Annotated in this window: 56 protein-coding genes and 3 tRNA genes (1 of these 59 running past the window's edge); 29 read left to right on the top strand and 30 right to left on the bottom strand. The window is 63.2% G+C overall.

Annotation, left to right across the window (positions count from 1 at the left end; genetic code table 11):
• Positions 1-198: 198 nt before the first annotated feature.
• The 8 genes from rplA to tuf all read right to left on the bottom strand — a co-directional run bounded on the left by rplA (position 199) and on the right by tuf (position 7,242).
• On the bottom strand, positions 199-897 hold the full coding sequence (gene rplA / locus EJ074_RS02360; protein WP_095805840.1) for a 50S ribosomal protein L1: 699 nt from the start codon (positions 895-897) through the stop codon (positions 199-201).
• Between the two features lie 5 nt (positions 898-902).
• Positions 903-1,331: a 50S ribosomal protein L11 gene (rplK, locus tag EJ074_RS02355; RefSeq protein WP_059189557.1), complete on the bottom strand. Its 429-nt coding sequence runs from the start codon at positions 1,329-1,331 to the stop codon at positions 903-905.
• A 189-nt stretch (positions 1,332-1,520) separates the two neighbouring features.
• Entirely contained in the window at positions 1,521-2,048 is a 528-nt protein-coding gene (gene nusG, locus EJ074_RS02350; RefSeq protein WP_059189556.1) for a transcription termination/antitermination protein NusG, read from the bottom strand.
• A gap of 27 nt (positions 2,049-2,075) precedes the next feature.
• A complete protein-coding gene (secE, locus tag EJ074_RS02345) occupies positions 2,076-2,279 on the bottom strand; it encodes a preprotein translocase subunit SecE (protein WP_095805841.1) in 204 nt (67 codons plus the stop codon).
• Between the two features lie 358 nt (positions 2,280-2,637).
• Positions 2,638-2,713 (bottom strand) — tRNA-Trp (locus EJ074_RS02340).
• Between the two features lie 106 nt (positions 2,714-2,819).
• Positions 2,820-4,412, bottom strand: coding sequence for a hypothetical protein (locus EJ074_RS02335; protein ID WP_245420347.1), 1,593 nt, complete (start codon positions 4,410-4,412; stop codon positions 2,820-2,822).
• A 223-nt stretch (positions 4,413-4,635) separates the two neighbouring features.
• Positions 4,636-5,847, bottom strand: coding sequence for a hypothetical protein (locus EJ074_RS02330; protein WP_129552752.1), 1,212 nt, complete (start codon positions 5,845-5,847; stop codon positions 4,636-4,638).
• A gap of 219 nt (positions 5,848-6,066) precedes the next feature.
• Positions 6,067-7,242: an elongation factor Tu gene (tuf, locus tag EJ074_RS02325; protein ID WP_095805843.1), complete on the bottom strand. Its 1,176-nt coding sequence runs from the start codon at positions 7,240-7,242 to the stop codon at positions 6,067-6,069.
• Positions 7,243-7,533: 291 nt separating this feature from the next.
• Between tuf and EJ074_RS02320 the strand changes: the two genes are divergently transcribed.
• Positions 7,534-8,421, top strand: a complete 888-nt coding sequence (locus tag EJ074_RS02320; RefSeq protein ID WP_095805844.1) for a DMT family transporter — start codon at positions 7,534-7,536, stop codon at positions 8,419-8,421.
• A gap of 95 nt (positions 8,422-8,516) precedes the next feature.
• Here the strand turns inward: EJ074_RS02320 and EJ074_RS02315 are convergent, their stop codons facing one another.
• The 3 genes from EJ074_RS02315 to EJ074_RS02305 all read right to left on the bottom strand — a co-directional run bounded on the left by EJ074_RS02315 (position 8,517) and on the right by EJ074_RS02305 (position 9,282).
• Entirely contained in the window at positions 8,517-8,774 is a 258-nt protein-coding gene (locus EJ074_RS02315) for a GlsB/YeaQ/YmgE family stress response membrane protein (RefSeq protein ID WP_095805845.1), read from the bottom strand.
• A 276-nt stretch (positions 8,775-9,050) separates the two neighbouring features.
• Positions 9,051-9,124, bottom strand: a tRNA-Gly gene (locus EJ074_RS02310).
• 73 nt (positions 9,125-9,197) lie between these two features.
• Positions 9,198-9,282: transfer RNA gene (locus tag EJ074_RS02305), tRNA-Tyr, on the bottom strand.
• A gap of 199 nt (positions 9,283-9,481) precedes the next feature.
• Between EJ074_RS02305 and EJ074_RS02300 the strand changes: the two genes are divergently transcribed.
• A complete protein-coding gene (locus tag EJ074_RS02300; RefSeq protein ID WP_095805846.1) occupies positions 9,482-10,342 on the top strand; it encodes an RNA methyltransferase in 861 nt (286 codons plus the stop codon).
• 132 nt (positions 10,343-10,474) lie between these two features.
• Here EJ074_RS02300 and EJ074_RS02295 read toward each other — a convergent pair whose 3' ends face one another.
• From EJ074_RS02295 to gcl, 3 genes are all read right to left on the bottom strand, one after another.
• Positions 10,475-11,362 (bottom strand): 2-hydroxy-3-oxopropionate reductase, encoded by an 888-nt coding sequence (locus EJ074_RS02295; protein WP_095805847.1) that lies wholly within the window; start codon positions 11,360-11,362, stop codon positions 10,475-10,477.
• A 101-nt stretch (positions 11,363-11,463) separates the two neighbouring features.
• Positions 11,464-12,261 (bottom strand): 2-oxo-tetronate isomerase, encoded by a 798-nt coding sequence (gene otnI / locus EJ074_RS02290; protein ID WP_095805848.1) that lies wholly within the window; start codon positions 12,259-12,261, stop codon positions 11,464-11,466.
• Positions 12,262-12,287: 26 nt separating this feature from the next.
• Positions 12,288-14,069, bottom strand: a complete 1,782-nt coding sequence (gene gcl, locus EJ074_RS02285; RefSeq protein WP_095805849.1) for a glyoxylate carboligase — start codon at positions 14,067-14,069, stop codon at positions 12,288-12,290.
• A 205-nt stretch (positions 14,070-14,274) separates the two neighbouring features.
• Here gcl and bhcR point away from each other — a divergent pair, with 205 nt between their 5' ends.
• Positions 14,275-15,108: an HTH-type transcriptional regulator BhcR gene (gene bhcR, locus EJ074_RS02280; RefSeq protein ID WP_095806136.1), complete on the top strand. Its 834-nt coding sequence runs from the start codon at positions 14,275-14,277 to the stop codon at positions 15,106-15,108.
• A 32-nt stretch (positions 15,109-15,140) separates the two neighbouring features.
• Here bhcR and EJ074_RS02275 read toward each other — a convergent pair whose 3' ends face one another.
• Entirely contained in the window at positions 15,141-15,497 is a 357-nt protein-coding gene (locus tag EJ074_RS02275) for a hypothetical protein (RefSeq protein ID WP_095805850.1), read from the bottom strand.
• 193 nt (positions 15,498-15,690) lie between these two features.
• Between EJ074_RS02275 and EJ074_RS02270 the strand changes: the two genes are divergently transcribed.
• Positions 15,691-16,149, top strand: a complete 459-nt coding sequence (locus EJ074_RS02270) for a hypothetical protein (RefSeq protein WP_095805851.1) — start codon at positions 15,691-15,693, stop codon at positions 16,147-16,149.
• A gap of 72 nt (positions 16,150-16,221) precedes the next feature.
• On the opposite strand, the gene EJ074_RS02265 is transcribed toward EJ074_RS02270, so the two are convergent.
• Positions 16,222-18,093, bottom strand: coding sequence for a murein L,D-transpeptidase (locus EJ074_RS02265; RefSeq protein WP_095805852.1), 1,872 nt, complete (start codon positions 18,091-18,093; stop codon positions 16,222-16,224).
• 303 nt (positions 18,094-18,396) lie between these two features.
• Here EJ074_RS02265 and EJ074_RS02260 point away from each other — a divergent pair, with 303 nt between their 5' ends.
• Positions 18,397-18,798: a rhodanese-like domain-containing protein gene (locus EJ074_RS02260; protein ID WP_095806137.1), complete on the top strand. Its 402-nt coding sequence runs from the start codon at positions 18,397-18,399 to the stop codon at positions 18,796-18,798.
• Positions 18,799-18,805: 7 nt separating this feature from the next.
• On the opposite strand, the gene EJ074_RS02255 is transcribed toward EJ074_RS02260, so the two are convergent.
• Positions 18,806-19,711 (bottom strand): alpha/beta fold hydrolase, encoded by a 906-nt coding sequence (locus EJ074_RS02255; RefSeq protein WP_095805853.1) that lies wholly within the window; start codon positions 19,709-19,711, stop codon positions 18,806-18,808.
• 47 nt (positions 19,712-19,758) lie between these two features.
• Between EJ074_RS02255 and EJ074_RS02250 the strand changes: the two genes are divergently transcribed.
• Positions 19,759-20,211 (top strand): MarR family transcriptional regulator, encoded by a 453-nt coding sequence (locus EJ074_RS02250; protein ID WP_095805854.1) that lies wholly within the window; start codon positions 19,759-19,761, stop codon positions 20,209-20,211.
• 47 nt (positions 20,212-20,258) lie between these two features.
• On the opposite strand, the gene EJ074_RS02245 is transcribed toward EJ074_RS02250, so the two are convergent.
• A complete protein-coding gene (locus EJ074_RS02245) occupies positions 20,259-20,612 on the bottom strand; it encodes a DUF971 domain-containing protein (RefSeq protein WP_095805855.1) in 354 nt (117 codons plus the stop codon).
• A gap of 292 nt (positions 20,613-20,904) precedes the next feature.
• Here EJ074_RS02245 and moaA point away from each other — a divergent pair, with 292 nt between their 5' ends.
• The 13 genes from moaA (at position 20,905) to EJ074_RS02180 (ending at position 30,181) form a co-directional block, all read left to right on the top strand.
• On the top strand, positions 20,905-21,900 hold the full coding sequence (moaA, locus tag EJ074_RS02240) for a GTP 3',8-cyclase MoaA (RefSeq protein WP_095805856.1): 996 nt from the start codon (positions 20,905-20,907) through the stop codon (positions 21,898-21,900).
• A 53-nt stretch (positions 21,901-21,953) separates the two neighbouring features.
• The gene (locus tag EJ074_RS02235) at positions 21,954-22,448 is read left to right on the top strand and encodes a hypothetical protein (protein ID WP_245420335.1); all 495 of its coding nucleotides are present in this window, start codon (positions 21,954-21,956) and stop codon (positions 22,446-22,448) included.
• A 106-nt stretch (positions 22,449-22,554) separates the two neighbouring features.
• Positions 22,555-22,911, top strand: coding sequence for a hypothetical protein (locus tag EJ074_RS02230; RefSeq protein ID WP_095805857.1), 357 nt, complete (start codon positions 22,555-22,557; stop codon positions 22,909-22,911).
• A 120-nt stretch (positions 22,912-23,031) separates the two neighbouring features.
• Positions 23,032-23,952, top strand: a complete 921-nt coding sequence (locus EJ074_RS02225) for a DMT family transporter (RefSeq protein WP_095805858.1) — start codon at positions 23,032-23,034, stop codon at positions 23,950-23,952.
• 5 nt (positions 23,953-23,957) lie between these two features.
• Complete coding sequence (mobA, locus tag EJ074_RS02220; protein ID WP_095805859.1) at positions 23,958-24,590, top strand: molybdenum cofactor guanylyltransferase MobA; 633 nt, start codon at positions 23,958-23,960, stop codon at positions 24,588-24,590.
• The gene (gene mobB / locus EJ074_RS02215; protein WP_095805860.1) at positions 24,587-25,093 is read left to right on the top strand and encodes a molybdopterin-guanine dinucleotide biosynthesis protein B; all 507 of its coding nucleotides are present in this window, start codon (positions 24,587-24,589) and stop codon (positions 25,091-25,093) included. The genes mobA and mobB overlap by 4 nt, the downstream gene beginning before the upstream one ends.
• 154 nt (positions 25,094-25,247) lie before the next feature.
• Positions 25,248-26,033: an ABC transporter substrate-binding protein gene (locus EJ074_RS02210; RefSeq protein WP_095805861.1), complete on the top strand. Its 786-nt coding sequence runs from the start codon at positions 25,248-25,250 to the stop codon at positions 26,031-26,033.
• A 78-nt stretch (positions 26,034-26,111) separates the two neighbouring features.
• Positions 26,112-26,828 (top strand): ABC transporter permease, encoded by a 717-nt coding sequence (locus EJ074_RS02205; protein WP_095805862.1) that lies wholly within the window; start codon positions 26,112-26,114, stop codon positions 26,826-26,828.
• A complete protein-coding gene (locus EJ074_RS02200; protein ID WP_095805863.1) occupies positions 26,825-27,649 on the top strand; it encodes an ABC transporter permease in 825 nt (274 codons plus the stop codon). Before EJ074_RS02205 ends, EJ074_RS02200 begins: the two co-directional genes overlap by 4 nt.
• 104 nt (positions 27,650-27,753) lie before the next feature.
• Entirely contained in the window at positions 27,754-28,623 is an 870-nt protein-coding gene (locus EJ074_RS02195; protein ID WP_129552751.1) for an NAD(P)-dependent oxidoreductase, read from the top strand.
• 6 nt (positions 28,624-28,629) lie between these two features.
• Positions 28,630-29,334 carry a DNA alkylation repair protein gene (locus tag EJ074_RS02190; RefSeq protein ID WP_095805865.1) on the top strand — a complete coding sequence of 235 codons (705 nt, stop codon included), beginning with the start codon at positions 28,630-28,632 and terminating at the stop codon, positions 29,332-29,334.
• 42 nt (positions 29,335-29,376) lie between these two features.
• Positions 29,377-29,544, top strand: a complete 168-nt coding sequence (locus EJ074_RS02185) for a hypothetical protein (protein ID WP_245420336.1) — start codon at positions 29,377-29,379, stop codon at positions 29,542-29,544.
• Positions 29,545-29,608: 64 nt separating this feature from the next.
• Positions 29,609-30,181, top strand: coding sequence for a DUF3299 domain-containing protein (locus EJ074_RS02180; RefSeq protein ID WP_095805866.1), 573 nt, complete (start codon positions 29,609-29,611; stop codon positions 30,179-30,181).
• 22 nt (positions 30,182-30,203) lie between these two features.
• Here the strand turns inward: EJ074_RS02180 and EJ074_RS02175 are convergent, their stop codons facing one another.
• The 4 genes from EJ074_RS02175 to EJ074_RS02160 all read right to left on the bottom strand — a co-directional run bounded on the left by EJ074_RS02175 (position 30,204) and on the right by EJ074_RS02160 (position 32,727).
• Positions 30,204-30,695 (bottom strand): Lrp/AsnC family transcriptional regulator, encoded by a 492-nt coding sequence (locus EJ074_RS02175; RefSeq protein ID WP_095805867.1) that lies wholly within the window; start codon positions 30,693-30,695, stop codon positions 30,204-30,206.
• Positions 30,696-30,803: 108 nt separating this feature from the next.
• Positions 30,804-31,508: a uracil-DNA glycosylase family protein gene (locus EJ074_RS02170; RefSeq protein ID WP_095805868.1), complete on the bottom strand. Its 705-nt coding sequence runs from the start codon at positions 31,506-31,508 to the stop codon at positions 30,804-30,806.
• Complete coding sequence (locus EJ074_RS02165) at positions 31,448-32,059, bottom strand: glutathione S-transferase (RefSeq protein ID WP_095806139.1); 612 nt, start codon at positions 32,057-32,059, stop codon at positions 31,448-31,450. The genes EJ074_RS02170 and EJ074_RS02165 overlap by 61 nt, the downstream gene beginning before the upstream one ends.
• 47 nt (positions 32,060-32,106) lie before the next feature.
• The gene (locus EJ074_RS02160; RefSeq protein WP_095805869.1) at positions 32,107-32,727 is read right to left on the bottom strand and encodes a thermonuclease family protein; all 621 of its coding nucleotides are present in this window, start codon (positions 32,725-32,727) and stop codon (positions 32,107-32,109) included.
• A gap of 74 nt (positions 32,728-32,801) precedes the next feature.
• Here EJ074_RS02160 and EJ074_RS02155 point away from each other — a divergent pair, with 74 nt between their 5' ends.
• Positions 32,802-34,322, top strand: coding sequence for a HAMP domain-containing sensor histidine kinase (locus EJ074_RS02155; protein WP_095805870.1), 1,521 nt, complete (start codon positions 32,802-32,804; stop codon positions 34,320-34,322).
• A 15-nt stretch (positions 34,323-34,337) separates the two neighbouring features.
• Here the strand turns inward: EJ074_RS02155 and EJ074_RS02150 are convergent, their stop codons facing one another.
• The gene (locus EJ074_RS02150; protein WP_095806140.1) at positions 34,338-35,333 is read right to left on the bottom strand and encodes a nicotinate-nucleotide--dimethylbenzimidazole phosphoribosyltransferase; all 996 of its coding nucleotides are present in this window, start codon (positions 35,331-35,333) and stop codon (positions 34,338-34,340) included.
• A 159-nt stretch (positions 35,334-35,492) separates the two neighbouring features.
• Here EJ074_RS02150 and EJ074_RS02145 point away from each other — a divergent pair, with 159 nt between their 5' ends.
• Both EJ074_RS02145 and EJ074_RS02140 read left to right on the top strand, forming a co-directional pair.
• Positions 35,493-35,726: a DUF1289 domain-containing protein gene (locus EJ074_RS02145; RefSeq protein WP_095805871.1), complete on the top strand. Its 234-nt coding sequence runs from the start codon at positions 35,493-35,495 to the stop codon at positions 35,724-35,726.
• A gap of 13 nt (positions 35,727-35,739) precedes the next feature.
• Positions 35,740-36,444, top strand: a complete 705-nt coding sequence (locus EJ074_RS02140) for a TIGR02281 family clan AA aspartic protease (protein WP_095805872.1) — start codon at positions 35,740-35,742, stop codon at positions 36,442-36,444.
• Positions 36,445-36,457: 13 nt separating this feature from the next.
• Here EJ074_RS02140 and dusA read toward each other — a convergent pair whose 3' ends face one another.
• Entirely contained in the window at positions 36,458-37,444 is a 987-nt protein-coding gene (dusA, locus tag EJ074_RS02135) for a tRNA dihydrouridine(20/20a) synthase DusA (RefSeq protein WP_095805873.1), read from the bottom strand.
• A 265-nt stretch (positions 37,445-37,709) separates the two neighbouring features.
• On the opposite strand from dusA, the gene EJ074_RS02130 reads away from it, so the two are divergent.
• From EJ074_RS02130 to EJ074_RS02115, 4 genes are all read left to right on the top strand, one after another.
• Positions 37,710-38,348, top strand: coding sequence for a response regulator transcription factor (locus EJ074_RS02130; RefSeq protein ID WP_095805874.1), 639 nt, complete (start codon positions 37,710-37,712; stop codon positions 38,346-38,348).
• A 317-nt stretch (positions 38,349-38,665) separates the two neighbouring features.
• Positions 38,666-42,205 carry a DUF5801 repeats-in-toxin domain-containing protein gene (locus EJ074_RS02125; RefSeq protein WP_095805875.1) on the top strand — a complete coding sequence of 1,180 codons (3,540 nt, stop codon included), beginning with the start codon at positions 38,666-38,668 and terminating at the stop codon, positions 42,203-42,205.
• 74 nt (positions 42,206-42,279) lie between these two features.
• The gene (locus EJ074_RS02120) at positions 42,280-44,025 is read left to right on the top strand and encodes a type I secretion system permease/ATPase (RefSeq protein WP_245420338.1); all 1,746 of its coding nucleotides are present in this window, start codon (positions 42,280-42,282) and stop codon (positions 44,023-44,025) included.
• Between the two features lie 3 nt (positions 44,026-44,028).
• Entirely contained in the window at positions 44,029-45,555 is a 1,527-nt protein-coding gene (locus tag EJ074_RS02115; RefSeq protein ID WP_095805876.1) for an HlyD family type I secretion periplasmic adaptor subunit, read from the top strand.
• Positions 45,556-45,657: 102 nt separating this feature from the next.
• On the opposite strand, the gene EJ074_RS02110 is transcribed toward EJ074_RS02115, so the two are convergent.
• Complete coding sequence (locus EJ074_RS02110) at positions 45,658-45,960, bottom strand: DUF982 domain-containing protein (RefSeq protein ID WP_095805877.1); 303 nt, start codon at positions 45,958-45,960, stop codon at positions 45,658-45,660.
• A 315-nt stretch (positions 45,961-46,275) separates the two neighbouring features.
• Here EJ074_RS02110 and EJ074_RS02105 point away from each other — a divergent pair, with 315 nt between their 5' ends.
• The gene (locus EJ074_RS02105; RefSeq protein WP_095805878.1) at positions 46,276-47,733 is read left to right on the top strand and encodes an NCS1 family nucleobase:cation symporter-1; all 1,458 of its coding nucleotides are present in this window, start codon (positions 46,276-46,278) and stop codon (positions 47,731-47,733) included.
• Between the two features lie 79 nt (positions 47,734-47,812).
• Here EJ074_RS02105 and EJ074_RS02095 read toward each other — a convergent pair whose 3' ends face one another.
• From EJ074_RS02095 to tpiA, 5 genes are all read right to left on the bottom strand, one after another.
• Entirely contained in the window at positions 47,813-48,358 is a 546-nt protein-coding gene (locus EJ074_RS02095) for a DUF1697 domain-containing protein (protein ID WP_095805879.1), read from the bottom strand.
• Between the two features lie 22 nt (positions 48,359-48,380).
• On the bottom strand, positions 48,381-50,018 hold the full coding sequence (locus EJ074_RS02090) for a CTP synthase (RefSeq protein ID WP_129552749.1): 1,638 nt from the start codon (positions 50,016-50,018) through the stop codon (positions 48,381-48,383).
• A 247-nt stretch (positions 50,019-50,265) separates the two neighbouring features.
• Positions 50,266-51,375, bottom strand: a complete 1,110-nt coding sequence (locus EJ074_RS02085) for a L,D-transpeptidase (protein WP_095806142.1) — start codon at positions 51,373-51,375, stop codon at positions 50,266-50,268.
• Positions 51,376-51,586: 211 nt separating this feature from the next.
• Positions 51,587-52,111, bottom strand: coding sequence for a preprotein translocase subunit SecG (secG, locus tag EJ074_RS02080; RefSeq protein ID WP_095805881.1), 525 nt, complete (start codon positions 52,109-52,111; stop codon positions 51,587-51,589).
• Between the two features lie 170 nt (positions 52,112-52,281).
• Entirely contained in the window at positions 52,282-53,049 is a 768-nt protein-coding gene (gene tpiA / locus EJ074_RS02075) for a triose-phosphate isomerase (protein WP_095806143.1), read from the bottom strand.
• Positions 53,050-53,192: 143 nt separating this feature from the next.
• Between tpiA and EJ074_RS02070 the strand changes: the two genes are divergently transcribed.
• Both EJ074_RS02070 and trpD read left to right on the top strand, forming a co-directional pair.
• The gene (locus tag EJ074_RS02070) at positions 53,193-55,085 is read left to right on the top strand and encodes a peptidyl-prolyl cis-trans isomerase (protein WP_095805882.1); all 1,893 of its coding nucleotides are present in this window, start codon (positions 53,193-53,195) and stop codon (positions 55,083-55,085) included.
• On the top strand, positions 55,082-55,464 hold the start of the coding sequence (gene trpD, locus EJ074_RS02065) for an anthranilate phosphoribosyltransferase (RefSeq protein ID WP_095805883.1). The gene runs 628 nt beyond the window's last position; 383 of the gene's 1,011 nt are visible here — the first part of the coding sequence; its start codon is at positions 55,082-55,084; the stop codon falls past the right edge of the window. Before EJ074_RS02070 ends, trpD begins: the two co-directional genes overlap by 4 nt.

Below are 55,464 nucleotides of genomic sequence, written 5' to 3'. Positions count from 1 at the left end.
CGAACCTTTCATTGGAGCTTGTCGCTCCTTTGTCGGGTCTTCACCCGTCTCATGCAGGCCCGCATGAATTAAGGCTGTTGGGCCGCCTGCAATCTCGGACAGGATATCCGGAAGCCTTTCGGCCTCCGGGGGTACCGGCCCGCCGACGGATCGGCGGCCCGGAATTCTTCCAGATCGGCTAAGCCGATCAGACGACGATTACGACGCGGCGAGCGTCGCGATGTCGAGCTTGAGGCCCGGGCCCATCGTCGAGGTGACCGACACCTTCTTGACGTAGTTGCCCTTGGCGCCGGCCGGCTTGGCCTTGTTCACCGCATCGGCGAAGGCCCGCACATTCTCTTCCAGCGCTTTGACGTCGAACGAGATCTTGCCGACGCCGGCATGGACGATGCCGGCCTTCTCGACGCGGAACTCGACGGCGCCGCCCTTCGAAGCCTTGACGGCCGCAGCCACGTCCGGGGTCACGGTGCCGACCTTTGGGTTCGGCATCATGCCGCGCGGACCGAGCACCTTACCGAGACGGCCGACCAGCGGCATCATGTCCGGGGTAGCGATGCAGCGGTCGAAGTCGATCGTGCCCTTCTGGACGATGTCGACCAGATCCTCGGCGCCCACGATATCGGCGCCGGCGGCCTTGGCTTCCTCGGCCTTGTCGCCGCGCGCGAACACGGCAACGCGCACCGAGCGGCCGGTGCCGTTCGGCAGGTTGACCACGCCGCGGACCATCTGGTCGGCATGGCGCGGGTCGACGCCCAGATTCATCGCGACCTCGACGGTCTCGTCGAACTTCACCGAAGACCGCTCCTTGAGCAGCTTCAGCGCGTCACCAAGAGCATAGGCCTTGTTCGGGTCGATGCCTTCGCGGGTCTTTGCCACGCGCTTTGCAATCTTTGCCATGATCTTCAGCCCACCACTTCCAGGCCCATCGAGCGGGCGGAGCCCTCGACCATGCGCATGGCCGCCTCGACGTCGTTTGCGTTCAGGTCCTTCATCTTCTGCTCGGCGATCTGGCGCACCTTGTCGCGCGAGATCGTGCCGGCCTTGACCTTGCCCGGCTCCTTCGAACCCGACTTTAGGTTGGCGGCCTTCTTCAGGAAGTAGCTCACCGGCGGCGTCTTCATGACGAAGGTGAACGACTTGTCCTGGTAGTAGGTGATGACGACCGGGATCGGCGACCCCTTCTCCAGCTCCTGCGTCTGCGCGTTGAACGCCTTGCAGAACTCCATGATGTTGATGCCGCGCTGACCAAGCGCCGGGCCGATCGGGGGCGACGGCGTGGCCGAACCCGCGGCAACCTGGAGCTTGAGCTGGCCTGCAACTTTCTTAGCCATCTCTATTCCTGCCTTTTCTCATGCCGGCCCCTAGCTGGGAAATACCGGCGGTTGCAGTCTGGTGGTGCGGTTCCCGCGGCCGGCTAAGCCGCGTTCGCCTCCCACCCGTTCACGGCAGCGTGCTTTCACACCGCCACCCCTCGCCTGTCGGCAAAGGGCATCCCGACACCTTGCGGCGCGGGTATCGGATCAGCCCTTTTCGACCTGACCGAATTCCAGATCGACGGGCACGGCGCGCCCGAAGATCGAAACTTCCACTTTGAGGCGAGCCCGCTCCTCGTCCACTTCCTGGACGAAGCCGTTGAAGGATGCGAACGGCCCGTCCGACACCCGGATCGCCTCGCCGATCTCGAAAGTGACCGAGGGCTTGGGCCGCTCGACGCCTTCCTGCACCTGGTTCAGGATGCGCTGCGCCTCGGTCTCCGTGATCGGCACAGGCTTGGAGTCGCCCAGGAAGCCGGTGACCTTCGGCGTGTTCTTGACCAGCGAGAACACGGCGTCCGTCAGGTTGGCCTTCAGAAGCACATAGCCTGGGAAGAACTTGCGCTCGGCATCGACCTTGCGGCCGCGACGGATCTCGACGACCTTCTCGGTCGGCACCACGATCTGCTCGATCTCGCCCGACAGACCCTTCTGCTTGGCCTTGTTCTCGATGTCCTCGGCGACCTTCTTTTCGAAGTTCGAATAGGCGTGGACGATGTACCACCGCGCAGTCATTTCAAGACGTCTCCGTAATCGCCGAACTTAGTGTCCGAGGCCCAGAATGAACTCGATCGCATAGCCCATGGCTATGTCGGCGGCGAAGAAGAAGATCATGGCGATGACCGCGAACACCAGCACCATCACCGTCGAGATCATGGTCTCTCGGCGCGAGGGCCATGTCACCTTGGCCGTCTCCGCACGCACCTGCTGGAGAAAGGTGAAAGGATTGGTGGTTTTCGAAGCCATAAGCCGCTCTGTCTTCAAGACCCGTTGGCCGGGTCTCCTGGATGATCCCGCTGGCCGGGACGTGCCGCCTGGGCTTCCTGCCGGCGCGAATCAGCGCCACCATTTCACCCACGCAAATCAGACGCGTAAAGCCGGCTTCCCAGCTCCACGCGTCGCGTGTCTGTTCAGTCTACATAAAACCGATTCTTGGTCCACGCAAGTGGCAAGTGTTCCGCTTTATGTTTTAGCGCCGCCTCGGAACCATCCAGTCGTCCCGTCCCGGCTATGCGGGGCTTATGCCCCAATTCCCGTTATTTGGCAAGCCGTGCGCCGGTTTTCAAACAGCTGGGCTAATTTTGCAATCCGCCATTTTGAGAGATGGCACGGGCAGCAGGGCTCGAACCTACGACCTGCGGTTTTGGAGACCGCCGCTCTACCAACTGAGCTATGCCCGTACACGCGCGCTGCTATTTCACAAAGACGACGAGAACTCAAGTGCCGTTTTGAGGCGGGGCGCTGCCGACCGGAGGGTGCAGCCAGCATCCCCGGTTCTGGCGGCCACTAAAGCTTCGGCGGCGATTCCGCCTGGGCGTTGGCGGACGGCAGGGCGCGGCAGTTGTCCGGTTTCGGCGACGACCTGCAGATTGTCGCGCCCGTCAGCGCGTCCACCGACTGGCGGCCCGTGGTGAGCCCGAACTTCGCCAATTCGTCCTGGCTGAGTTCCCTGTGCTTGGCATATTGGGCCGACTGCATCGCGGCGAACAGGCCCGAGCCGATCGCCATCTCCTCGAGATACGCCCTGACCTTTTCTTCCATGCCCATGGAGTGCACGAGGAAATGCGCATCGGCACCCACGAAGCGCCTGGCGCCGCCGGCAATCATCACCGCGCAGGCCGCATCGCATTCGGCGCCGGCATCGACGGTGAGGCCGGTATGGAAGCCGTCCTTGGCGGCACAGCCTGCCGCGCCTGGGTCGCAATCGAGAAAATCCGTTCGGCCCACCGCGACGTCCAGCCCGCGCTCACGGATCAACCGGCCGGCGGCGAGCGCACCCCGAATGTCGCCACCCGGCGAGTTGATCACCACCGGCAGCCTGCGCCCGCCTACCGTATCCAGCACCGCGCGCAGCCTGTCGGGCGTGCCGGCGGTGATCGTGCCTTCCGCCGCGATCCAATCCGGGCAGTCGGGATTGCAGAGCGGGTTGCTGCCGCGAACCAAGACAAAGCGCATTTCTTGCGCCTGCTTCGGCGGCGCGGCCAGAGCCTGGGCGGCTTGTGTCTCGGCGGCCGCCATCTCAGCCGGTTTCGCATTCCCGTCTGCCGGTATTTCCCGGCAGTTCGCCGGCACCGGATTTGCTCTACAGGTAGTCGCGGCCGCAAAGAGCTCGAGCGAGTCCAAGCTGGTGACCAGGTTCATGCGCAACATGTTTTCCGGAACCAGCTGGTGGATATCGCTCGCTGGCGTGTTCTTCATCGTGACCAGCACGCCCTCGCCTATTCCCATCTCCCTCAGATAGGCCGAAAGCCGCTTCTCGACCGCCTTGCTCATCTCATAGGTCTTGTAGCTGCCCGCGTTCTTTCGGCTGACCAGCTTCGTGCCTATGACCTTCTTCTTGCCGTTCACGACCCGGTAGGTGGTGCGGTAAAGCAGCTTTTCCCGACGGTATGTGGTGGTGATCTGGTGGACACCGAGAAAGGCCCACTCGCCGACAACGCGGCGGATGCCTCCGGCAAACATCAGCGGGCAGGCCGAATTGCACATGGCGCCGCTGTCATAGGCGACACCGAAATACGGAGCGCCCCTGCCGTCATTGTCCCGGCAGTTCTTCATCTGCGGCTCGCAGCCGAAAAACACCGTCGTGCCGACGGCGATGTCGAGCTTGTTCTTGCGAATGATGCGGCCGAGCTGGAGGGCGGCATCGACATTGCCACCCGGCGAATTGACGATGATCGGCAGTTGCCGGCCTTTCAGCGACTTCAGCGTCCGCTTGAGCAGGGCCGGCGTGCCCGCCTCGATCGTGCCTTCCGCCGAGATCCATTCCGGGCAGTTGGGCTCACAGCCCGGCGCGCTGCTGCGCACGACGGCAAAGCGCATGGTCGGGCCTAGGTCGGACTCGGGCTTTTTCGCGGCGGCGGCGGGACCAGCATTGCCCATGACAAAGAGCAGCACCAGGCAGATCAGCCCCGGTGACCACCATGCCCGACTGTTGAAACGGCACCCTGCAACCACGTCCGGCAAGCCCCTTGATGCAACCCACACTATTTGCAACGCCGGGGCTTGCAACAGATCCCATGAGAGCGGCCGACCAAAACGGGTAGCCGGAGGGTACCATTCTGTCGAGCTCCGGCTAGCGCAACCAGTCGTATGCCCCTGCTGATCATGGCTTCATGTCCGACGATGTGTACGGACCGTTCGTCACACCCCAAGCCGGCCATGGGCCTATCCCACTAGGGCCACCACAGGCCTCACCGAGGTTTGGATCGGTCGCAACCACCTGCAATTTGCCATCTATGTCGGTGCAAGCCGTCAAGGTCAGGCTCGATTCACGATCTCGCTGCGGTCTCTGGTCGGCAGGGTCGGTCGCCTGCCCGGGTGACGGAGACGGTTCGGGCTTCGCCTTGACTGCTGCCACCTCGGCCGGCTTGGCGGGAGGCGTTTGTCCGTCGGCCGGCCTGGACGCCGGTATTTCTCGGCAATTCGGGGCCAACTTATCGAGCACGCACAGGCTCGCCCTGGTAAACAGCTCTAGGGTGTCCGTGCTGGTAGCCAATTTCATCGTCAGCATATCGTGGAGGGTGATCCGCTTGATATCGCTGGCCGGCGTTGCCTTCATAGTGTCCAGCACCCCCTGCCCGACCCCCATCTCCCTGAGATAGGCCGAGAGCTTCCTCGCAAACGCCTTGCTCATTTCGTAGGTCTTGTAACTTTTGCCCTCAGTGACGGTCTCCGTGGTCACCTGATATCTCTTGCCTCGGATTGTTCGATAGGTGGTTCGAAAATGCCTTGTGGAGGGGAACCAAGTGGTGGTGATCTGATGAACACCGAGATAGGCCCAGCCGCCAGCCACGCGGCGAACGCCACCCGCAAACATCAGGGGACATGCAGAGTTGCACATGGCGCCGCCGTCAGACGCCACGCCGAAATAGGCGACACCCTTGCCGAATCTCGCCCCGCAACCCTCCGTCCCCGGCCAACAATCGGAAAACTCAGTCTTGCCGATGGCTATGTCGAGCCCGTTCTTGCGTATGATGCGACCGAGCTGAAACGCGGCGGCGACATCGCCGCCTGGGGAATTAACGATGATCGGCAGTTTGCGAGTGCCGAGCGTCTTCAATATGCGCTTGAGCTGTGCTGGCGTGTCCGATGCGATGGCGCCCTCTGCCGAAATCCATTCCGGACAATTCGGCTCGCAGCCGGCCGCGCTGCTGCGAACAACGACGAACTGCATCTCCGAAAAACCATCGGACGACATGCCCGGCATGTACCACGTACCCGGATTCCACGACTTCGGATTGGACAATATCTTCGGGTCGAAATCCTCGGCCTTTGCGGCGAAGCCAACCGTTGCAATCGCGACCACAAGCGCCATGACGACCAGTTCACGCCACGACCTTGCGATAGCGTCTGAACGTCTTCCTGAAACCACGCTTGGCAACGCCCCCGTTGATACAACCAATAATAGCTGCGGCAACGGTACTTGCAACAGATTTGAAACGACCGGGCAATACTTGTGCCGCGATGCGCCGGAAACAAAAAAGGGCGGCCCGTCGGACCGCCCTTTCCCTTCTCACCGGCAATGCCGGATCGATTATTCCTTGATGGTGACGACGATGCCGGCACCGACGGTGCGGCCGCCTTCACGGATGGCGAAGCGCAGCTTCTCTTCCATCGCGATCGGCACGATCAGCTCGACGTCGACGGTGATGTTGTCGCCGGGCATCACCATCTCGGTGCCGGCCGGCAGCGTCACGATGCCGGTCACGTCCGTGGTGCGGAAGTAGAACTGCGGACGGTAGTTGGTGAAGAACGGCGTGTGGCGGCCGCCCTCGTCCTTGGTCAGGATGTAGGCCTCGGCCACGAACTTCTTGTGCGGCTTGACCGAGCCCGGCTTGGCCAGGACCTGGCCGCGCTCGACGCCCTCGCGGTCGACGCCGCGCAGCAGCGCGCCGATGTTGTCGCCGGCCTGGCCCTGGTCGAGCAGCTTGCGGAACATTTCCACGCCCGTGCAGGTCGTCTTGGTCGTCGGCCGGATGCCGACGATCTCCAGCTCCTCGCCGACCTTGACCACGCCGCGCTCGACGCGGCCGGTCACCACCGTGCCGCGGCCCGAGATCGAGAACACGTCCTCGATCGGCATCAGGAACGGCTTGTCCAGCGGACGCACCGGCGTCGGGATGTAGGCGTCGACCTGCGCCATCAGCTCGCGGATGGCGTCCTCGCCGATGGTCTTGTTGGAATCTTCCAGCGCCGCCAGCGCCGAGCCCTTGACGATCGGAATGTCGTCGCCGGGGAACTCGTTCTTGGTCAGCAGCTCGCGCACCTCGAGCTCGACCAGCTCCAGAAGCTCGGCGTCGTCGACCTGGTCGACCTTGTTCAGGAACACCACGATCGACGGCACGCCGACCTGGCGGGCGAGCAGGATGTGCTCGCGCGTCTGCGGCATCGGGCCGTCGGCGGCCGACACCACCAGGATCGCGCCGTCCATCTGCGCGGCGCCGGTGATCATGTTCTTCACATAGTCGGCGTGGCCGGGGCAGTCGACGTGGGCATAGTGCCGGTTGGCCGTCTCGTACTCGACGTGCGCGGTCGAAATGGTGATGCCGCGCGCCTTCTCTTCCGGCGCCGCGTCGATCTGGTCATAGCGCTTGTATTCGCCAAAATACTTGGTGATCGCCGCCGTCAGCGACGTCTTGCCGTGATCGACGTGGCCGATCGTGCCAATGTTCACATGCGGCTTGGTGCGCTCGAATTTACCTTTTGCCATAGTCTCTTTCCTTGGACGGCCTTGACCTTCAGTTCAGTCGAATGCGGGGCGATTAGCGACTACGGCCGAAAAACACAAGTGCCTTGTGGCTGAGCGCTCTGCCACTCGACTCTACCAATGATCCGATTTCAGAGGACGTGGCGCGGATATAGGGTCGCCGCACCCGAAATCAAATCGCGGGCCGGCCATGCTCTGCCGCGTCCCGCGGCCTGGCAACTTCGTCCAGTTGCTGTCCCTGTCGACCGTTGCTGGCCCATTGCTGCCGCGGCCCGCGTCTGATTTCTTCGCCACATGCAGCTCATTTCGGCCAACATCCGCGGTCCGCTTTTCATGGTCGTTGCCACGGGCTCCTACCTCGTCAACGACACGATGATGAAGCTCGCCACAGAGGGGCTGCCGCCCTACGAGGTGCTGTTGCTGCGCGGCGCCGCAGCCACGCTCTGGGGCATGCCTCTGCTCCTCATGCTCGGCTACGGCCGACAGATCCCGCTGCTTTTCGAGCGCAAGGTGCTGCGCCGGAACCTTTGCGAGCTGGCGGCGATCCTCTGCTATGTGGTGGCTTTGGCCAACATGCAGATTGCCGATTCGACGGCGCTCGGACAGGTCACCCCGCTGCTTGTGCTCGTCGGCTCCTCGATGCTGTTCGGCGAGAAGATCGGCGCGGCGCGCATCGCGCTGATCGGCCTTGGCTTCGTCGGCGCCGTCATGGTGGCGCAGCCGACGATGCAGGGCATTTCCGTTTATGCCGTGCTGGCGCTCGGCAACGCGGCCCTGGCCGCGGCGCGCGACCTCGCAGGACGCAAGATCGGCGCCGAGGTGCCCGGCATGATCGTCGCCATCTCGGCCGTCGTGGTGGTGCTTGTCGGCTCGGGCGTGGCGCACCTTGCTTGCGAGCATTGGGTGATGCCGGAGGGCCGTCATCTCCTGCTGATAGCCGGTGCCGGCCTGTTCCTGATCTTCGGCCATTTCTTCATCTTCATGGCCTATCGGGTGGGCCCCACGAGCGCGGTCGCCCCCTTCTACTATTGCTTCACCGTCTGGGCGGTGATTTCCGGTCTTCTGGTATTCGGGGAGTTCCCGAACGCACTTGCCGTCTGCGGCATCCTGCTGGTTATCGGCAGCGGCCTGGCTATCGTCTCTCTCGACGAAAGAAGGCGGCGTCTCACGGTGATCGCCTGAGCCGCTCCCGGACCGCAACCCGCTGGAGCCCCGCGGGGTTGCCAGCGGGGTCGCTACCTTCCACAGCCAACCAGCCGTGGGCGTCCGCCTTGCCTCTACAGCGTGCGCTTGCCGGAAAACTGATGATAGGCCCACAGCACCACGATCGAACCGATCACGGCTACGATCAGGCTGTAGATGTTGAGGCCGGTGACGCCGGACGCGCCAAAGGCGCTGAAGATCAGGCCGCCGACGACGGCGCCGACGATGCCGAGCACGATGTCGAGCACGATGCCCTGGCCGCTCTTGTCGACGATCTTGCTTCCGATGAAGCCGGCGACGACGCCGAGAATGATCCAGCTGATGATGGACATTTTTGCCTCCGATCCTCCGCCGCGCCAATCATTTTCATATGATTGTCAAAAGCTCAAGACAGCTTGGAATCCGCTTGTTTGCGCCGTCCTGGCGCCGGGAAGATTTGATCGATGAGGAGCAAGATGGGCCGTTTTGGCAGCGCCCTGCCGGCGGCACCATCACCAAGCGTCTGAGTAAGCGCTTGGCGCAAGCAGGCAAGATGCAGAGCGGCAGGAGCGGCGGACAGAAAAGCCGGCAATTCATGCGGAGCCCGGCAATTCATGCGGAGGAAAGTCTGGAGCGGGTAGCGGGAATCGAACCCGCATATTCAGCTTGGAAGGCTGCTGCTCTACCACTGAGCTATACCCGCCTTGCAGTCACGCATCGGATCAGCCGAAACGGCACGGTACGATGCGTTCGTTTCAAGGCTTCCGGGCCGGCAGTGGTGGAGAGGGTTGGATTCGAACCAACGTAGGCTAAGCCAACGGATTTACAGTCCGTCCCCTTTAACCACTCGGGCACCTCTCCAGTCTGCCGCCGGAGCCATGCAACGAGGCATTTCAGCTGACCCGGAGCCCGAGTAAGTCTTTCTCCGAAATCAGCGAAGCGCCTTATGGCGGCAAGGCCGGTGGGTGTCAACCGGCGCAGCGGCGGTTTTTCCAGGATGCTCCGCATTCCTCGCCGCAACCCATATCCTTAGCCGGAAGGGACCGCTATAGAAGCCGCCATGAGCGACAACAAAAGCAACAAGCCCGGCACCCCAAAGGACACTCATTACGCCAAGCTGCGGCGCGCCCATCGCGACCAGAAAGCGGGCGGCGCCCCGGCGTTCCGGCCGCGTCAGCCAGTGCCGCCGGGGGAAGGTCCCGCCGACGGGCTGGTGCGGCTTTATGGTCTGCACACGGTGCGCGCGGCTCTCGACAACCCCCGGCGCAAGATCAGGAAGATGCTGGTGTCGCGCAACGCAGCCGAGCGGCTTGCGATCGCCAATCTGGCCGCCCTGCCCTTCAAGGCCGAGTTGGTCGAGCCGAAGGACATCGACAGGATCACCGGCTCGGACGCGGTGCATCAGGGTGTGCTGATCGAGGCGGAACCGCTCAAGCCGAAGCGCCTCGACGCGCTCGGCGACACAAAGCTGGTGCTGGTGCTCGACCAGGTGACCGACCCGCACAATGTCGGCGCGATCCTGCGCTCGGCTGTCGCCTTCGGCGCCGGCGCGCTGATCACCACCGCCCGCCACAGCCCGCAGGAATCCGGTGTGCTGGCGAAATCCGCGTCCGGCGCGCTGGAGCATATCGACCAGATCGAGGTGAAGAACCTGGCCGACGCGCTCGGCCAGCTCCACGAGGCCGGCTTCCAGACCATCGGTCTTGATTCAGATGGGCCTGCCGAGCTGGAAAAGACCTTCTCCGGTGACAAGATCGCCCTGGTGCTCGGGGCCGAAGGCAAGGGACTGCGCCAGAAGACCCGCGAAACCGTCACGGCACTGGCCCGCCTCGACATGCCTGGCGCCATCCGCTCGCTCAACGTGTCGAATGCGGCGGCGGTGAGCCTTTATGCGGCGAAGAAGTTTCTGAGTGAAGGGTGAATAGTGAATAGTGAATAGTGAATAGTGAATAGTGAATAGTGAATAGTGAATAGTAGGCAATCTATGCCGCACGGCTGAGGCAACAGCATTCTACTGACTACTGACTACTCACCATTCACCATTCACCCTTCACTACTCACCCACCTCATACCCCGCCATCCGCTCCAGCGCCCTCACCAGCGCCGAATGATCCTCCTTTGCCCCGCCATTGGCGGCGCAGGAGTTGAAGAGCTGCTGCGTCGTCGAGGTGTTGGGCAGCGCAACGCCAAGCGCCTTTGCGCCTTCCAGCGCCAGGTTGAGGTCCTTCTGGTGCAATTCGATGCGGAAGCCGGGCGCGAAGCTGCGCTTGATCATGCGCTCGCCATGCACTTCCAGTATGCGGGAGGCGGCGAGCCCGCCCATCAGCGCCTGCCTGACCTTGGCCGGATCGGCGCCCGCCTTGGCGGCGAAGACAAGGGCTTCGCCGACGGCCTCGATGGTCAGCGCCACGACGATCTGGTTGGCGACCTTGGTAGTCTGGCCGACGCCGTTCGGCCCGACCAGCGTGATGTTCTTCCCCATCTTTTCGAAGATGGGTCTGGCGCGCTCGAAAGCCTGTTCCTCGCCGCCGACCATGATGGTGAGCGAGGCCGCCTTGGCCCCCACCTCGCCGCCTGACACCGGCGCATCGAGATAGTCGCAGCCGAGCTCGTTGATTTTCTTGGCGAATTCCTTGGTGGCGATCGGCGAGATCGAGCTCATGTCGATGACGAGCTTGCCCTTGGTCAGGCCCGAAGCGACGCCTTTCTCGCCGAACAGCACGTCGGCCACCTGCGGCGTATCCGGAACCATGGTGATGATGATGTCCGAGGCCCTGGCCACCGCGTCGTTGCCTGAAACGGTCTTCAGCCCTTTGCCGACGAGGTCGGCCGGCGGCTTGGAGCGGTGGTCGCTTGCGACGACCGCATAGCCGGCATCGAGCAGATGCCCCGCCATCGGCGCACCCATGATGCCCAGCCCGATGAAGCCGATGGTTTCCATGTGTATCTCCGTCCTTTGTTAGGCCGCGTTCTACGGCGCCCCCCTCTGGCCGGCAGGACAGAGGGGGGCGCGAAGGAACGCCGAGTTCAATTGCGAAGCTGCTAAGCCGCGGCGCTTCCCTGCCCTGCGAATCGCCGGAACCATCCCAGCCCCGCCTCCGTCCCGGCCTTCGGCTTGTATTCGGCGCCGACCCAGCCGGAATAGCCGAGGCGGTCGATGTGCTCGTAGAGGAAAGGATAATTGATCTCGCCCGTCCCCGGCTCGTGACGGCCGGGATTGTCCGCAAGCTGGATATGCGCGATGCGGCCGAGGTTTGCCTCGATGGTCCGGGCGAGATCCCCCTCCATGACCTGCATGTGATAGATGTCGTATTGCAGGAACAGGTTTTTCGAGCCGACGCGCTCGATCAGCGCCAGCGCCTGGTCGCTGTAGTTCAGGAAGAAACCCGGAATGTCGCGTGTGTTGATCGGCTCGATCAGCAGCCTGATCCCGGCCTGCTCCAACTTCTCGGCCGCGAAGGCGAGGTTCTCGGCAAAGACATTTTCCAAAACAGTGCGGTCCGCCCCCTGCGGCGCGATACCGGCAAGGCAGTTGATCTGCTCGCAGCCGAGCGCATGCGCATAGGTGATCGCCTTGGCGACGCCTTGGCGGAATTCCGGCACCCGGTCAGGCAGCACCGCGATGCCGCGCTCGCCCTTCCCCCAGTCGCCCGCCGGCAGGTTGAAGAGGACCTGCGTCAAGCCGTTCTTCTTGAGCCGCGCGGCAACGACATCCGGCGCGTGGTCGTAAGGCCCGATATACTCGACACCCTTGAAGCCGGCGCCGGCCGCAGCGTCGAAGCGGTCGAGGAACTCATGCTCGCCAAAGAGCATCGACAGATTGGCTGAAAAACGCGGCATTCTTTTCCTCCTTCTTCCGCTATGCCCTAGTCCAGCATCACAATGGCGGTCGGCGCGTCCTCGTTGCTCTCGGCAAGCTCCTCGAATTCGGTGATCTTGTCGATTTCCGTGCCCATGGAAATGTTGGTGACGCGTTCCAGGATGAACTCGAGAACGACCGGAACCTGGTGCTCCCTCATCAGCCGCTGCGCTTCCTTGAACGCGCCGGCGAACTCTTGCGGCTTGCGCACGCGCACCGCCTTGCAGCCCATCGCCTCGGCGACGGCAACATGGTCGACGCCGTAGCCGGCCTCGGGATCGTTGGCGCGATTGACGTTCTCGAAGGCAAGGCTCACCTCATAGTCCATCGCAAAGCCGCGCTGCGCCTGGCGGATCAGGCCGAGATAGGCGTTGTTCACGACGACGTGGATGTAGGGCAGTCTGTGCTGTGCGCCGACGGCCAGTTCCTCGATCATGAACTGAAAATCATAGTCGCCCGAGAGCGCGACGATGTCCCGATCCGGATCGGCGGCGCGCACGCCGAGTGCCGCCGGCAGCGTCCAGCCGAGCGGGCCGGCCTGACCGCAATTGATCCAGTTGCGCGGCTTGTAGACATGCAGGAACTGCGCGCCGGCGATCTGCGATAGGCCGATCGTGGTGACGTAGGTGGTGTCGCGGGCAAAGGCCTTGTTCATCTCCTCGTAAATGCGTTGCGGCTTCAGCGGCACCTGCTCGAAATGCGTCTTGCGCTTCATCGTCTTTTTGCGCTGCTGGCATTCCTTCGCCCAGCCTGACCAGTCACGGAGCTTGCCCGCCATGCGCCATTCTGTGGCGACATCGAGCAGCATCTTCAACGCCGCGCCGGCGTCCGAGACGATACCGAGATCCGGCGCGAAGACGCGGCCGATCTGGGTGGGCTCGATGTCGACATGGATGAACTTCTTATCCTTGGTGTAGACGTCGACGGATCCGGTGTGGCGGTTCGCCCAGCGGTTGCCGATGCCGAAGACGAAATCGGCTTCAAGCATTGTCGCGTTGCCATAGCGGTGCGATGTCTGCAGGCCGCACATGCCGGCCATCAGGCGGTGGTCGTCGGGAATTGCTCCCCAGCCCATCAGCGTCGGGATGACCGGCACGCCGGTGATCTCGGCAAACTCGATCAACAGGTCTGATGCGTCGGCGTTGATGATGCCGCCGCCGGCGACGATCAGCGGCTTTTGCGCCTCGTTCAGCATCGAGAGCGCCTTCTCGGCCTGCGCGCGCGTCATGGCCGGCTTGAACGGGGCCAGCGGCTCGTAGGCATCGATGTCGAACTCGATCTCGGCTAGTTGCACGTCGACCGGCAGATCGATCAGCACCGGACCAGGACGCGAGGATCGCATCAGGTGAAACGCTTTTTGCAACGCCATCGGCACCAGATACGGCTCCATGACGGTCACCGCCCATTTGGCGACGGGCGAGGCGATCGCGGCGATGTCCACGGCCTGGAAATCCTCCTTGGTGAGGCGCGCGCGCGGGGCCTGCCCGGTGATGCAGAGGATCGGAATGGAATCCGCCGATGCCGAATAGAGCCCGGTGATCATGTCGGTTCCTGCCGGGCCGGATGTGCCGAGGCAGAGCCCGATATTGCCGGCCTTGGCCCGCGTGAAGCCCTCGGCCATGTGCGAGGCGCCTTCAACATGGCGGGCAAGAACATGGCGGATCGTGCCCCTCGCCTTCAACGCCGAATAAAGCGGATTGATCGCCGCCCCCGGCACGCCAAAGGCATTGGTGGTGCCTTCCTTTTCGAGAACGAGAACCGCAGCGTCGACAGCGCGCATCCTGGCCATTTCCAACCTCCACAAATTTGTTGGTTGGCTTGAGGATGCCAGCGCGGTTTTGATTTTTCAATTTTTTCAGAATATTTTTTCATTTATAGAAAACTCTGCTTATTCGCTGATTTCACTTCCCTTTTCGTTTTCCAGATATTCCCGTTGCAAATTGGGTGAAAAAATTTTTCATTACGTGCGTGAGGGGTTGCAGAGGATGCGAGCCATGGAAACGACAGAAAAGCGCCAGCGCGGCCGGCCGCGCGCCTTCAACGGCCCGTCGGAGACAGCCTCGGTGCAGTCGCTGGACCGCGCATTGCGCATCCTGGCGATCGTCGCCGAAGCCAGCGGCCTGTCGCTGAGCGAAGTCGCGGCGCGAAGCGGAATTGCCGCGTCCACCGCCTACCGCATGCTGACGACGCTCGAGAACCACGGCATGGTCGAGTTCGACTCGACGGAGCAGCTCTGGGCGATCGGCGTCGAAACCTACCGTATGGGTGCTGCCTTCCTGCGCAGCCGCAAGCTGGTCGACCGCGCCCGCATCGTCATGCAGGAATTGATGGAGAAGACCGGAGAGACCGCCAACCTCGGCGTCGCCGAGGACGATTGTGTGGTTTTCGTCAGCCAGGTCGAGACACATCAGGCGATCCGCGCCTTCTTCCGGCCCGGCACGCGCAGTTCCTTCCACGCTTCCGGCATCGGCAAGGCGGTGCTGGCGCATCTCGAACCAGAGCGGGTTGCCGCCATCCTGCGCAAGGCCGGTCTGCAGCGCTACACCGACAAGACCCTCTCCGACATCTCTGCGTTGGCCCACGATCTGGCAGCCATCAAGCATCGCGGCTGGTCGGTCGACGACGAGGAGCGCCACCCCGGCATGCGCTGTGTGGCCGCTGCCATCTTCAATGAGTTCGGCGAGCCGATCGGCGGTGTTTCAGTCTCCGGTCCGACGGTGCGGGTGACGCCGGAGCGCCTGGCCGAGATTGGCCCGCTGGTTCGTGACGCCGCGGCCGAGGTGACCAAGATGATCGGCGGGGTCGGGATGGCGCCCGCGGTGAACTGATCAAGAGAAAATCGCGCCGCGACTTCTCGCGGTCATGCGCCAGGCAGCGCGCTCTTTGCCGCTATGTCGAAGAAATCGAGCAGGATTGCCAGTCCGACGCCGCATGCGGTGAAGATAAGGCCGGCGATGAAGATTCGGCTGGCTCGCGCGTAAATACTGCGCTGCAGCGACTGGATGTCGAGCAGCATGGCCAGCGACCGCATCTGCAGCGCAATGCCGCCCAGGATCGGCAGCACGGCGATCAGATGATAGCTCTGCCATGGAATCGGATTGGCGGCCCAATGGGTGATGAAGCCCAACGAGAACGCCAGCAGGATGCCGACCGTGGTGACCGTGCCGTTGCGAAAAACCGGCTCGATCAGGTCTTCCCGCGGATCCTGTTTGTCCAACGTCGCCTCCCTCGCGGCAATTGTCGCAGCCGATCGACACTAAGCCAGCCCGGGTTCGCTGTACATCGGGCCTCCGCAGGGCGAAACGGAGCTTGAATCCGCTATGGGCAGAGCCTGCCCGCCGGCTCTTGCATCGCTACAGCTTTGATGGCTGACTGCGCGCCACGATTGCGGGCACGGGGGTGCAGGGCAAATGGTCGGCTATGTCCTGAAGCGGATTCTGATGGCGCTTGCCGGCTATCTGGTTGCGGTATTGGCCGGCCTGATCGCGATTGTCGCAATCTACGCGGTCTTGAGCGCGCTCCCCAACGCGCCAGCCTATTTCGACCTGATGGGCGTGACACCGATCATGGTGCTGGTCGTACCGCCGCTCGGCATCTTTGTCTATTTCCTGACGATCGTGGTCACCGGCGCCCAGACGCTGGTCTTTGCGCTGATCGCGGAGTTCTTTTCGCTGAGGAATTTCTGGCTGCACATGCTGTTCGGAGCCGCCGCTGCAGCCGCCGGCTTCCTAATGCTGTGGCCCGGCGCTCCGGACGAGCCGGAGCGATGGGCCGACATCGGCATCATCGCCGCAGCGGGTCTGGTCGCCGGCCTGGTCTACTGGCTGATCGCCGGGCGCGACGCCGGCTTCCGCCGTCCGCCCGTCTGAAGCATTCCAGGAAGTGCGAGACGGTCAGGCTCTGCGGCCTCGCCGTCCCGAACTGCGTGAAAACAAACTGCCTCAGGATGACGGCGAGCGCACCGCTTCGGTAGCTTCCAGCGCCTGCATCAACCGCGTGTCGCGGTCGTACACGTCGTCGAAATACTCGACCTTGCCCTTCATGTCCGGCCATGCGGTGAAATACGCCACGTAGACCGGGATCACCCGCGTCACATTCTCGGTCGAATGGCCGTGCTTCAGCTTTTCGGCGACATAATCGACCGAAGTGCCGAGCACCGCGGCCGCCATGCCGCGCGGATCCTGCAGGCGAATGCAGCCATGGCTCAGCGCGCGCATGTCGCGCTGGAAGAACGACTTCTGCGGCGTGTCATGCATGTAGATGGCGTGCTTGTTGGGGAACAGTATCTTCAGTTCGCCCAGCGCATTGGCTTCGCTCGGCTGCTGGCGCACGCTGAATGGAACCTTGGCGCCGTAAGCGCCCCAGTCGACCGCGGCCGAAGGGATTCGCTGGCCGCTCGAATCGGTCACTTCATATCCGGCGCGGTCGAGATAGCCGGGATCGTTGCGCAACCGCGGCAGCATCTCATTGACGATGATCGACTGCGGCACGCCCCAATAGGGGTGGAAATCGACCTGCTTGATCTGATTGTAGAAGAAGGCGGTCTGGTTGGTGACCTTGCCGACGACCACGCGGGTCTTCAGCTTTTCCTCGCCATTGTCGATATAGCTCGCGGTGAAGGCAGGCTGGTTGATGAAGACGCGTGGGCTGCCGAGGTCGGAAGGGAGCCAGCGCAGTTCCTCGAGCGCCACCTTCACTTTCTCGATCCTGTCGGCCTTGGATGTGCCCGCAAGCGAAGCCACCGTGCGGGGGCCTATGACGCCGTCGCCCTTCATGCCGGCCCGTTGCTGCACCGCCTTGATCACCGGCACCAACTCAGGATCGTAGATTTCGCTCTTGCCGAGCCGAGCGAGGATCTCGCCATAGGCGCCGCCCATCTCGTCATCGAGATTGCGGGCGATAAGCGTCAGCAGCTTGGGCAGTTCCGGGCTGGTTTCGCCCGGCTTCAGCAGCAGCTTGGGATCGACGACGATCTCGTTCTCCTCGCTTGCCTGGAGCGACTCCAGTTCGACACGAAGCGCCTGGTATTCCGGATTTTGCGGGTGCCGCGATTCGAGATACGTGCGCACCTCCTGCGTGTGCGCCAGCGTCTTCAGCACGCTTTCAAGATCGAGCGGCTTGGCGGGGAAATCGTAATAGCCGGTCATGCGGTTGGGGTCGACGCGGCCGCTCTGCGCGTCATGAGCATAGCGCAGCACGCGCGCCGACAGCGCCATTTCGAAGCGGACCAGTTCCTTCATCCGCTCCTGGGGAAAAGCGGAAGTGGTGGCCGCCGGAATGTCGACGGAATAGTCCGCTGGCGTCAAACCATAGCTCGCCGCCTCGCCGAGCACCCGTACGGCATCCTGCGCTCGGCTGTTGGGTGCGTTTTCCGTCACCCAGATGAAATCGGGATTGGCCGAGTAGTAGGCGATCAATGCCTTGGCAACATCGGGCTCGGCGAAGAGTTCATAATCGCCCAGGCTGGCCATGGCGTCGCGGAACGCCCCGCCGTCGACCGACGGCACATAGGCGGCGTCTTGCGCGGTGGCAGGCTGCGGCGCCGCGATCAAAGGCTTGAAGTCGACGCGCACAAGCCGGTCGGCCTTGTAGGTATAGTAGCTCGGGCTGCTGATTCTGGCGCCGCCCCCAGCGCTTGGCAGCATCTTGCGGGACTTCGGTGGCGGCGGAAATTCACCTTGGGGGTTGTGCCGTATGCCGCCGCCGAAGAGCATATCGAACAGCCCTTGCGCGCTCGCTGGAGACTGGCCGAGGGTCAACGTCGCGGCGAGCGCGATCGGCAACAAGGTTTTCGTGTTTCCGAGGAATTTCATGCATCACCCGCACCGGTTGCAACCGGTTCCCGTTCCCGCGCCGCTAAGACGGTCTCGCCCACCGCATGGCGGATGTAAGGCGCAACTATACCGATTCATACCGATTCCGTTAAGCTTCCATTAATTTCCGCGGCCGTGTTGCAGAACGGTTGCACATATTCTTGCGGCCGGGTCCACGATCCTCGTTTCCCGTCATGCTTGCGGCGTTGCGCCAGACGTTGACGGAAACTGGCTCGGGCGCCACAGATTTGAAACGCTATGCTGGCCCCGAAAGTTGCAGAACTGGCCAGGAAGGAAAGGCCGATGAAGAAAGGCTATCGCCAGCTTCTCGACGAGGCGAATGCCGAGATCGAGGTCATATCGCCGGAGCAAGCTGCCGGACTGCTGGAAGACGAGGATACAATCTTCGTCGATCTGCGCGACCCTCGCGAGGTCGAGCGCGACGGCAGGATTCCGGGCGCCAAGCACGTGACGCGCGGCATGCTCGAATTCTGGATCGATCCGGAAAGCCCCTACCACAAGCCATTCTTCGCCTCGGGGAAGAGCTTCGTCTTCTTCTGTGCCGGCGGCTGGCGTTCGGCGCTGGCGACCAAGACGGCGCAGGACATGGGTCTGACGCCGGTCAGGCACATTCTGGGCGGATACAGCGCATGGAAGGCGGCCGGCCTGCCGATCGAGCCAGGCCAAAAGAAGAAGGACGGCTGATCAAGGATCAGTGCAGCAGCGCCGATTGCTCCGCCACGAAGCCGACGGCGCGCTCGACCACGCCCCGATCCGCGAGAATGCGGCGGTGGCCAAGCCCCTCGGCCCAGTGCAGGCTGACGTGGTCGCCGGCGCCGGCATAGCGCTTTGCGTGATCGGCGTGAACTTCGCGATCGTCCGGCGCGTGGATCACGAGCGTCGGCACCGGAGCCTCGGCAAGTTGGCGGTCGCCGGTGAATTCGCTGAGCGGCCGCCCCGACAGATGTTTCACCCGATCGGCCATCGCGACGCGGGACCGCGGCCCGACATTGAGCCTGCGGCTGAAGTCGTCGAAGATTGCCGGCAGGGAACTGGGAGCTGCGATCAGGACCAGCTTTTCGGCCGGGAGCGCCGGGGTGTCCTTGACCGACGCCGCGACCGCGTTGGCAGCCACTGCGCCGCCGAAGGAATGACCGACCGCGGCGTCAAACGGGCCGAACCATTCGCCGGCGACCCGCGCGGCGTCCACTGCGTTCACCATGTTCAGATGGCGGCCGAGAGAATGGCCGTGGCCCGGCAGGTCGAGGGAGACGACCTTGTAGCCCGCCTCGCGAAATCCTTCGATCAGCGCACGCATGTATTCGGTGCGCGAGCGCCAGCCATGGATGACGAGCACGGTGCCCCGGGTGCCGCTGCCCGGTTCGGGTCGGAACTCATGCACCGCCACGCAACCGGTCCTCGTCTTCAGCCGGTGATGACGCGCCTCGGCCATGAAGTCGGCGGCGCGCTCGACCGCGCGGCGCTCGCCATCGCTCAGCGCCTTGACGTTGGGCGTGCGGCAGAACAATTCGAAGGCGGCGCGGCCGCTGAGGCGCGGAGCGACATGCTCGGCCGCGCCGAACATGCTCCGGATGACCTTCAATCCAAATGATGCCATAGTGGCGATCCATCCATTCGTTCAAGCATGAACATAATAGTTCAAACATGAACATTAAACAAGAGCTGCCCTGGGACAACCCGCGCTTTCGCAACTGGGTCGCGGTGGCGCGCGCCTGTCATGTGCTGGAGCGCACTCTGGCGGGCAAACTGGCGCCCCTCGACCTCAAACCTGCGCAGCTCGATGTGCTGATGAACCTCTACCGCCATCCCGGCATGTCGCAGCACGATCTGGCGAGAAAACTGCTGGTCGGCCGTTCCAACATCACCATGCTTCTGCCGCAGCTCGAAGCACGTGGCCTGCTGCGGCGCGAGGGCGACGAGAAGGACAAGCGCGTTCTGCGGCTGAACCTCACCGAGGCCGGAGAGGCCCTGCTGATGCAGGCGCTCAAAGTGCACATGGCGCTGATCGAGAAGGCGATGAGCCAGTCGACGCCGGAGCAGTGCGATATGATCGGCGAGCAGATGCGCAGGATCGCCGAGGTGCTGAAAGAAGCCTGACAAGGCCGCACCAAGATTGAGGCGGGACTGAACTCCCGCGCGAGGGATCACCGGTCGCGGCTCAGCCCCTTCTCGGCAAGCTCGGCGAGATAGGCATTCCAGCGCTCGTCTTTCTCGTGGCCAAGCGTGTGCAGATAGTTCCAGGTGAAGATGCCGGTGTCGTGGAAATCGTCGAAGGTGATGCGCACGGCGTAATTGCCGACCGGCTCGATCTTGAGGATAGCGACGTTGCGCTTGCCGGGAACCGTGACGCGCTGGTCCGGCGAATGGCCCTGCACTTCCGCCGAAGGCGAGGCAACGCGCAGCAACTCCGCCGGCAGTTCGAACGGCTGATGGCCGGGAAAGGTCACGGTGAGCAGTTTGCGGTCCTTCGAGACCCTGAGTTCCTTCGGCGCGGTCATGTTTCTTCCTGGTGAATTGCGCCCTTCCCTACGCTGCTTCGCTCGATGCGGAAAGGTCAAGCCAATGCATGTCGCCCAGAATTGTGCAGCGGGTTCTGGGACAACGATGCATCAAAACAAACCCGAAGCGCGTCGCCTGAATCCGTTCCAGCGCGCGCTTTGGGCAGCCGACACGCGATGTCGGTCGCGGAATGTTACCAAAGATCAAGGCCGGCTATCTTGAAAGCCAGTCTGGATCGTATCAAATAGCCGTATATAACGGCGCCGCTCAGGCCACGGGAAACGCTTGCCTATGAACATGATCGACCCCTTCGGTCGCACGATCAGCTATCTGCGTGTGTCGGTCACCGACCGCTGCGATTTCCGCTGCACCTATTGCATGGCCGAGGACATGACCTTCCTGCCGAAGAAGGACCTGTTGTCGCTCGAGGAGCTCGACCGGCTCTGCAGCGTCTTCATCGACAAGGGCGTGCGGAAGCTGAGGCTGACCGGCGGCGAGCCGCTGGTGCGCAAGAACATCATGCACCTGGTTCGCCAGCTGTCGCGGCATCTGAAGAGCGGCGCGCTTGAAGAGCTGACGCTGACCACCAATGGCTCGCAGCTGGCGCGTTTTGCCGCCGAACTCGCCGATTGCGGGGTCAAGCGCATCAACGTCTCGCTCGATACGCTGGACGCGGACAAGTTTCGCCAGATCACCCGCTGGGGCAATCTCGCCAAGGTGATGGAAGGAATCGATGCCGCGCAGAAAGCGGGATTGAAGATCAAGCTCAACGCCGTGGCGCTGCGCGACTTCAACGATGCCGAAATCCCCGAGATGTTGCGCTGGGCACATGGCCGGGGAATGGACCTGACGGTGATCGAAACCATGCCGATGGGCGAGATCGACGCCGACCGCACCGACCAGTACCTGCCGCTATCGCTGTTGCGCAGCGCGTTGGAGCGCCAGTTCAGTCTGACCGACATACCCTACAAGACCGGCGGTCCTGCCCGTTATGTCGAGGTCGCCGAGACCGGTGGCAGGCTGGGCTTCATCACGCCGATGACCCACAATTTCTGCGAAAGTTGCAACCGCGTACGGCTGACCTGCACCGGTACCCTCTATATGTGCCTCGGCCAGGAAGACGCAGCCGACCTCAGAGCGCCCTTGCGCGCCTCCGAAGGCAACGAGCTGGTCGGCGCCGCCATCGACGAAGCGATCGGCCGCAAGCCCAAGGGCCACGATTTCATCATCGATCGCCGCACCAGCCGCCCCTCGGTGTCACGGCACATGAGCGTCACCGGCGGCTGATTTTCTTCCCGGCTTGGTGCAAGATCGCCGTCTGTCAGCGGCCGTGGGGCACCATGAAACGCATTCATCTCATTCAGAGCGCGTCGGCGGTCGTTCTGTCGTGCGTGATGGCCAGCGCCGCGACCACGGCCATTGCGAAGCCGTTCACCTACGTCAACGCTCGCTTCGGCACGTCCTGCACCTTCCCCGACGAGATTTTCAGCGATCCCCTGCCCGAGCCGGAAAATGGCGATGGCCAGCAATGGCTCAGCGCCGATGGCGCCAGTCTGACCTGCTCCGGCATCTACAATGTCGACAACGACACGCCCGGGAGTTTCGTCGCGGGCGAGAAGGCCGGCAGCGGACCGAGCCACAAGATCACCTACAGCAAGACCGGCAGGGACTGGGCGGTACTCTCGGGCATCAACGGCGACAAGGTTTTCTACGAGCGGCGCCTGTTCGGAAAGGACGGCGTGATCCGCACCGTCTGGATCGAATATCCATCATCCCTCAAGGCGAAATACGATCCGCTGGCCGGCGCAATCGCGGCCAGCCTGCGCGGCCCTTGAGAGAAAGCTGAGCGTTGAAAACAACGCCGGCTCCGGCGCGCTTTACCACCAGCCCGTTCCAGCCTAGCCTTCGATCGCGATTTTCTTTCGCTTCAAGGGGGTTCTCATGCGCAAATTCATGCTTTCGCTTGCAATGTTCGGCGTTGCATCAATGCCGGCGGCCGCCCAGTCCATTGGCGGCGCCTACACCGTTGCCGGCACCAATTTCGATGGCTCGAACTATGGCGGCGAGGCGACCATCACGCTGACCAGCGACACCACCTGCACCATCCATTGGGAAACCGGCGGCTCGACTTCCGATGGCATCTGCATGCGCAACGACGATGCCTTTTCCGCCGGCTACGTGATGGGCAAGGAAATCGGCCTCGTCGTCTACAAGGTGGAGAAGGACGGTTCGCTGCATGGCCTGTGGACCATCGCCGGCCAGAATGGCAACGGCACCGAAGTGTTGACGCCAAAGTAGGTCTCAGGCGTGGCGGCAGCTTAGATAAAGGTCGCGGCGCAGCCGGTGGCCCATTTCTTTAACGTTGCTGGTTGCCGGTTGCCTGCTACAGGCTTGACCTGACAAACACCGGAAACGCCATTGCCTCTTTCACCCAATCTTCGCGGCGCCCTGTTCATGGTCGTAGCCATGATCGGCTTCACCACCAACGACGCGATCACGAAATTCTCCTCCGAATCGATGAACATGGCGCAGGTCATGTTCGTACGCGGCGCCTTCGCAACGCTCTTCGTCGGCCTGCTGGCCTGGCAGCGCGGTGCGCTCGCCAATCCCGGCGCGATGCTGCAGCCGATGGTGGCGCTGCGTGTCGCCGGCGAGGCCGGCGCCACGGTGACGTTCCTCGTCGCCCTCGCCCACCTTCCGATCGCCAATGTCTCAGCCGTTCTGCAGGCATTGCCGCTTGCCGTAACGATGGGCGCGGCGCTATTCTTCGGCGAGGGCGTAGGATGGCGCCGCTGGTTGGCAATCGCCGTCGGCTTTGCCGGCGTGCTGATCATCGTGCGGCCGGGTTTCGAAGGTTTCAGCGTCTATTCCCTGCTGGCGCTGGCCAGCGTTGCCTGCTGCGCCGTGCGCGATCTCTCCACCAAGCGCATACCGCCGGCGATCCCGACCATGCTGGTGTCGACGGCCACCGCGCTGGCCATGACCGTGCTCGGCGCTGCCCTGCTTTCGCCAATGGGCGGTTGGACGCCGATGAGTGGCCGGGCGACCGCGTTGCTGGCGCTTGCCGCCGTGCTGGTGCTCATCGGCTACCAGTTCATCATCATGGCCATGCGCTCGGGCGACATCTCCTTCATCGCGCCCTTCCGCTACACGGCGCTGTTGTGGTCGATCCTGCTCGGCCTCGTTATCTTCGGCGACCTGCCGGACCTGCCGATGACCATCGGCGCTACCATCATCGTCGGCTCCGGCCTCTACGCACTTTACCGCGAACGCATCGTTGGCCGTCGGCAGACTGCCGCCGAAAGCGCTGGACCGGACATGGCGCCGGACGGCATATAGGCCGGATGGATCGGAGCATTGCAGGGATCATTCTGGCGGGCGGCCAGTCGCGCCGCATGGGCGGCGGCGACAAGCCCCTGCTTTCGCTCGGCAGCAACAGGCTGATCGATCACATAGCCGCGCGATTGATGCCGCAGGTTGAAACTCTGGCACTCAATGCCAATGGCGACCCGGCACGGTTTGCCGGCATCGATCTGCCGGTGCTGGCCGATACGGTGCCGGGCTATGGCGGGCCTCTGGCCGGCATTCTCACCGGCCTCGAATGGGCGGCAACGAACACGGCATGCCGGTCGCTGGCGAGCGCAGCCGGCGACACCCCATTCTTCCCCCTCGATTTCGTCGAACGGCTGGCCGTCGCCGCCCGCGCCCAGCCGGGCGCGATCGCCGTCGCCAGTTCCGGCGGCAGATGGCACCCGACCTTTGCGCTGTGGCCGGTCGGCCTGCGCGAGAGCTTGCGTGATTTTCTGGCCGACGAGGGCAACCGCCGGGTTTCGACCTTCATGGAGCGGCACGGTTTCGTCGCGGTGGATTTCCCGATGCTGAAAGCCGGCGGCCAGCGGATCGACCCGTTCTTCAACGTCAACACGCCGGACGATCTTGCGGCGGCGGAGCGACTGTTGCAAAGCCTTCAACGATGAGACGCGTATTCGGCATCACCGGCTGGAAGAACTCCGGCAAGACGACACTGACCGAAAAGCTGGTCGCCGAACTGGTGCGCCGCGGCTGGACAGTCTCGACCGTGAAGCACGCCCACCATGACTTCGACATCGACAAGCCGGGTGCCGACAGCTTTCGTCATCGCCAGGCCGGCGCCACGGAGGTGGCGGTCGTGTCCGGTCGACGCTGGGCGCTTATGCACGAACTGCGCGACGAGGACGAGCCGTCGCTGGATGCCATCCTGGCGCGGCTGGCTCCGAGCGACATCGTGCTGGTCGAAGGCTACAAGCGCGAAGCCCACCAGAAGATCGAGGCGAGACGGCTCGAGGCCAAGGACCGGACGCCGCTTTCGGCCAATGACCCGCACATCGTCGCAGTGGCGGCCGACTTCACCGTCGAAGGCGAAAACCTGCCCGTCTTCGACCTCGACGACACCAAAGCGATAGCCGAGTTCATCGAACGCCACACCGGCCTTGTCGCCTAAATCAGGTAACGCAACGGCAGTTGGCGATTGTCGTTTCCCGTTGTTTTGCAGTTGCTTTTCTCGGAAAGAGTGGGAGTATCCGGCCAGCGGGCGGTCGACAGCTCCGCCCACAAAGAGCCGCACGGAACAGCGGCCATGATATGAGAGGATCATCATGCGTATTGCACTGCGTATTGCGCTTGCCGCTTCGGCCGCGCTGCTGACACTTGGCGTCGCCCAGGCTCAGGAAAAGACCCTGCGGATCGGCACCGAAGGCGCGTACCCTCCCTTCAACAACCTGACGTCGGACGGCCAGCTGGTCGGCTTCGACATCGACATCGCCAAAGCGCTTTGCGACGAGATGAAGGTGAAGTGCACCTTCGTCGCGCAGGACTGGGACGGCATCATCCCGGCGCTGCAGGCCGGCAAGTTCGACGCCATCGTCGCCTCGATGTCGATCACGCCTGAGCGTCAGGAGAAGGTCGACTTCACCCACAAATACTACAACACCCCGTCGGCGATCGCAGTGCCGAAGGATTCACCGCTCAAGGGCGTGACCAAGGAAGATCTCGCCGGCAAGTCGATCGGCGTCGCCACCACGACGACGCATTTCAACTATGCCTCCAAGACCTACACCGACAGCACGATCAAGGGCTATCCGAGCAGCCCCGAGGAGCAGGCCGACCTCGCCAACGGCCGCCTCGACGCCATCGAGGACGATATCGTGGTGCTGCAGCAGTGGCTGGATTCGCCTGACGGCGCCTGCTGCAAGATCCTCGGCCAGCCGTCGCCGCAGCCGGTCGAGATCTTCGGGCCTGGCGCCGGCATCGCCGTGCGCAAGGGCGAGACCGATCTGGTCAACAAGTTGAATGCCGCGATCGACGCCATCCGCAAGAATGGAAAGTACAAGGAAATCAACGACAAGTACTTCAAGTTCGACGTCTACGGCGCCGAATCCTGATAGCTCAGGCCAGGGCGGTGAGGAAATCCTCGCCGCCCTTCCTTCATTCCGGGATCGCCACGGAGACCCGACCCGTCAATGCCAGCCCAGAGCATATGGACACTTCTCAGTTGGGGACCGGACGGCTGGCTTGACGACATCGCCTCTGGCGTGCTGGTCACGATCGCACTGGCGCTCGCCACATTGCCGATCGGCCTGGTGATCGGCTTTTTCGTCGCCTTCGCCAAGCAGCACGAGGAGCCGTCGCTGCGCCTGGCGGCCAATATCTACACCACCGTGTTTCGAGGCCTGCCGGAACTGGTGACGCTGTTTCTGTTCTTCTTCGGCATGCCGATCCTGCTGCAGCACCTTATACGCCTGTTCTGGCCCGACACGACGGTCGACGTGAACAGCTTCCTTGCCGGCCTGATCGTGCTCTCGCTGATCTTCTCGTCCTACACCAGCGAGGTCTTCCTTTCCGCCTTTCGCGCCATCCCCAAGGGCCAGTATGAGGGCGGCTACGCCATCGGCCTTTCGAAATGGCAGACCATGTTCAAGGTGATACTGCCGCAATTGCTGCGCATCGCCTTTCCCGGCCTTGAGAATTGCTGGCTGATCCTGCTCAAGGACACCTCGCTGGTCTCGGTCGTCAATCTCGCGGAAACCCTGCGCAATGCCGGGGTCGCGGCCCGCGTCACCAAGCATTCCTTCCTCTTCTACAGCGTCGCGGCGCTGATCTTCCTTGTGCTGGCCATTCTGTCGTCGATCGCCACCGGCTTCATTCTGCGTTCGCTGTCACGGAGGACGGCGCGATGAGCGTCAGCCAGGCCATCGTCGTCGAGCGGCCGCCGCCCCAGGCGCGCGGCTGGCCGCGCGCTCGCATCGTCGGTTACGCGCTCGTGGCCATGTGGGCCCTCTTCGGCCTCGGCATCGTTGCCTATCTGGTCACTGCCTGGAACCCCGAGTTCTTCGCCAGATACGCGCCGGCCTATCTGCAGGGACTGGGAACGACGCTTGCCCTGGTGATCATTTCGATGATCGCCGGCGCGATCTTGTCGCTTCCCGTCACCTACGCCCGCATGTCGAAGAGCCAGCTGCTCTCCGGGCTGGCCTACTGCTATGTCTATTTCTTCCGCGGCACCCCGCTGCTGGTGCAGGTCTATCTGGTCTATTACGGCGTCGGCTCGTTCCGGCCGCAGCTCGAAACCGTCGGCCTCTGGTGGTTCTTCCGCGAGGCGTTCTATTGCGGCGTGTTCGCCTTCGCGCTCAACACCGCCGCCTACCAGGCCGAGATCCTTCGCGGCGCCATCGAGAGCGTGCCGAGGGGCCAATGGGAGGGCGCAGCCTCGCTTGGTCTGCACCGGCTGCAGACGCTGCGCAAGATCATCCTGCCGCAGGCGATCGTCGTGGCCTTGAGACCCTACGGCAACGAGCTCGTCCTGATGATCAAGGCGTCGGCGATCGTCGCCATCATCACCGTCTACGACCTGATGGGCAACGCCAAGCTCGCCTATGCCAGGTCCTTCGACATCCAGGCCTATATCTGGGTGGCGATCGTCTACCTGGTGATGGTCGAGATCCTGCGCCACGGCGTCGAATGGATCGAGAGGCGCATCACCATCCATCTGCACCGATAGAAGCTTCCGGTCCGCGCCAGGCGATGCGGCTTTCCGCGCCTTGACGAATCCGCTGCAGGGCATAGAGCTTCCGCAACTGAAAATTCGTTCTCGGAAGGTGGCCTATGGCATCGGTTGCATTTCTCGGTCTCGGCGTCATGGGCTACCCGATGGCCGGGCACCTGAAGAACAAGGGCGGCCACCTCGTCACCGTCTACAACCGCACCGCCGCAAAAGCCGAGCAGTGGGTCGCACAGCATGGCGGCAAACTGGCGCTGACGCCGGCCGAAGCGGCCGAGGGCATGGACTTCGTCTTCTCCTGCGTCGGCAATGACGACGATCTGCGCTCGGTGACGACCGGCGCAAACGGCGCCTTCGCCGCGATGAAGAAGGGCTCCGTGTTCGTCGACAACACCACGGCCTCTGCAGAGGTCGCGCGGGAATTGGCCGAAGCCGCTGAAAAGGCCGGCTTTTCCTTCCTCGACGCGCCGGTGTCGGGCGGCCAGGCCGGCGCCGAGAACGGCGTCCTGACGGTGATGGTTGGCGGCGAGCAGGCTGCCTTCGACAAGGCCAAGCCCATCATCGACGCCTATGCCCGAATGGTCGGGCTGATGGGGTCGGCGGGCGCTGGCCAGCTCACCAAGATGATCAACCAGATCACCATTGCGGGGCTGGTCCAGGGACTGGCCGAAGGCATCCATTTCGGCAAGAAGGCAGGCCTCGACATCGAGAAAGTCATCGAGGTGATCTCCAAGGGCGCCGCCGGCTCCTGGCAGATGGACAGCCGCCACAAGACGATGAATGCGGGAAAATACGATTTCGGCTTTGCCGTCGATTGGATGCGCAAGGATCTCGGCATCTGCCTGGCCGAAGCCAATCGCAACGGCGCCAAGCTGCCGGTGACGGCGCTCGTCGATCAGTTCTACAAGGATGTGCAGGAAATGGGCGGCAGGCGCTGGGACACGTCCTCGCTGCTGGCTCGTCTCGAAAGATAAAGGGCGATGTCCCTGCCCGATCCGAACTGGAGCGCCGACGATATCGTCGCCCACCTGCGCGCGATCGGCAAAGCGGAAAACCGCGCCGGAATGGCGCGGTTCGGCATCACGACCACGACCGCGTTAGGCGTCGGCAATTCTGATCTGCGGCCGCTGGCGCGCAAGCTGAAGAAGAACCACGACCGGGCGCTGCTGCTTTGGGCCAGCGGCATCCGCGAGGCCCGGCTGATGGGTGCCTTCACCGGCGACCCGAAAAAGCTCACCGTCGAGCAATGCCGGCGCTGGGCCGCCGATTTCGACAGCTGGGAGGTCGTCGACAGCGTTGCTGACCTGTTTGCGGAAACGCCCTTCTGGCGCGAATTGATCGACGAGTTCGCCGAGGACGAGCGCGAATTCGTCCGCCGCACCGCCTTTGCCATGCTGGCTTGGGCCGCGGTGCATCTGAAGAAGGAGCCGGACGCGACCTTTCTTTCCTGTCTGCCGCTGATCGAAAAGCATTCTCGCGATCCGCGCAATTTCGTCCGCAAAGCGGTCAACTGGGCGCTGCGGCAGATCGGCAAGCGCTCGCTGGCGTTGCACGCCCCTGCCCTTGCGCTCGCCGAAGAACTGGCGGCATCGTCCGACAAGACGGCGCGCTGGATCGGCAAGGATGCGGTCAAGGAAATGACAGATCCCAAACAGCTCGAGCGGCTCGCTGCCAGAAAAACTTGATCTCGACCGCATCCGCTTCATCGAAGCGACGCCGACGATGCCGTGGACCATGCCTTCGCCGCAGGCGCGACTGCCATTGAGGCCTATCCGGTCGACGAGGCCTCGCCCAGCTACAGGTTCATGGGCTTTCGCGAGATGTTTTCGGCGCGTGGCTTCCAGGAAACTGGCATGGCGGGATCGCGCCGGCACGTGATGCGGCTGGAGCATTGAGCCTGGAACGGTAACGCCGCTTTTACTCGATTCCGGAAATCGAGTGGCGGAGGATGGAGCGACCATGACAAACCATTTCAAACCACGGGCGATGCTGGCGGCCGTGCTGGTCCTCGCGTCCACCGGAGCCGATGCCGCGGCCGACGTCGCACATATCTTCTGGAAGGATCTGCGCCCGAAGACACAGGCTATCGCGGAAGACTCCAATCTGCCGATGATCGCGGCAAAACTGCCGGACCACGGCGAGACGCTGTCGCTCAACCTCCAAGACAAGACCATTCAATTGGCCGGCTATGCTTTGCCGGTCGATCGCGACGGCGACCTCGTCTACCAGTTCCTGCTGGTGCCTTGGACCGGCGCCTGCAGCCATATGCCGACGCCGCCGCCGAACCAGATCGTGCTGGTCACGCCGGCGCAACCTTACAGAGTATCGGAGGCCTACCAGCCGGTCTCGGTTACCGGCGTGCTGAAGCCCGGCATGGAGAAGAGCCAGCTCTTCATCCTCGACGGCGTGCTGATCGTCCAGTCAGGCTACACGGTGCGCAAGGCCGAGGTGGCGAGCGTCGAGACCGTGCCTGATGCCGTCGCGCCACCCATCAATTCTCCTTGGAATTTCCTGAATAAAAGCAAGAAGTAAGACTTATCACCTCGTGCAGCCCTTACGCCGCATTTGCGCCCGACTCCTTGTCCAGGATCATGTAGTCGAGCGGCATCTCGGTCGTGTACTTGATCTGCTCCATTGCGAAAGACGACGACACATCGCGGATCTCGATCTTGGCGATCAGCCGCTTGTAGAAAGCGTCATACGCGGCGATGTCGGGCACCACCACGCGCAAGAGATAATCGACGTCGCCGCTCATCCGGTAAAATTCGACCACCTCGGGAAATTCCTGGATGACTTCGGAGAAGCGCCGTAGCCATTCGTGGCTGTGCGAATTGGTGCGGATCGACACGAAGACGGTGACGCGGACATTGACCTTCTCATGGTCGAGGATGGCCACGCGCCGCTTGATGACGCCCTCTTCCTCGAGCTTCTGGATGCGCCGCCAGCACGGCGTGGTCGACAGGCCGACTTTCTTCGCGACGTCGGCGACCGCGAGTGTCGCGTCCTCCTGAAGAAGGCGCAGAATTTTTCGGTCAAGGCGATCCATTTCGGGGCTCCAGAGGAATGGTTTGGCTATATTCCCTTTTATTGGGGCTGTTCACAAGAAAGAAATTCTGCTCAACGCGGTAAAAGCGAGTGATTTCTTGCAGAGCCACTAATCAAGGCGATAGCGGATTTCCGACCTCAGGAACGGCAGCAAATCCATTTCAAACCATGGATTCTTCTTCAGCCAGCCGGTGTTCCGCCATGATGGATGCGGCAGCGGCAGGACCTTCGGCGCGGCTGCGGCGTGCCATAGGGCGCGCCAGTCCTTCACCGTGTCGGTTAGCGAGGTCCGGCGTGCAGGGCCCATGTGCCAGGCTTGGGCGTAGCCGCCGATCGTCAGCACCAGATCGATCTGCGGCATCAGTGCCATGAGCTCGGCCCGCCAGGCCGGCGCACACTCGCGGCGCGGCGGCAGGTCGGCGCCCTTGGCGTCCTGCCCTGGAAAACAGAAACCCATCGGCACGATGGCGAATTTGTCGATGTCGTAGAACTCCTCGCTGCTGACGCCGAGCCAGCTTCGCAGCCGGTCGCCCGAAGCGTCGGTGAACGGCATCCCCGAAACGTGCACCTTGGTGCCCGGCGCCTGGCCGGCGAGCAGGATGCGGGCCCGCGATGACGGCCTGAGCACGGGGCGCGGTTCATGCGGCAGGGGCCGGCCGCGCGGATGCTCGGCGCAGATGCGGCAGCTCTGTACCCTTGCGGCCAGGCGCGCCAGTTCTTCCTTCATTCCAGGCGGCCGGTCCACGCTTTCACTCAGGCAGCGGCGCTCGGCCGGCTGGAGATCGCGGCGTGCCAGCGCTGCACATTGGTGCATTCCTCCGGCAGCTTGATACGCGCCGGTTTCATGAAATCGATGGCGATCAGCCCGGTGATGTCGGCGACCGAATAATGATCGCCAGCGGCGAATTCCCTGTCCGCCAGTTCGCGGTCGAGTTGATGCAGGAACTCGATTGCCTTGGGCTTGTTGGCTTCGCCCCATTCGGGGATCTGCGGCACCTCCCAATCCTTCATCGCCGGATGGATGTGCCGGAAGGCGGCGGCCACACAACTCAGCAGGTTGAACTCCATGCGCCTTTGCCACATCTCGACCTTCGCCTTGCCGAGCGCGCCCTGCCCGAACAAGGCAGGATCCGGATGCAGTTCCTCGAAGTAGCGGCAGATGGCGATGGATTCGGTGATGATCGTGCCGTCGTCGAGTTCCAGGACCGGCAGACGCCGCAGCGGATTGCGCGAAGCCACGGCTTCTGCGCGATGCTCCAGTGCGCGCATGTCGATGGGCACCAGCGGCACCGTCAATCCTTTTTCCGCTAGGAAGACCCGAACGCGCCTCGGATTGGGCGCGCGACCGCCATCGAACAGCTTCATTCCATTCTCCCGATTTTCCAACCGATCATAGGGCGTGCCACGAAGCATCACCACAGCCGGAAGAGTTCACGCAGCGAATCGCCGAGCGAAGCCAGCAGGCCGTGCTTCCTTTCGATCCGGTGGTGATGACTGTCGCGCCAGTCCTGCGGCGCCTCGAACGTGCCGGCCCAGATACCGACCTTGGCCGCCCTCGCGACAGCCTGCTCGGCCTCGAAGTCGCCATAGGCGACGGCCCATCCAGCCTGCACCTGAGCCCGGTTCAAATCGGTCTCTCCCGCCTTGCAATCGCCGAGCAGCCGGCCGTAGCGATCGCGCTGCCAGCCGCTGCAGGATACCGGCCTATCAGCGATAAGACGCACGAGAGCCTGCCTCGCCAGCATGCCGCAGAGATAGTCGGCGCCGTCCTTGCGGCAGACCTGCGTATACTCCGGCGCATCGATGCCCCGCATACGGATGCGCACCGCCCCCAGCGTGATCGAATCGCCATCATTGACGATCGCCGCGCCCTCCTCCCTGCGCAACTCGAAACGATCGATCCGAGCCGCCACCAGGATGAGCAGGCCAAGCACAAGTACGGTCAACCCGTAGTCCAGCAGCCTTTGCCGAAGGCTCCGCGGCTGGCTAGGCGCGTAGCGCCGGCGCGGCCCTCGCGACCAGGAACGGCTCATATGGCAAACAGTCTCTTAATCATTCGAACGTAGCTTAACGAATTGAAATCGCTGCGCGCAGAATTGAACTTTTGATGCCTTTGCTACGCTCGGACACAGCGGACAAATTCATTGTGGATCGCAGGAGACCGCACCGCAACAGCGACGTTGCGCGCGCGGTGCGTAGGACGCGTGACCGTCTCTCGCAGCAGGCGGGCAGCCCCGACTTCGACCGGGAACTGCTGAAGCTCCACGCTCGCGCCATGGTGGTGAGCGCTGCAGCCATCCCGCTTCTGGTGCTTGCGATCGCGACGGTCGGCCTGTTCGCCGGCCTGGGCAGGCAGATCCCCGTCTGGGCCTTGCTCACGCTGGTCTGCTACACGGCCGTCGCCTTCCTGGCGCGCCGTGTGGAACGGACGGAAGCATCGGCAATCGCCCCCTCCCGGACGCGCCGGGAATTCCTGATCGGTCATTTCCTCTGTGGACTGTGCTGGGCCTGGTTCGCATGGCTGGGTTGCGGCGCATGCCAGGTCGACCAGTTCCAGGTGATCAAGGCCATGCTGCTGTTGGTCGCCATGGCCATCACGGCGGTGATGGCGTCCTCCCTGGGCGGCGTCATGGTGGCGACCTTTGCCATACCGGTAGGCGTCTATGCCTATGCCGTGGCAGGGCTGTGGTTGCCGATCGGATCGGTGATGGCAGCGCTGCTGATCGTCGCCCTGCCCTTCTTCGCCTATGTCGCGCGCCAGCTGAACCAGTCGTCATGGATGCTGCTTTCCTTCCGCTCGGAGAAGGATGCGCTTGTCGCCGAGGTGGAGACGGCGAAGTCGATGTCTGACGAGGCGCGCCGGCGCGCGGAGGATGCCAATCTGGCCAAGTCGCGCTTTCTTGCCTCGATGAGCCATGAACTGAGGACCCCGCTGAACGCCATACTCGGCTTCTCGGAAGTGATGGCCAATGAGGTGCTGGGCCCCATGAACAATCCGACCTATCGCGAATACGCACGCGACGTCCACGAATCGGGCCAGCACCTGCTCGACCTGATCAACGAGATCCTCGACCTGTCGCGCATCGAGGCCGGCCGCTATCAGCTGAACGAGGAACCGGTGATGCTGGTGACGGTGGTCGAGGATTGCTGCCACATGATGGAACTCAGGGCCCGCAACAAGGATATCCGCGTCGTCCAGGAATTCGAGACGACCCTGCCGCGCCTGCTCGCCGACGAGCGGGCCGTGCGGCAGATCACGCTCAACCTGTTGTCCAACGCGATCAAGTTCACCCCGTCGGGAGGCGAAGTGCGGGTGCGTGTCGGCTGGACAGCGGGCGGCGGCCAGTATGTCTCGGTCAAGGACAATGGTCCCGGCATACCGCAGGAGGAAATCCCGGTGGTGCTTTCCGCCTTCGGGCAGGGCTCGATCGCCATCAAGAGCGCGGAGCAAGGTACCGGCCTTGGCCTGCCGATCGTCCAGGGTCTGCTCGCCATGCATGGCGGCGAATTCGAGCTGAACTCCAAGTTGCGCGAAGGTACCGAGGCCATCGCCACCTTCCCGTTGAGCCGGGTGATGGAGGAATTGCCGGCACTGCCGACCAAAGCGGTGGCAGCGCGCCGGCGCTAGCGTTGGAAACTTCCCCTACCGCACAGCAGCCGCCATGCCGGAACTGGTGAGCGCGGCGGCCTTCACCAGGCCCGCGGCAAGCGCGGCCCCCACCCCTTCGCCGTGGCTGACCCCGAGATCGAGCAGAGGTCGCAGCCCGAGCCGGTCAGCAGCTTTCGCATGGCCGGGTTCGGGCGACAGGCTGGCGAGCAGGCAATGGTCGAGCGCGGCCGGATTGCCGGCATGCAGGACCGCCGCCGCAGCGGTCGCGGCAAATCCGTCGAGCAGCACCGGAATCTTCTCCATGCGGGCTGCCAGGATGGCGCCGCAGATCGCCGCGAACTCGCGCCCCCCGACCCGGCGCAGCGCCTCGAAGGGATCGGCGATACCGGCACGATGGAGAGCCAGCCCACGGTCGACCACGTTAGTCTTGTGCGCCATCATCGCCGCGTCGGCCCCGGATCCCGGCCCGACCCAGTCGACGCCCTTGCCGCCGAACAGAGCCGCGCAAAGCGCCGCGGCGATCGTCGAATTGCCGACGCCGAGATCGCCCAGACAAAGCAGATCGGAACCGCCGGCAACGGCCTCCATGCCGAAGGCCATGGTTGCGGCACAGCCGCGCTCGGCGAGCGCCGCCTCTTCCGTGATGTCCCCGGTCGGAACGTCCAAGGCTAGATCGAACACCTTCAGCCCTAGGTCGTTGGCGATACAGATCTGATTGATGGCAGCGCCACCGGCGGCGCAGAGTTCGACGGCATTGGCGGTCGCCGCCACCGGCCGCGGCGAGATGGCGTGACGGACGGCGCCATGATTGCCGGCAAAGATCGCGACCAGCGGGCGGTTGACCGCCGGCGGCGCCCGCCCGCTCCAAGCGGCGAGCCAGGCGGCGATATCCTCGACGCGGCCGAGCGAAGCTTTCGGTTTGTCGGCCTTGCCGAACAGCACGTGCACGCGCCGCTCGGCCGCGCCGTCGGCCGGCGGCAGTTTCGAAAGCAGGCTGCGGAAATCATCGAAGGGCGTCGGGCTGGTCATGTTCATCGCGGCTGTTTGAGAAGGTCGCGACGGGATAGCCGCCTTCTCCAATCGACACAACCGTTCGGAATGCCGCGAAATCGCCGCTTGGCGACGCTTCGCGGAGGGCTTGCATTGGCTGCGCCGTTGCACCATGTGGAGTGAAGCCGCGAGCAAAGCATGAGCGCCATCGAGTCTCCCTGCATCCTGGTCTGTTCGATCGACATGAAAACTGGCTTCTGCTTCGGTTGCGGCCGCACGCGCGATGAAATCGCCGGCTGGATCGCGATGACCCCGGAAAGCCGGCGAGCGGTCCTGGCCGATCTGCCGGCCAGGCTCGAAACCGTCGAGCGGAGGCCGCGCCGGGAAACGCGGCGCGCCCGCATGGCGCGTGAGCGCGACGCTCTGTCATGACACGGGACGCATCATGAACCGGCTGTTCTGGATCGTGATGGCAGTGATCGGCATCGCGGTGGTGCTGCTGATGCTCAATGATTCGTCCGGCCGTACCCTGGGGTTCGCCAACGACGATTTCGGCCGGCTGATCTGGCTTGGTGCGCTCGGCACGCTGATCGGCGCCAGCTTTCTGCGTTCGGGCAGGCCGCTGGGCGACATGGCGCGCAGTCTCGGCGTCTGGGCGGCTATCGTGCTGGCCCTGATCGCCGGCTATCAATACCGCTATGAGTTGCAGGATGTGGCCAGCCGCGTCACCGCTGGTTTGGTTCCCGGCAGTCCTCTGGCGCTCGGGGTGGACAATGGCCGCGCCACGGTCGCCCTCGAGAAGGCCGACAACGGCCATTTCGAAGCCCGCGTCCTGATCAATGGCACCCCTGTGCGGGCAGTGGTCGACACCGGCGCGACCACCACGGTGCTGACGGCCGAGGACGCCCAGGCGGTCGGGTTCAACCCGGCGGCGCTTGATTTCACCACGCTGGTATCCACCGCCAATGGCATGGCGCGCGCCGCCACCGTCAAGACCGACGAACTGGCGATCGGTGGCATCGTGCGCAAAGGCATGCCGGTCATGATTGCCGCACCCGGCATGCTGGAGCGAAGCCTGCTCGGCATGAATTTCATCGGCTCGCTGTCGGGTTTCGACGTGCGCGGCGACCGAATGATCCTGCGGGACTGACTCCCGATTTGCCTCAGGCGGCCTCGGCTTCCGCCGCCGCAGAATCGATCGCCGCGAAGGCTTTCTTGAGCACCTGCGGCCCGGCACCCGGCCTGGTCGCATCGGTGGACAGGATCTGCCGATAGCGGCGCGCGCCCGGCAGGCCATGGAATAGCCCGACCATATGGCGCGTGACATGGCCGAGCCTGCCGCCTGCCTCGATATGCCGTGCCGCGTAACCGGCCATGGCCTCGATCAGCGCTGCATAATCGAACGCGACGGACGCCTCGCCGTAGAACGCGGCATCGATACCGGCAAGCACGCCCGGCGTATGGTAGGCGGCGCGGCCGAGCATGGCACCATCGACATGGCCGAGATGCATCGAAACTTCTTCCAGCGTTTGAATACCGCCATTGATGCCGATGAATTCGTTAGGCTTTCTGTCCTTCAGACGATAGACGCGCGGATAATCGAGCGGTGGGATCTCGCGGTTTTCCTTCGGGCTCAGCCCCTCCAGCCACGCCTTGCGGGCGTGGACCCAAAGCGCATCGGCACCCGCCGCGAAAACGCCGTCGGCGAGCATATCGAGCGCAGGTTCGGGATCCTGGTCGTCGACGCCGATGCGGCATTTCACCGTGACGGGGATTTTCACCGCCGCCTTCATCGCCGCGACGCATTCGGCAACCAGCGCCGGCGTCTTCATCAGGCAGGCGCCGAACGTGCCCGACTGGACGCGATCCGACGGACAGCCGACATTGAGATTGATCTCGTCATAGCCAAAGCCCTCGCCGATCGCCGCCGCCTCGGCCAGTTTTCCCGCGTCGGAGCCGCCGAGTTGCAGCGCCACCGGATGCTCCGCATCGTCGAATCCAAGCAGCCGCTGGCGCGCACCATGAATGACCGCGTCCGCCACCACCATCTCGGTGTAGAGCAGCGCGCGGCGCGTCAACTGACGGTGGAAGAACCGGCAATGCCGGTCTGTCCAGTCCATCATGGGTGCTATGGCAAGCGTAGTCTGCATCGGCTTCAAAGTTCTTTCCCAGCGCCTCCCGGTCAACGACCAGGCGCCTGACCTATCATATTCTCGTTTGTTTTCAGACAGTTTCCCTTGAGCTGGGACAAAGGTCTCACACCCAAGGGACCATTTCTGCCTCACGCATTTTTCAGGAAATCAATAGTTCGCGTTGAATTTTCCACAAGTTGGAGTAAACTTTTTGTGCTCATATCGTGAGCTGTGTGGGGCGGTTTACCCAAAGTTCGTTGCGTTTTCTACGGACGGTGTTCGCATGTCGACGGTGGTTGTCGCGGACCCGCGCGGCGTGTATCTCGCCGGTCTGGGCTGGGTGTTGCGTAAGGCCGGACACGACGTTGTCGCCGAGTGTCATCGCGTTGTTGACGTGCTTCCCCCTGTGGCACGCCACCGGCCCGATATTGCTATCCTCGGCCTGGACATTGCGGACCCGCAAACGACGAGTCTCTCCGCCACGTTGAGGGCCAGCCATAGCGGTATCGGCATAATCTTCATCCTGCAGCCCAGCAGCGGCCTCAACGTTGAGGAAATACGGGCGCTCGACGTCGACGGGCTGCTGTTCGACGGCATAAGCAATCGCTTTCTTCTCGATTGCGTCAACGCGGTGGCCAGCGGCAAGAGGTGGATCGACAACAAGATCGTCCAGCATCTGCTCATGCCGCGGGCGCAACCTCAGACGACATCGAGGCTTACGGGGCGCGAGACCGAAATCGCCGACCTCGTCTCGCGCGGCTTGCGCAACAAGACCATTGCCAAGCAACTGCATGTGTCCGAAGGCACGGTGAAGATGCATCTGCATCATGTCTACACCAAGCTCAACCTCGGCAGCCGTGCGGAACTGGCCTGGGCGGCGCACCGCAAGAGCGCCGGCCACACGGCAACAGATCTGATCTGATCGATCGCCCCTTCCCTGGGTCGCCAAGCTCAATCAAGCCATTACTGGAGTCTTGCCTGGCGATCCACCCGGATCACCGACCTGCGCAAGCCGACAATATCGAAGGATATATACCGTTCGATCAGGCACGGCATTGATCGAAATACTATCCAACCGTGAATGGACGCGCCCGCTTCCCCGACAGAACAATAGAGGATCAAGGCCGCATTCAGTGCGCGACGCTCCGTGCATGGACCACTCAGGACCGATCTTGAGCGCGGGCGCACCTCAAGGGGGAATTTGAGCGACCGGCCAGTCATTCGATGGGGAGCACAACAATGGCTATCACCTTCATTCTCAACGACGAAGCCGTCAACGATCAGACTGCTGGTTTGCAAACCGCGGACGGCGCCGACGGCTTTACCGACACCGACGTGGCGTACACTTCTCTCTCAGCAGCGTTCCGGACTTATCTGGAGACCACCCTGGGGTTAAACCCCGCGTTCCCGACCAATGTCGGCGTCGCGACCAAGACGAACTCGGTCACCGTCAACGCTACCTCTGGTTCACAGCTCGCCGGCACCACGTTCACCGACAGCAACGGTGGCGCCCTCAACGGCGACGACAGCCTGCTCAACACAGCCGACGGCAAGGATATCCTGCTCTTCGCTGATGGGAACGACACCGTGATCGGCAGATACGACAGCGATGGCAACGGCAGCGCCGACGCGATCGCCTTCGTCATCTTCAAGCAGGACGTGGTGAACGCCGGCGCGACCAGCGACCAGGTTACCTTCCATATCGTCACCTACGTTCCGATCTTCCATAACAACAGCACCGACCCGGATGACGCGGTCGATCTCGGCAACACCCTCAAGCTCGCGGCGAGCGAGACGCTGAACTTCGGCTTTGCCGGGGCACCGTCGGGCAGCAACTTGTTCATGACCTTCGGCGATCCAAACTCCACCCAGATCGTGGTGATTGGGAAAAACCCGCTCAATCAATCCCAGGGCGGGAACATCACGACCAAGGATGTGCTCAACATCAGCCAGGCCGGAAGCACCACCTCGTTCGGCGTCAACGGCAACCAGATCAACCCCAACGAAGGCGCGTTCATCACCTACGTCACGGGCGCGGACACGAACTTCCTCGTGCCCAATCTGGACCAGAACGAGGCCGACGTCGAAGCCAACATCGCCTTCACGAACGTCGTCAATGCAACCGGGGCGTCGTTCACCGTCAACCAAACCAATCCGGGCGTCGGACCCGTCACCGTCAAGATCACGGCCTTCACCACCGCCGCGGAGCCGGGGGTGAATTTTGTCGACGGGCTCACCAACGACACCCAAGTCAACATCACATCGGCCTCGGTCACCGACTTCGTCGTCAAGACAGGCAATACGCAATTTACTCCGGTTGCCACGGTCAACGCCGACGGTACGTTGACGATCACCGGCCTGAGCACCGGCGATAAGGTGACGTGGACGACGACCTCTACCCACGACCGCGTGCTGATCGAAAACATCAGCAACGCGGATACCGATGCCACCAATGACAACAATACTTTCGACATTGGCGGTTTCGGTATCGTGACATCCAGCGGCTCCTCGACCTTCGTCGGCCAACAGATCGTCATCGAGGACGATGGGCCGACGGCAGGCATCGTGCAAGGCGCCCCCACAGTGGCCCATGACGAGACCGCCGGCAATCAGGGCGATGCCGACGACACCACCGCCGCGGGCGTTATCAGTCTGTTCGCCGGTGTCAGCAATGTCAGCACCGATCTGAGCCCAACCGGGTACGCACAGGACGCAAGCGCGGTCGTGAGTTCAACCGGGAGTTCCACGGGCACAGATGGCGGAACGATAGCATTCTCGCTGGATGTGTCCGCCTCAGGAGTTGATTCAGGCCTCGATACGACCGCGGGCGTAAGCATCTTCCTGTTCAAGGAAGGTAACCTGGTGGTCGGCCGCATCGGCGGAGCCGGAGGGCAGGCAGCCTTCGCGGTGGCCATCAACAGCACCACCGGGGTCGTCAGCGTGGCGCAATACGCTTCGATCCATCATCCGACTCCGGGCGGCAGTTACGACGAGTCAGTGAGCATCACCGACAGCGCGCTGCGGGCGGTGGTCACGGTCACTGACCGCGACAACGATACCGCGACCAGTTCGACCGGCATCGGCGATGCCGTGCAGTTCCAGGACGATGGGCCGACGGCAGCGATCGTCCAGCTTGCCGCGACGGTGACGCATGACGAGACGGCGGGCAATGACGCAGATGCCGATGACACCACTGCCGCAGGAGTGGTCAGCCTGTTCGCGGGTGTCGCCAATGTCAGCACCGATTTGAGCCCAGCCGGTTATGCGCAGGATCCGAACGCGGTCGTGAGCTCCACCGGAAGCTCGCTCGGCGCCGACCAGGAGGGCGGGACGACGGCATTCTCGCTGGCGGTGTCCGCCGCAGGCGTCGATTCCGGCCTCGACACCACCGCTGGCGTAAGCATCTTCCTGTTCAAGGAAGGCAACCTTGTGGTCGGCCGCATTGGCGGGGCCGCGGGGGCGGCGGCGTTCGCCGTCGCGATCAACAGCACCACCGGGGTCGTCAGCGTGGCGCAATATGCTTCGATCCTTCATCCGACCCCGGGCGGCAGCTACGACGAATCGGTGAACATTACCGACGGCGCGTTGCTGGCGGTGGTCACGGTCACCGACGGTGACGGCGATACCGCGACCAGTTCGACCGGCATCGGCGATGCAGTGGTGTTCCAGGACGACGGACCCACAATTGCAGTAGCGGACGCCGCCGCAGGCGGTGACTATGACAGCGGTGCCCACGGCACCTGGACTCACGACCCCGGCGCCGATGGATTCAACCTGCTCAGCGTGACGCTGGACAGTTATGAGATCGACGCCAATGGCACAGTACCGTCAGGCGCCTCTCTGACGCAGACAGGGGCCTACAGCTTCACAGGGTCGATCACGGACGACTTCAACGGCGATAACGTTGACGATACTGTCAACTTCACGCTGACCTTCGATCCAGTCGCGAACACCTATGCCCTGGCGGTGACGCAGCTACCCCCAACCATCGAAAATTTCGATACCTCAGAGGGATCGCTGAAGGCCGGCGGGCCGGACGCTGTGCAGACGCTGCAATTCCCGCCGGATGGGCCCTCGCACGACGTCATCTTCTTCGGCGCCGTTCCGACCGCTCCCCTGGAGAACGGAAGCGTTGGCAGCGACCCGAATGACATCGAGGATCTTGTCCAGCCAGATCCGGATCTGACCGAAGCGCAGCTTGAAGCACTCAGCGCCACGAGCCTGATCAACAGTTCATTCAAGATGAACGTGTCTACCTCAGGCATTGGCATCAACAACAACAACCTCGATGGCGTGAGCGGAGGGACTCCAGCGTTCCCCAACACCACCATCACCTCGGGCGACGAGAGCTTCGTGGTCAATCCTGAGCAGGACGTCGACAAGGTCACGGTCTATATCGACAATTCCGTGGGTGGCTACACCCCGGCCACAGAGGATCTTTACTACATCGCCTACTACACTGATGGGACTGTCAGCGGTCCGATCGAAGTGACGCTACCCATGCTGAACGACGCTCCGCGTCACGACCCACTCATCCCGGATGTTGCGGAGGGCGGCAAGTATTTCGTGATCGACGGCGGCTCCAAGCAGATCGAGGCGATCCAACTCACCATGGGTGTAGGCACCGTCAAGATCCCGGTCATCCAGTTCAGCATCGAGCAGCCGATTAATCCCGATCCCCTCGACCTGGACTTCACGGCCCATCTGTCTGACGGCGATAACGACAGCGCTTCGGATACGTTTACGATCCACCTGGATGTCGCGGACGGCATTGTCTGACGTGACAGCGGCCGGGCGCCCTTGTTGTGGGCGCCCGTCCGGGTACACCAAAATCGCAATCGGGGGGATCCGTGATGCAGGCAAGACCGACCTTCCAGGAGGTAATGCATCTGGCGCGCCATCAGGCGCCAGCCCTACTCCTCTTCAGCCTGCTCGCCAATGTCCTCCTGCTCGCCAGCACCGTCTACATGCTGCAGATCTACGACAGGGTGCTGTCGAGCGGCTCGATCGATACGCTGCTGTGGCTCACCCTTGCCGTTATCGGCGCCATTGTCGTCTATGGCCTTCTGGAACACGCCCGCCGAATGATGCTGGCATATATAAGCCAGTGGCTGGACGACCAGCTCAGCGTTCCCGTGATCGAGCGCGGCATGGAAGCGCGCCTCGCCGGCAACGGCATAGAGGGCGGCCTCAAGGATCTCGGGGATCTCCGCGGTTTCGTCGCCGGCGACGGCATTCTGACCTTTCTCGACGCGCCATGGACGCCGGTATTCCTGGCCTTCATGTGGCTGCTGCATCCGGTATTGGGCGCGGTCGGCATTGCCGGCGCGATATTCTTGTTCGGCGCTGCGCTCGCCAATGACTTCTTCACCCGCCGCAAAGGCCAGGAAGCGGCCGCGGGGTTGCGCCGCAGCCAGGCCGCCGTAGGCCAATATATCGAGGCGTCCGAGACATTGCGCTCGCTCGGCATGTCCGAGCCGGCACTGCGGCGCTGGGAGGAAAACCAGCAGTCGCTGATGGAGCTCCAGGGTCGGCTTTTCCGGCGCACCACCATCATAAGCAGCCTGTCGCGCTCACTGCGCCTTGCGCTTCAGGTGGCCGTGCTGGGGCTCGGCGCCTATCTCGTCCTGCGCCGCGAACTCACGGCGGGCTCGATGATCGCCGCCTCCATACTGCTCAGCCGCGCCCTGGCGCCGATCGAGCGCTCGATCGGCGCATGGCGCAGCCTAGTCAGCGCGCGGGCCGCCCGCCGCAACCTGATGAGACTCTTCGCCGAGACCGTTTCCGTGCAAAACGCTGGCGTGACCCTACCGCGCCCGCAGGGCGGGCTGAAGCTCGAGGATTTGCACTACCGCGCGCCGGGCACGTCGCAGCCGCTTATAAGCCGGATAGACTTCGGCGTTGAGCCCGGGCAGACCTGCGGCGTGATTGGACCGTCCGGTTCCGGCAAGACCACGCTCTGCCGTCTCATTGTCGGCGCGCTGCGGCCGTCGTTCGGCCATGTCAGGCTTGACGGTGCCGAGGTCTGGACTTGGGCTTCGGACCAGTTGGGCCAGTATGTCGGCTATCTGCCGCAACAGGTCGAACTGTTTCCCGGAACGATTGCCGAGAACATTGCGCGTTTGCGCGACGTCGATAGCGAAGCGGTGATCGCCGCGGCGCAGCTTGCCGGCATCCACGAGATGATTCTGCGGCTGCCGAGCGGCTACCGCACCGAAGTCGGGCCGCACGCGACACGGATTTCCCGTGGCCAGTGCCAGCGCATCGCATTGGCCCGGGCTCTGTTCGGCGATCCGCCGCTGATCGTTCTCGACGAACCGAACACCGGGCTTGACGGCGAAGGAGAGGTGGCGCTCTTCAACGTGCTCCAGCAGCTGAAGCGGCGAGGCCGTACAGTCGTTATCGTCAGCCATCGGACCAATCTTCTGCACACGGCCGACCATATCGTTCTGCTCCGCGACGGATCCGTCTCGATGTTCGGCACGCGCGAGGAGGTGCTGAGCGCGCTCAACGGACAGGCCAGACGTATCCCGGGGCCGGCCGTCATACGGGAAAAGGTTGCCGCCAACGAGCCAAGAGACCTGAAGGCAGCGGAGTGAGCCATGGGCGTTCGATCTGGTGACTTCTCGACGATGCTCGACGGGCTGGCGGACAGCGTGCGAGGACTGGGGGAAACGCTCACTACCGGCGCCAGGGATCTAATCGCGGAGGTATCGATCTGGTTTGACGGGCAGGTTCAACCAGCACAAATCGCCATGACGGCAGCTGCCGGGGCGATGCTCCTGCTCCTGGTGGCAGGGCTGGTCCGGCGACGGACACCTGCCCTCCAAGTCAGCAGGCGCGACCTGAACCGGCGGACGCGACCCGCGCGCATGCTGGGCTACGTCTCGTCCATCGTTTTCGTCGGCGGCGTCGCGGTGTGGTCCAGCGTTGCCCTCTTGGCGAGCGCAGTTGTGGCTAATGGCATCGTCAGCCCGGAAGGCTACCGTAAGACCGTTCAGCATCTGGAGGGCGGCATCATCGGCAAGATCTATGTCAAGGAAGGCGACAGGGTCGGCGCTGGCCAAGTCCTGATTAGTTTGAAGACCACCCAGGCTCGAGGCCGCTACGACGAATTGCAGACACATTACGTCCGTCTTCTGGCGACCGAGGCCCGCCTTGTCGCCGAGCTTTCCGGCCAGACCCAGATCGCTTTCCCTAAGGAACTAACGTCAATTGACAGCGATTTGGCGCGAAAGGTTGTCGTTGAGGAGCAGGCGCTGCTCGCCAGCCGGCTCGCTACCCGTGCAGGGCGCACGCGAATCCTTGAAAAGCGCATTGCGCAGATCCAGGAGCAAAGCACGGGATCGCGGGAAGTGCTCGCCGCTCAGGCCGAGCAGCTCGGCCTGATCGAGCAGGAGATTGCCTCTGCCAAGGTGATGTACAAGAAGGGTCTCGAACGCCTGCCCCGGATACTGGCGCTGCAACGCGCCCAGGCCGATATCCGCGCCAATCAGGCAGAGAACCGCGCACAAGTGGCGCGCAACGACCAGCAGATCGGCGAGACCGAGTTCCAGCTCCTCAACCTGCGCCAGCAGGACAGCGAGAGAGCCAATGAGGATCTTGCCAAGGCGCGCGGCGATCTCGCCGAACTGCGCAGCCAGTTGCCCTCGCGCGAGGACGTGCTGGTCAGGACGGACATCGTCGCGCCGATCGCCGGAACGGTGATGAACCTGCGCGTGACGACCGAATCGGGCGTGATCGCCAGCGGCCAGCCGCTCCTCGATATCGTGCCCAACCAGCCCAATTTGGTCATCGATTCACGCATCAGGCCGGCCGATATCGACGTGGTGCATCCGAACATGCCGGCCCGCGTGGTTCTGACAGCCTATCCGACCAGGCATCTGCCGCAGATCCATGGCCTGCTCACTTCAGTGTCGGCCGACCGGCTGACCGACGAGAAAACCGGCGAGCCCTATTTCCTCGCCAAGGTCAAGGTCTACCCGGCCGATCTCGCACAGCTGCATGATATCCGCTTGTCCCCCGGCATGCCGGCCGAGGTCATGATCCTGACGGGCGAGCACACATTGCTCGACTATATGCTGGCACCAGTGGAGGCCTCCCTCACGCGTACGTTCCGGGAAAATTAGGGCGGCGCGGAGGCGCAGACTACCTGCCGCCGACCCTAGAGCCGGCGCTCTATCGATGCGGTGTCCGACCTCGTCAGGAGCCGGAGCGCCTTTGGAGCGATGTCAGCGTCTCAGCGCGTAGACATTGTCCATCGAAGCGCCACCAAGCGGCATTGCCATCTCGTCGTCGAGCAGCCGGGTGATGCGGGCAAAGCCGACGAAGGCCTTTCTGGCCTCCTCCGCCGACATGTTGCCGGACATTGCCGCCGAGCAGCAATTCAGGGCGCATTGATAAACCGGTCCGCGCCTGCCTGCCGGCCACTTCCGCAGGAACACCATGGCTTCGGAGACACTGTCGACTTCCTCCACGGGGTATCCCTGCCCACGCGCGATCCGCACTGGGGTAAAGAAATGCAAGCGATCCATACTATCCTCCCGGTCGACCGCAACGCAGTCGAACCACTTCAAACGCGCACCGAACGCTTTGGTTCCCAAAAAAATTCGCCCTGCTGCAAAAATTCGACGATCCGTGAAGATCGCCGACCGGCAGATCAGTTTGCCTCAAACCGTCAGGGTGAGTCGTCAAGGCGATCCCTGTTTGAGGCCGACGAGAAGCGCGATTCTCGTTGAATGTCTTTAAGGTCAAAGCCGGCAAATGGATTGCTTGCCGGTTCCCCAGCGTCAGGCTTACCCTCCTCAGTTAACGCGTGACGGCGCGTTTTGCAAAAGGGGACACTTGCAATGACCATACAAGGCGCTTCGCCCGACCTCTACAACGAGGATCTGGCTCCTGCAACGGTCAGGAACTGGGGACCGTTCTCCATCTTCAACGTCTGGACCTCCGACGTGCACAGCCTCTGGGGCTATTACCTGGCGGCGAGTCTGTTTCTGTTCTGCGGCGGCTTCGTCAACTTCATCATCGCCATCGGCATCGGCTCGCTCATCATCTATTTCCTGATGAACCTCGTCGGCTATGCCGGCGTGAAGACCGGCGTGCCCTACCCCGTGCTTGCCCGCGCCTCCTTCGGCATCTGGGGCGCGAACATCCCGGCGCTGGTGCGCGCCGTCGTCGCCTGCTTCTGGTACGGGGCGCAAACGGCCGCGGCCTCCGGCGCGATCGTGGCTCTGCTGACCCGCCTGCAATGGTTCAACGAGTTCAACCAAAGCTCCCATCTTCTTGGCCATTCCACCCTGGAAGTGATCTGCTTCGTCGTCATCTGGGCGCTGCAACTGCTGATCATCCAGAAAGGCATGGAAACGGTGCGCCGCTTCCAGGACTGGGCGGGTCCGGCCGTCTGGGTGATGATGCTGATTCTGGCGATCTATCTCTGCCTCAAGGCGGGCACCTTCGCCTTCACCAGTGACATTCCGATGGATGTGCTGCTCGAAAAGACCAAGGATGCCGGCGTGCCGGGCGAACCGGGTTCATGGACGGCGCTGTTCGCCGTGGCGGCGATCTGGGTGACCTACTTCTCGGCGCTCTACCTGAACTTCTGCGACTTTGCCCGCTACGCGCCCGACAATGCGGCGCTGCGCAAGGGCAACATCTGGGGCCTGCCGGTCAACCTCATCCTGTTCTCGCTGGTCGCCGGCGTCACCACCATTGCCGCCTACGACGTCTACCACGAGGTGCTGCTCCATCCCGACCAGATCTCGGCCAAGTTCGACAGCTGGTTCCTGGCGGCTCTTGCGGCGCTGACCTTTGCGGTGGCCACGCTCGGCATCAACGTGGTGGCGAACTTCGTCTCGCCGGCCTTCGACTTCTCCAACGTCTTCCCGCGCCAGATCGACTTCAAGAAGGGCGGCTACATCGCGGCACTTATTGCGCTTGTGCTCTACCCCTTCGCGCCGTGGGAAGGCAGTGCGGCTTCCTTCGTCAACATCATCGGCGCGACAATGGGGCCGATCTTCGGGGTGATGATGGTCGACTACTATCTGATCCGCAAAAGCGAGGTCGACGTCGCGGCGCTCTACCGGGAAGACGGCGAGTTCCGCTTCCAGGGCGGCTGGCACGTCAATGCTTTCATCGCGGCTGGCGTTGGCGCGATCTTCTCCTCGATCCTTCCCAACTTCACCAACTGGCTGCCGTCTTGGTGGGGCGTCTATGGCTGGTTCTTCGGCGTGGCGATCGCGGGCGCCGTCTACTACGTGCTGCGCACCATGGCGCTCGGTGCCGGGGCGCGGATGGCGAAGGCCTGAAATAAGGCGGCGGGCAGTAGGACCTAGGCAAAAGAGAATACTCCCTACTGCCTACTGCCTACTGCCTACTGCCTACTGCCTACTGCCTACTGCCTACCATCTCGGCCAGCTTTCGCACGGTGTTCCAGTTGCGCGAGGTGCCGATCCCAAGACGCTTGTGATTGGTTGCCGCAAGAAGCCTTGAGCTCGGCCTCTCGCGCGAAAACACCACCCAGACGTCGCCGCCGACCAAACGCACTTTCTCGTCATCGGCGGCACGGGGCTGCAGCATTGCGATACTCGCTTCAGTAACCGGCTCGCGCATCACCCGCACCGCGACTTGGTCAGCGGCTTCCGCCGATTCGGCCGGGAACGGATTGCCGGCCGCGAGCTTCAGCCAGTCCTCGGCGCCGCGTACGATGATGTCGACATGGCGGCCGAAACTCTTTTCGAAGGCCTTTTCCAGCCGCTGCTCGAGGTTGGAAATCCTGCTCGCCCGCGTCTCGAAGACCAGATTGCCCGTCGCCACAAGGGTGCGGACATTCTTCAGCCCGAGCTCCTCAGCCATCGTCTTGAGGTCGGTCATGACGACGCGCCGTCCCTCGCCGAGGACAATGCTGTAAAGCAGCGCGACATAGGTCTGCATCGCCGGTCCACCAGCCGGTCGGTCAAACCAGCCGCGACTGTTCCACCGCCGCCGAAATGAAGCTCGCGAACAGCGGGTGCGGTTCGAGCGGCCGGCTCTTCAACTCAGGGTGATATTGCACGCCGATGAACCAGGGATGGTCCGGGTATTCGATCGTTTCCGGCAGCACGCCGTCGGGCGAGATGCCGGCGAACACCAGGCCGCAGTCTTCCAGCCGCTGCTTGTAGTCGATATTGACCTCGTACCGGTGCCGGTGACGCTCCGAAATCTGGGTGTCGCCGTAGATCTCGGCAATCTTCGAGCCCTTGGCTAGCTCGGCCTGATAGGCGCCCAGCCGCATCGTGCCGCCGAGGTCGCCGCTCGCCTTGCGCTTTTCCAGCATGTTGCCCTTCAGCCATTCGGTCATCAGGCCCACGACCGGCTCCTCGCTCGGACCGAACTCCGTAGACGACGCGTGGTCGACGCCGGCCAGCGACCGCGCCGCCTCGATGCAGGCCATCTGCATGCCGAAGCAGATGCCGAAGTAGGGCACCCTGCGCTCGCGCGCGAATTTCGCGGCCAGGATCTTGCCCTCCGAGCCACGCTCGCCGAAGCCGCCGGGAACGAGAATGCCGTGCACCTTCTCCAGCCACGGTGTGGGATCTTCCTTTTCGAAGATCTCGCTCTCGATCCAGTCGAGCTTGACCTTGACGCGATTGGCCAGGCCGCCATGCGAAAGTGCCTCGATCAGCGATTTATAGGCATCCTTGAGGCCGGTATACTTGCCGACGATGGCGATGGTCACCTCGCCTTCCGGATTGTGGATGCGGTTGGAAAGCGCCTGCCAGGGCTCCATGCGCGGCTTCGGCGCCGGGTCGATGCCGAAGGCGGCCAGCACTTCCGAATCGAGCCCTTCCTTATGGTAGGCCATCGGCACGTCATAGATATGCGGCACGTCCAGCGCCTGGATGACGGCGCTTTCGCGCACGTTGCAGAACAGCGAAAGCTTTCTGCGCTCTTCCTTGGGAATCGGCCGGTCGGCGCGCACCAGCAAAATGTCGGGCGCAATGCCGATGCCGCGCAGTTCCTTCACCGAATGCTGCGTCGGCTTGGTCTTCAATTCACCCGCGGTCGGGATGTAGGGCATCAGCGTCAGGTGCACATAGACGGCGTTGTTGCGCGGCAGATCGTTGCCGAGCTGGCGAATCGCCTCCAGGAACGGCATCGCCTCGATGTCGCCGACCGTACCGCCGATCTCGCAAAGCACGAAGTCGTAGTCGTCATTACCGTCGAGGACGAAATGCTTGATCTCGTCGGTGACGTGCGGGATCACCTGTACGGTGGCGCCGAGATAGTCGCCGCGGCGCTCGCGCTCGATGATGTTCTTGTAGATGCGGCCGGTGGTGATGTTGTCCTGCTGGTTGGCCGAGCGGCCGGTGAAGCGCTCGTAATGGCCGAGATCGAGATCGGTTTCGGCGCCATCGTCGGTGACGAACACTTCGCCATGCTGATACGGCGACATCGTTCCGGGATCGACATTGAGATAGGGATCGAGCTTCTTGATCCGTGCGCGATAGCCTCGCGCCTGCAGAAGAGCCCCAAGAGCTGCTGCGGCGATGCCTTTTCCGAGGGAGGAAACCACGCCGCCTGTGATGAATACATATCGCGCCATGGGAGTCATCGCTTAACGCGGCCTGATTGATTCCGCCAGAGAAAAAACCGCCGCGAAGGCTTTTTCCCAAATGGCACCGATGCCCGTGATGGGCTTTTCCCAGAAGCGCGTCGCCCAAATCGCACAGCGGTTTTGGGCGAACGACATGCATGCGAACAAAGGTTCGAAAGCGCGTCGCTGGATCCGTCAGCGCCGCGCCGGGATCAAAACAAAAGGGCCGGCGATGCCGGCCCTTTCGGCATTCTGCCCGAACGCGTCAGATGATGACGACCTTGGTGCCGACCTTGACCCGGCTGTACAGATCCATGACGTGCTCGTTGATCATGCGGAAGCAGCCATTGGAGGCGCTGGTTCCGATCGACTGCGGCGCAATGGTGCCGTGGATGCGCAGATGCGTGTCCTTCTTGCCGTCATAGAGGTAGATGGCGCGCGCGCCGAGCGGGTTCTCGCCGCCGCCGGGCATGCCGTCCTTGTACTGGCCATAGTGCTTCGGCTCGCGCTTCTGCATGTCGAGCGTCGGGATCCAGCGCGGCCATTCCTGCTTGTCGCCGACGGCCACCGTGCCCTTGAACTGCAATCCCTCGCGGCCCACTGCGATGGCGTAGCGGCGCGCAGTCGAATAGCTCTCGACGAGATAGAGACGACGGGCATTGGTGTCGATGACGATCGTGCCCGGATCATAGCCTGAGAAGGTGACCTCCTGCGGCACATATTCCGGCTTCACCTTGAAAGGTCTCTTGGCGTCCTTTTTGGCGAGCGCGGAATCCAGCGCACGGGTCTCGGGCAGATAGTTGATCGAAGACACCGACGAGCCACCGAACAGGCCGGCAAACAGTCCGCGACCGCTCGACTGCTTCTGCCCGGGCTGTTCGCTGCGCAGCTCGCCATTGTTGCCCGTGGCTGCGATGTTCATCGCCTCCGCCGAGAGCGGCTCGTCCGTCTGGATCGGCGCTGCGGGCTCGAGCGACTCGATGATCTTGGTGGTCTTCTTGACCGGCTTGGCGTCGGCGACCTGCGCTGCCGAGCCCTTCTTGGCAAGCCATTCCTGACGAGCCGCGTCCGCCTTGGCCTTCGCCGCCTCGCGCATCGCCAGCTTGCGGGCTTCCAGCGCCTTGACCTTGGCGGCTTCCTTGTCGGCCGCGATCTTGGCCTCGAGCTTGCTGATCTGGGCGAGGTCGTCCGCGGTTGGGTTTTTCTTCTTCTTGAGGAGCTTCAGCTGCGATGCATCGCTCTTGACGGCGACTTTGATGGCATCAGTCGTTTCGAATGATGGCGAGGTGGCCAGGTTTGCCGGCGAGGCAAAGGCCGCGGACCCCATGCCGAACACGGCACAGAATCCCAAAAGAATGAAGCTGCGAAGCTGCATGGCGAAGATCCGATCGTTCAATGCTTGTTGCCCACGGCGGCGCCCGGCGCCCCCCAAGGACGCCGAATGTGCCGCGCGCAATCTATAGTCGATTAGCCGGTGGCCTCTCAAGCTAAGGAAAGCGCGACGCTTGGTTGAATCTTCGTGATAGAGCGGCATTTGCCGCGACTGTGTTCAAACGACAACAGATCGCGGCAGCAATGCTTGCCGACTACTGGTTCGGAACCTGCGGGGTGACCGGCAACGTCACGCCGTTCGCGGCCGGCGGCGCGGCGGGATTCGCGGGGGCCGGCGTGGCGGGAGCAGGCGCCGGGGCGGTCGTGGCGGCGCCATTCGAAAGCGGAGTCGTAGTGGTCGCGCCACCAGACGGAGCTGCCGGCGGGGTGCCGCCGGCCGGCACTGCGGGCTGCGAGCTGCCCACCGGACCGTTTGCCCCCGGCAGCTGGTTGAGCACGCCCTTGCCGGCATTATCCGAGGTGGAGGCCGGAGCGCGGTCGAGGATGTCGATCGGCTTCTCGCCGTAGCGAGCCAGTATCGACAGCGCCAGCGAGGTGACGAAGAAGGCCGCCGCCAGGATCGCCGTGGCGCGGGTCAGCGCATTGGCGGCGCCCCGCGCCGTCATGAAACCGGAACCGCCGCCAATGCCCAGGCCGCCGCCCTCGGAGCGCTGCAGCAGCACCACGCCGACAAGGGCGAGCACGACCATGAGGTGGATGACGATCAGTACGGTTTCCATAATTTATCCTGGCGAGGCCTTGCGCGGCCGCGCATACGACCGGTGATTTGGAGGCGGCTCCTTACAATGCTTTGGTGGCATTTCCAAGCCCGTGGCCGGAATATGAGAAGCAATCCGGTCATTGCAAGGATTTCGGCGGAGCGCTTGGCTCCGCGGATGAGCGCCAGCGGCTATGAGAGATGCATATAGGCTTCGGCGATGGCGAGAAAGTCCGAGGCCTTGAGGCTGGCGCCGCCGACCAGGGCCCCGTCCACATTCTCGACGCCCAGCAGTTCCGCCGCGTTGGACGGCTTGACCGAGCCGCCATAGAGAATGCGCATCTTCGTCGCCGTGTCGCCGAGCAGTTCGGCGAGCTTCGCGCGAATATGCGCATGCGCCTCGGCGACGTCGGCGGCCGTCGGCGTCAGGCCGGTGCCGATCGCCCAGACCGGCTCATAGGCAACGACGGTGTTTGCAGCGGTGGCGCTCGGCGGCACCGACCCGGCCAGCTGACGCGACAAGACCTCGAGCGTGGAGCCGGCTTCGCGTTCGGCTCTCGTCTCGCCGATGCAGATGATCGCGGTCAGCCCTGCCCTCCATGCGGCGGATGCCTTGGCGTGGACGGTCGCGTCGTCCTCGCCGAATTGCTCGCGGCGCTCCGAATGACCGACGATGACGTGGCTGGCGCCGGCGTCCTTCAACATCTCGGCCGAAATCTCGCCCGTAAAGGCGCCGCTCTCCTTGGAATGGCAATCTTCGCCGCCGGCTCGGACCGGCGTGCGCGAAAGGATTTCGGCGGCTTGGTGAAGCAAGGTTGCCGGAACACAGACCAACGATTCCGTCTCCGCGTCGAGCCCGCTCATGAAACCGTTGCCGATCATCCGCAATTCGTTGAGCGAGGCGCTGGTGCCGTTCATTTTCCAGTTGCCGGCAACGAGCGGGCGGATTCCAGGGGTCATGGCGTCGGTTCTCCAGGCGATGAAAGGCAGCGCCCTCACTACCAAAATCAGGCCACAAAGCAATCGACAGTGGACCGTAAGGGCGCTATTGCGCTTGTTTCAGACTCGGCGCAGGCGAAAATGCGCATAAATCGGAAGTAGGCATGCTTAGTGTATTGAGAAACGCGGCGGGCACCTGGGTCGCGAAGGCGTTGCTGTCCCTGCTGGTCATCAGCTTTGCCGTCTGGGGCATTTCCGGACGCCTGTCGGGAACTTTGGCCGGCCACCATTCCGTGATCACCGCCGGCGGCACGACCGTCTCGATCAACGAGTACCGCCTCGCCTACGATCGCCAGATCAACATGCTGTCGCAGCAATATGGCCAGCGCATCACCCAGGAGCAGGCCAAGCTCCTCGGCATCGACAACCAGGTGCTGGCGCAACTGGTCTCGGGCGCCGTGCTTGACGAGCAGGCGCGCAAGCTCGGGCTTGGCCTTTCCAAGGACCGGCTGGCGGCGCTGACGCGTGAGGATCCGGCCTTCAGGGGCCCCAGCGGGGAATTCGACCGCAGGACTTTCGAGTACCTGCTTCATCAGGTGGGCATGCGCCCGGAGGACTACCTCAAGAACCGCTCGCAGGTCGCCGTGCGCCAGCAGATCGTCGAGGCGATTTCTGACGGGCTCAAGGCGCCGCAGACCTTCCTGAAGGCGGTTGCTCTCTATCGCGGCGAAGACCGCACGATCGACTATCTCGTGCTGCCGAAGACGCTGGTGCAGCCGATCCAGGCGCCGTCCGACAGCGCGTTGAAGGCCTATTTCGAAGCCAACAAGAAGAACTATGCGGCGCCGGAATACCGCAAGTTCTCCTATGCCCGCCTGGAGCCGCAGGACATCATGGACCCCACGGCGGTGACCGACCAGCAGGTCGCTGACGACTACAACAAGAACAAGGCTCGCTATACGACGCCCGAAATGCGCACCATCGAACAGCTGGTGTTCAAGACGCCGGATGCGGCGAAAGCGGCATATGATTCGCTGAAGGCCGGCGCCACCTTCGACAAGATCGTCACCGCCGAAGGCAAGACCCCGGCCGACACATTGCTCGGCACGCTGGCCAAGGACAAGATCGCTGACAAGGCTGTCGCCGACGCCGCTTTCTCGCTCAACGTCAATGAGGTCAGCCCGGTGGTTCAGGGCGCCTTCGGCCCGGTGCTGCTGCGCGTCACCGAGGTCAAGCCGCAGGTGATCAAGCCGCTTTCCGAAGTGTCCGAACAGATCCGCAAGGATCTGGCGCTGGGCGAGGCAAGCCGCATCCTGCTCGACGTGCATGACAGCTACGAGGACACCCGCGCCTCGGGTGCCACGCTCGCCCAGGCCGCAGAAAAGCTGAAGCTCAAGGTCGTCACCGTCGACGCCATCGACCGCACCGGGCAGCGGCCCGACGGCACGATCGTCAACGATCTCCCGGAATCGGCCGAACTTATCAAGTCGGTCTTTGCGGCCGAGCCGAACACCGAGAACGAGGGCCTGACCACCGCCGACAACGGCTTCGTGTTCTACGAGGTGCAGTCGATCACTCCGGCGCGCGACCGCACGCTGGACGAGGTCCGCCAGAAGGTGGCGGCGGACTGGACCGCCGCCGAGACCGACAAGCGTCTCGACGCCAGGGCGCAGGAGTTGGAGAAGCGCCTCAAGGCCGGAACGACGCTCGACGTCATCGCCGGCGAGCTGAAGCTCGAGAAGCAAACCAAGCGGGGCTTGAAGCGGGATGCCGACGATGCCGATTTCGGCAAGGAAGGTGCCGCCGCGATGTTCGGCGTCGGCGAAGGCGGTACCGGTCTGATCCCATCGCCAACCGGCGATGGTCAGATCTTGTTCAAGGTCGCCGAAGTCTTCGAGCCGGCGGGCGCGGATGGCAGTTCGGTCCCGGAAGACGCGCAGAAATCCTTCGCCGCCGGCATGTCCGACGACCTGCTCGACCAACTGGTCGCGCAACTGCAGTCGCAATATGACGTTCGCATCGACCCGGCCGCCGTTTCCCAAGCACAGACACGATGAGCGCTCTGAAGACACACATAGCCAAGGTCGCCTCCGGCAGCGCGCTTTCCTTCGAGGAGGCGCGCGAGGCTTTCGACATCATCATGTCGGGCGATGCGACGCCGGGGCAGATCGGCGGATTCTTGATGGCATTGCGCGTGCGCGGCGAGACGGTAAGCGAGATCTCCGGCGCGGTCGCCACCATGCGCGCCAAGATGCTGCGCGTCGAAGCCCCGCAGGGCGCGATCGACATCGTCGGCACCGGCGGCGACAATTCGCACAGCGTCAACATCTCGACCGGCTCCGCCTTCGTCATCGCGGCGGCAGGGGTTCCGGTCGCCAAGCACGGCAATCGCGGCCTCTCTTCGTTGACCGGCGCAGCCGATGTGCTGATGGCGCT

Source organism: Mesorhizobium sp. M3A.F.Ca.ET.080.04.2.1, assembly GCF_003952525.1.
Taxonomy (GTDB): Bacteria; Pseudomonadota; Alphaproteobacteria; order Rhizobiales; family Rhizobiaceae; genus Mesorhizobium.
Note: the sequence above shows the minus strand (reverse complement) of the source record. Positions and strands in the feature narration are given on the sequence as shown.

Coding starts and splice junctions, on each gene's coding strand:
- gcl (WP_095805849.1), bottom strand. CDS start 14,069: ATGGCCAGGATGCGCGCTGTCGACGCTGCGGTTCTCGTTCTCGAAAAG.
- EJ074_RS02165 (WP_095806139.1), bottom strand. CDS start 32,059: ATGAAGCTGTTCGATGGCGGTCGCGCGCCCAATCCGAGGCGCGTTCGG.
- EJ074_RS02315 (WP_095805845.1), bottom strand. CDS start 8,774: ATGTCCATCATCAGCTGGATCATTCTCGGCGTCGTCGCCGGCTTCATC.
- mobA (WP_095805859.1), top strand. CDS start 23,958: ATGGATCGGAGCATTGCAGGGATCATTCTGGCGGGCGGCCAGTCGCGC.
- moaA (WP_095805856.1), top strand. CDS start 20,905: ATGAACATGATCGACCCCTTCGGTCGCACGATCAGCTATCTGCGTGTG.
- EJ074_RS02230 (WP_095805857.1), top strand. CDS start 22,555: ATGCGCAAATTCATGCTTTCGCTTGCAATGTTCGGCGTTGCATCAATG.
- EJ074_RS02250 (WP_095805854.1), top strand. CDS start 19,759: ATGAACATTAAACAAGAGCTGCCCTGGGACAACCCGCGCTTTCGCAAC.
- EJ074_RS02070 (WP_095805882.1), top strand. CDS start 53,193: ATGCTTAGTGTATTGAGAAACGCGGCGGGCACCTGGGTCGCGAAGGCG.
- EJ074_RS02200 (WP_095805863.1), top strand. CDS start 26,825: ATGAGCGTCAGCCAGGCCATCGTCGTCGAGCGGCCGCCGCCCCAGGCG.
- EJ074_RS02125 (WP_095805875.1), top strand. CDS start 38,666: ATGGCTATCACCTTCATTCTCAACGACGAAGCCGTCAACGATCAGACT.
- EJ074_RS02190 (WP_095805865.1), top strand. CDS start 28,630: ATGTCCCTGCCCGATCCGAACTGGAGCGCCGACGATATCGTCGCCCAC.
- EJ074_RS02130 (WP_095805874.1), top strand. CDS start 37,710: ATGTCGACGGTGGTTGTCGCGGACCCGCGCGGCGTGTATCTCGCCGGT.
- rplK (WP_059189557.1), bottom strand. CDS start 1,331: ATGGCTAAGAAAGTTGCAGGCCAGCTCAAGCTCCAGGTTGCCGCGGGT.
- EJ074_RS02155 (WP_095805870.1), top strand. CDS start 32,802: ATGCCTTTGCTACGCTCGGACACAGCGGACAAATTCATTGTGGATCGC.
- EJ074_RS02295 (WP_095805847.1), bottom strand. CDS start 11,362: ATGGAAACCATCGGCTTCATCGGGCTGGGCATCATGGGTGCGCCGATG.
- EJ074_RS02245 (WP_095805855.1), bottom strand. CDS start 20,612: ATGACCGCGCCGAAGGAACTCAGGGTCTCGAAGGACCGCAAACTGCTC.
- EJ074_RS02120 (WP_245420338.1), top strand. CDS start 42,280: ATGCAGGCAAGACCGACCTTCCAGGAGGTAATGCATCTGGCGCGCCAT.
- otnI (WP_095805848.1), bottom strand. CDS start 12,261: ATGCCGCGTTTTTCAGCCAATCTGTCGATGCTCTTTGGCGAGCATGAG.
- EJ074_RS02300 (WP_095805846.1), top strand. CDS start 9,482: ATGAGCGACAACAAAAGCAACAAGCCCGGCACCCCAAAGGACACTCAT.
- EJ074_RS02085 (WP_095806142.1), bottom strand. CDS start 51,375: ATGCAGCTTCGCAGCTTCATTCTTTTGGGATTCTGTGCCGTGTTCGGC.
- EJ074_RS02175 (WP_095805867.1), bottom strand. CDS start 30,695: ATGGATCGCCTTGACCGAAAAATTCTGCGCCTTCTTCAGGAGGACGCG.
- secE (WP_095805841.1), bottom strand. CDS start 2,279: ATGGCTTCGAAAACCACCAATCCTTTCACCTTTCTCCAGCAGGTGCGT.
- EJ074_RS02095 (WP_095805879.1), bottom strand. CDS start 48,358: ATGCAGACCTATGTCGCGCTGCTTTACAGCATTGTCCTCGGCGAGGGA.
- EJ074_RS02205 (WP_095805862.1), top strand. CDS start 26,112: ATGCCAGCCCAGAGCATATGGACACTTCTCAGTTGGGGACCGGACGGC.
- EJ074_RS02145 (WP_095805871.1), top strand. CDS start 35,493: ATGAGCGCCATCGAGTCTCCCTGCATCCTGGTCTGTTCGATCGACATG.
- EJ074_RS02115 (WP_095805876.1), top strand. CDS start 44,029: ATGGGCGTTCGATCTGGTGACTTCTCGACGATGCTCGACGGGCTGGCG.
- EJ074_RS02150 (WP_095806140.1), bottom strand. CDS start 35,333: ATGACCAGCCCGACGCCCTTCGATGATTTCCGCAGCCTGCTTTCGAAA.
- EJ074_RS02180 (WP_095805866.1), top strand. CDS start 29,609: ATGACAAACCATTTCAAACCACGGGCGATGCTGGCGGCCGTGCTGGTC.
- mobB (WP_095805860.1), top strand. CDS start 24,587: ATGAGACGCGTATTCGGCATCACCGGCTGGAAGAACTCCGGCAAGACG.
- nusG (WP_059189556.1), bottom strand. CDS start 2,048: ATGACTGCGCGGTGGTACATCGTCCACGCCTATTCGAACTTCGAAAAG.
- EJ074_RS02195 (WP_129552751.1), top strand. CDS start 27,754: ATGGCATCGGTTGCATTTCTCGGTCTCGGCGTCATGGGCTACCCGATG.
- EJ074_RS02255 (WP_095805853.1), bottom strand. CDS start 19,711: ATGGCATCATTTGGATTGAAGGTCATCCGGAGCATGTTCGGCGCGGCC.
- EJ074_RS02320 (WP_095805844.1), top strand. CDS start 7,534: ATGCAGCTCATTTCGGCCAACATCCGCGGTCCGCTTTTCATGGTCGTT.
- EJ074_RS02210 (WP_095805861.1), top strand. CDS start 25,248: ATGCGTATTGCACTGCGTATTGCGCTTGCCGCTTCGGCCGCGCTGCTG.
- EJ074_RS02265 (WP_095805852.1), bottom strand. CDS start 18,093: ATGAAATTCCTCGGAAACACGAAAACCTTGTTGCCGATCGCGCTCGCC.
- EJ074_RS02335 (WP_245420347.1), bottom strand. CDS start 4,412: ATGGGCAATGCTGGTCCCGCCGCCGCCGCGAAAAAGCCCGAGTCCGAC.
- tpiA (WP_095806143.1), bottom strand. CDS start 53,049: ATGACCCCTGGAATCCGCCCGCTCGTTGCCGGCAACTGGAAAATGAAC.
- EJ074_RS02090 (WP_129552749.1), bottom strand. CDS start 50,018: ATGACTCCCATGGCGCGATATGTATTCATCACAGGCGGCGTGGTTTCC.
- rplA (WP_095805840.1), bottom strand. CDS start 897: ATGGCAAAGATTGCAAAGCGCGTGGCAAAGACCCGCGAAGGCATCGAC.
- secG (WP_095805881.1), bottom strand. CDS start 52,111: ATGGAAACCGTACTGATCGTCATCCACCTCATGGTCGTGCTCGCCCTT.
- bhcR (WP_095806136.1), top strand. CDS start 14,275: ATGGAAACGACAGAAAAGCGCCAGCGCGGCCGGCCGCGCGCCTTCAAC.
- EJ074_RS02160 (WP_095805869.1), bottom strand. CDS start 32,727: ATGAGCCGTTCCTGGTCGCGAGGGCCGCGCCGGCGCTACGCGCCTAGC.
- EJ074_RS02235 (WP_245420335.1), top strand. CDS start 21,954: ATGAAACGCATTCATCTCATTCAGAGCGCGTCGGCGGTCGTTCTGTCG.
- EJ074_RS02110 (WP_095805877.1), bottom strand. CDS start 45,960: ATGGATCGCTTGCATTTCTTTACCCCAGTGCGGATCGCGCGTGGGCAG.
- EJ074_RS02140 (WP_095805872.1), top strand. CDS start 35,740: ATGAACCGGCTGTTCTGGATCGTGATGGCAGTGATCGGCATCGCGGTG.
- EJ074_RS02330 (WP_129552752.1), bottom strand. CDS start 5,847: ATGGCGCTTGTGGTCGCGATTGCAACGGTTGGCTTCGCCGCAAAGGCC.
- dusA (WP_095805873.1), bottom strand. CDS start 37,444: ATGCAGACTACGCTTGCCATAGCACCCATGATGGACTGGACAGACCGG.
- tuf (WP_095805843.1), bottom strand. CDS start 7,242: ATGGCAAAAGGTAAATTCGAGCGCACCAAGCCGCATGTGAACATTGGC.
- EJ074_RS02260 (WP_095806137.1), top strand. CDS start 18,397: ATGAAGAAAGGCTATCGCCAGCTTCTCGACGAGGCGAATGCCGAGATC.
- EJ074_RS02270 (WP_095805851.1), top strand. CDS start 15,691: ATGGTCGGCTATGTCCTGAAGCGGATTCTGATGGCGCTTGCCGGCTAT.
- EJ074_RS02170 (WP_095805868.1), bottom strand. CDS start 31,508: ATGCACCAATGTGCAGCGCTGGCACGCCGCGATCTCCAGCCGGCCGAG.
- EJ074_RS02105 (WP_095805878.1), top strand. CDS start 46,276: ATGACCATACAAGGCGCTTCGCCCGACCTCTACAACGAGGATCTGGCT.